Annotated in this window: 75 protein-coding genes (1 of these 75 cut by a window edge); 65 read left to right on the top strand and 10 right to left on the bottom strand. The window is 36.2% G+C overall.

Translation table 11 applies throughout. The features are described 5' to 3' along the window. The 3 genes from grdA to grdD form a co-directional block, all read left to right on the top strand. Positions 1-424: the 3' portion of a glycine/sarcosine/betaine reductase complex selenoprotein A gene (grdA, locus tag ACQV2T_RS04455; protein ID WP_258435592.1), read on the top strand. 50 nt of this gene lie to the left of the window's left edge; only the last 424 of its 474 coding nucleotides appear in the window; its start codon lies beyond the left edge, outside the window; its stop codon occupies positions 422-424. A gap of 148 nt (positions 425-572) precedes the next feature. After that, positions 573-2,120, top strand: coding sequence for a glycine/sarcosine/betaine reductase complex component C subunit beta (gene grdC / locus ACQV2T_RS04450; protein ID WP_428875758.1), 1,548 nt, complete (start codon positions 573-575; stop codon positions 2,118-2,120). 15 nt (positions 2,121-2,135) lie between these two features. Next, on the top strand, positions 2,136-3,290 hold the full coding sequence (grdD, locus tag ACQV2T_RS04445) for a glycine/sarcosine/betaine reductase complex component C subunit alpha (RefSeq protein WP_428874629.1): 1,155 nt from the start codon (positions 2,136-2,138) through the stop codon (positions 3,288-3,290). Between the two features lie 684 nt (positions 3,291-3,974). Here grdD and ACQV2T_RS04440 read toward each other — a convergent pair. Both ACQV2T_RS04440 and ACQV2T_RS04435 read right to left on the bottom strand, forming a co-directional pair. Beyond that, positions 3,975-4,505, bottom strand: coding sequence for a hypothetical protein (locus tag ACQV2T_RS04440; RefSeq protein WP_428881684.1), 531 nt, complete (start codon positions 4,503-4,505; stop codon positions 3,975-3,977). A gap of 106 nt (positions 4,506-4,611) precedes the next feature. Further along, positions 4,612-4,839, bottom strand: a complete 228-nt coding sequence (locus tag ACQV2T_RS04435; RefSeq protein ID WP_428872815.1) for a DUF3343 domain-containing protein — start codon at positions 4,837-4,839, stop codon at positions 4,612-4,614. A gap of 204 nt (positions 4,840-5,043) precedes the next feature. Here ACQV2T_RS04435 and ACQV2T_RS04430 point away from each other — a divergent pair, with 204 nt between their 5' ends. From ACQV2T_RS04430 to ACQV2T_RS04385, 10 genes are all read left to right on the top strand, one after another. Beyond that, positions 5,044-5,559, top strand: a complete 516-nt coding sequence (locus ACQV2T_RS04430) for an SGNH/GDSL hydrolase family protein (RefSeq protein WP_428891650.1) — start codon at positions 5,044-5,046, stop codon at positions 5,557-5,559. A gap of 299 nt (positions 5,560-5,858) precedes the next feature. Further along, a complete protein-coding gene (locus ACQV2T_RS04425) occupies positions 5,859-6,257 on the top strand; it encodes a GrdX family protein (RefSeq protein ID WP_428872818.1) in 399 nt (132 codons plus the stop codon). A 36-nt stretch (positions 6,258-6,293) separates the two neighbouring features. Then, a complete protein-coding gene (locus tag ACQV2T_RS04420) occupies positions 6,294-7,580 on the top strand; it encodes a glycine/sarcosine/betaine reductase component B subunit (protein WP_428872819.1) in 1,287 nt (428 codons plus the stop codon). A 23-nt stretch (positions 7,581-7,603) separates the two neighbouring features. Then, complete coding sequence (gene grdB / locus ACQV2T_RS04415) at positions 7,604-8,905, top strand: glycine reductase complex selenoprotein B (RefSeq protein WP_428874630.1); 1,302 nt, start codon at positions 7,604-7,606, stop codon at positions 8,903-8,905. A 701-nt stretch (positions 8,906-9,606) separates the two neighbouring features. Continuing rightward, entirely contained in the window at positions 9,607-10,461 is an 855-nt protein-coding gene (locus ACQV2T_RS04410) for a glutathione S-transferase C-terminal domain-containing protein (RefSeq protein ID WP_428874631.1), read from the top strand. A 111-nt stretch (positions 10,462-10,572) separates the two neighbouring features. Further along, positions 10,573-11,103 carry an NADPH-dependent FMN reductase gene (locus ACQV2T_RS04405; RefSeq protein WP_428872823.1) on the top strand — a complete coding sequence of 177 codons (531 nt, stop codon included), beginning with the start codon at positions 10,573-10,575 and terminating at the stop codon, positions 11,101-11,103. Positions 11,104-11,292: 189 nt separating this feature from the next. Further along, positions 11,293-11,496, top strand: coding sequence for a cold-shock protein (locus ACQV2T_RS04400; protein WP_258435605.1), 204 nt, complete (start codon positions 11,293-11,295; stop codon positions 11,494-11,496). A gap of 197 nt (positions 11,497-11,693) precedes the next feature. Continuing rightward, positions 11,694-13,178, top strand: coding sequence for an N-acetylglucosamine-specific PTS transporter subunit IIBC (gene nagE / locus ACQV2T_RS04395; protein ID WP_428872824.1), 1,485 nt, complete (start codon positions 11,694-11,696; stop codon positions 13,176-13,178). A gap of 135 nt (positions 13,179-13,313) precedes the next feature. Further along, the gene (locus ACQV2T_RS04390; RefSeq protein ID WP_428872826.1) at positions 13,314-14,249 is read left to right on the top strand and encodes an AEC family transporter; all 936 of its coding nucleotides are present in this window, start codon (positions 13,314-13,316) and stop codon (positions 14,247-14,249) included. Between the two features lie 10 nt (positions 14,250-14,259). Beyond that, the gene (locus tag ACQV2T_RS04385; RefSeq protein ID WP_428875756.1) at positions 14,260-14,925 is read left to right on the top strand and encodes a YggS family pyridoxal phosphate-dependent enzyme; all 666 of its coding nucleotides are present in this window, start codon (positions 14,260-14,262) and stop codon (positions 14,923-14,925) included. 65 nt (positions 14,926-14,990) lie between these two features. Here the strand turns inward: ACQV2T_RS04385 and lepB are convergent, their stop codons facing one another. From lepB to ACQV2T_RS04370, 3 genes are all read right to left on the bottom strand, one after another. Continuing rightward, positions 14,991-15,497 carry a signal peptidase I gene (lepB, locus tag ACQV2T_RS04380; RefSeq protein ID WP_428891647.1) on the bottom strand — a complete coding sequence of 169 codons (507 nt, stop codon included), beginning with the start codon at positions 15,495-15,497 and terminating at the stop codon, positions 14,991-14,993. Between the two features lie 353 nt (positions 15,498-15,850). Then, positions 15,851-18,136 carry a glycogen/starch/alpha-glucan phosphorylase gene (locus ACQV2T_RS04375; protein WP_428875752.1) on the bottom strand — a complete coding sequence of 762 codons (2,286 nt, stop codon included), beginning with the start codon at positions 18,134-18,136 and terminating at the stop codon, positions 15,851-15,853. 187 nt (positions 18,137-18,323) lie between these two features. Then, a complete protein-coding gene (locus ACQV2T_RS04370; protein WP_428893288.1) occupies positions 18,324-19,157 on the bottom strand; it encodes a DUF368 domain-containing protein in 834 nt (277 codons plus the stop codon). Between the two features lie 140 nt (positions 19,158-19,297). Here ACQV2T_RS04370 and ACQV2T_RS04365 point away from each other — a divergent pair, with 140 nt between their 5' ends. From ACQV2T_RS04365 to gloA, 4 genes are read left to right on the top strand one after another with little or no spacing between them, the layout of a single operon-like run. Next, complete coding sequence (locus tag ACQV2T_RS04365; protein ID WP_428881688.1) at positions 19,298-19,549, top strand: hypothetical protein; 252 nt, start codon at positions 19,298-19,300, stop codon at positions 19,547-19,549. Beyond that, positions 19,536-20,816: a hypothetical protein gene (locus ACQV2T_RS04360; protein WP_428874634.1), complete on the top strand. Its 1,281-nt coding sequence runs from the start codon at positions 19,536-19,538 to the stop codon at positions 20,814-20,816. The genes ACQV2T_RS04365 and ACQV2T_RS04360 overlap by 14 nt, the downstream gene beginning before the upstream one ends. 36 nt (positions 20,817-20,852) lie before the next feature. Beyond that, the gene (gene cdd, locus ACQV2T_RS04355) at positions 20,853-21,260 is read left to right on the top strand and encodes a cytidine deaminase (RefSeq protein WP_428872834.1); all 408 of its coding nucleotides are present in this window, start codon (positions 20,853-20,855) and stop codon (positions 21,258-21,260) included. A gap of 20 nt (positions 21,261-21,280) precedes the next feature. Further along, complete coding sequence (gene gloA, locus ACQV2T_RS04350; RefSeq protein ID WP_428872835.1) at positions 21,281-21,670, top strand: lactoylglutathione lyase; 390 nt, start codon at positions 21,281-21,283, stop codon at positions 21,668-21,670. Between the two features lie 61 nt (positions 21,671-21,731). On the opposite strand, the gene ACQV2T_RS04345 is transcribed toward gloA, so the two are convergent. From ACQV2T_RS04345 to ACQV2T_RS04335, 3 genes are all read right to left on the bottom strand, one after another. After that, positions 21,732-22,811 carry a tyrosine-type recombinase/integrase gene (locus ACQV2T_RS04345; RefSeq protein ID WP_428892589.1) on the bottom strand — a complete coding sequence of 360 codons (1,080 nt, stop codon included), beginning with the start codon at positions 22,809-22,811 and terminating at the stop codon, positions 21,732-21,734. 410 nt (positions 22,812-23,221) lie between these two features. Beyond that, positions 23,222-23,845: a DUF5067 domain-containing protein gene (locus ACQV2T_RS04340; protein ID WP_428892590.1), complete on the bottom strand. Its 624-nt coding sequence runs from the start codon at positions 23,843-23,845 to the stop codon at positions 23,222-23,224. 94 nt (positions 23,846-23,939) lie between these two features. Then, on the bottom strand, positions 23,940-24,596 hold the full coding sequence (locus ACQV2T_RS04335) for a LexA family protein (protein WP_428893287.1): 657 nt from the start codon (positions 24,594-24,596) through the stop codon (positions 23,940-23,942). A 153-nt stretch (positions 24,597-24,749) separates the two neighbouring features. Here ACQV2T_RS04335 and ACQV2T_RS04330 point away from each other — a divergent pair, with 153 nt between their 5' ends. The 6 genes from ACQV2T_RS04330 (at position 24,750) to ACQV2T_RS04305 (ending at position 27,336) form a co-directional block, all read left to right on the top strand. Then, entirely contained in the window at positions 24,750-24,989 is a 240-nt protein-coding gene (locus ACQV2T_RS04330) for a helix-turn-helix transcriptional regulator (RefSeq protein ID WP_428893290.1), read from the top strand. Between the two features lie 14 nt (positions 24,990-25,003). Continuing rightward, on the top strand, positions 25,004-25,171 hold the full coding sequence (locus tag ACQV2T_RS04325) for a hypothetical protein (protein WP_428893286.1): 168 nt from the start codon (positions 25,004-25,006) through the stop codon (positions 25,169-25,171). Between the two features lie 327 nt (positions 25,172-25,498). Beyond that, positions 25,499-26,359: a DUF3102 domain-containing protein gene (locus tag ACQV2T_RS04320; protein WP_428893285.1), complete on the top strand. Its 861-nt coding sequence runs from the start codon at positions 25,499-25,501 to the stop codon at positions 26,357-26,359. Beyond that, positions 26,352-26,972, top strand: a complete 621-nt coding sequence (locus tag ACQV2T_RS04315) for an ORF6C domain-containing protein (RefSeq protein WP_428893284.1) — start codon at positions 26,352-26,354, stop codon at positions 26,970-26,972. The genes ACQV2T_RS04320 and ACQV2T_RS04315 overlap by 8 nt, the downstream gene beginning before the upstream one ends. Next, a complete protein-coding gene (locus ACQV2T_RS04310) occupies positions 26,947-27,177 on the top strand; it encodes a hypothetical protein (protein ID WP_428872849.1) in 231 nt (76 codons plus the stop codon). Before ACQV2T_RS04315 ends, ACQV2T_RS04310 begins: the two co-directional genes overlap by 26 nt. Positions 27,178-27,189: 12 nt before the next feature. Then, a complete protein-coding gene (locus tag ACQV2T_RS04305; protein ID WP_428872850.1) occupies positions 27,190-27,336 on the top strand; it encodes a hypothetical protein in 147 nt (48 codons plus the stop codon). Here the strand turns inward: ACQV2T_RS04305 and ACQV2T_RS04300 are convergent. Together ACQV2T_RS04300 and ACQV2T_RS04295 are read right to left on the bottom strand one after the other, a co-directional pair. Then, complete coding sequence (locus tag ACQV2T_RS04300) at positions 27,323-27,559, bottom strand: hypothetical protein (protein ID WP_428872851.1); 237 nt, start codon at positions 27,557-27,559, stop codon at positions 27,323-27,325. The genes ACQV2T_RS04305 and ACQV2T_RS04300 overlap by 14 nt on opposite strands. Further along, complete coding sequence (locus ACQV2T_RS04295) at positions 27,550-27,729, bottom strand: hypothetical protein (protein ID WP_428893283.1); 180 nt, start codon at positions 27,727-27,729, stop codon at positions 27,550-27,552. Before ACQV2T_RS04295 ends, ACQV2T_RS04300 begins: the two co-directional genes overlap by 10 nt. 121 nt (positions 27,730-27,850) lie before the next feature. On the opposite strand from ACQV2T_RS04295, the gene ACQV2T_RS04290 reads away from it, so the two are divergent. The 42 genes from ACQV2T_RS04290 to ACQV2T_RS04085 form a co-directional block, all read left to right on the top strand. Continuing rightward, on the top strand, positions 27,851-28,051 hold the full coding sequence (locus ACQV2T_RS04290) for a helix-turn-helix domain-containing protein (RefSeq protein ID WP_428872854.1): 201 nt from the start codon (positions 27,851-27,853) through the stop codon (positions 28,049-28,051). Next, positions 28,052-28,219 carry a hypothetical protein gene (locus tag ACQV2T_RS04285; protein WP_428875914.1) on the top strand — a complete coding sequence of 56 codons (168 nt, stop codon included), beginning with the start codon at positions 28,052-28,054 and terminating at the stop codon, positions 28,217-28,219. It abuts the gene before it with no gap. A 94-nt stretch (positions 28,220-28,313) separates the two neighbouring features. Continuing rightward, a complete protein-coding gene (locus tag ACQV2T_RS04280; RefSeq protein WP_428893282.1) occupies positions 28,314-30,314 on the top strand; it encodes an AAA family ATPase in 2,001 nt (666 codons plus the stop codon). A 4-nt stretch (positions 30,315-30,318) separates the two neighbouring features. Further along, on the top strand, positions 30,319-31,212 hold the full coding sequence (locus tag ACQV2T_RS04275) for a recombinase RecT (RefSeq protein ID WP_428893281.1): 894 nt from the start codon (positions 30,319-30,321) through the stop codon (positions 31,210-31,212). A gap of 2 nt (positions 31,213-31,214) precedes the next feature. Further along, positions 31,215-31,919: an MBL fold metallo-hydrolase gene (locus tag ACQV2T_RS04270; RefSeq protein WP_428893280.1), complete on the top strand. Its 705-nt coding sequence runs from the start codon at positions 31,215-31,217 to the stop codon at positions 31,917-31,919. Then, the gene (locus ACQV2T_RS04265) at positions 31,920-32,867 is read left to right on the top strand and encodes a phage replisome organizer N-terminal domain-containing protein (RefSeq protein WP_428893279.1); all 948 of its coding nucleotides are present in this window, start codon (positions 31,920-31,922) and stop codon (positions 32,865-32,867) included. It abuts the gene before it with no gap. A 14-nt stretch (positions 32,868-32,881) separates the two neighbouring features. Next, complete coding sequence (locus ACQV2T_RS04260) at positions 32,882-33,304, top strand: hypothetical protein (protein WP_428872863.1); 423 nt, start codon at positions 32,882-32,884, stop codon at positions 33,302-33,304. Beyond that, positions 33,301-33,696, top strand: coding sequence for a DUF1064 domain-containing protein (locus ACQV2T_RS04255; RefSeq protein WP_428893278.1), 396 nt, complete (start codon positions 33,301-33,303; stop codon positions 33,694-33,696). Before ACQV2T_RS04260 ends, ACQV2T_RS04255 begins: the two co-directional genes overlap by 4 nt. An 8-nt stretch (positions 33,697-33,704) precedes the next feature. After that, positions 33,705-34,223 carry a single-stranded DNA-binding protein gene (gene ssb, locus ACQV2T_RS04250; protein WP_428893289.1) on the top strand — a complete coding sequence of 173 codons (519 nt, stop codon included), beginning with the start codon at positions 33,705-33,707 and terminating at the stop codon, positions 34,221-34,223. 45 nt (positions 34,224-34,268) lie between these two features. Continuing rightward, positions 34,269-34,736, top strand: a complete 468-nt coding sequence (locus tag ACQV2T_RS04245) for a class I SAM-dependent methyltransferase (RefSeq protein WP_428893277.1) — start codon at positions 34,269-34,271, stop codon at positions 34,734-34,736. Beyond that, the gene (locus ACQV2T_RS04240; RefSeq protein WP_428893276.1) at positions 34,737-34,928 is read left to right on the top strand and encodes a hypothetical protein; all 192 of its coding nucleotides are present in this window, start codon (positions 34,737-34,739) and stop codon (positions 34,926-34,928) included. Continuing rightward, entirely contained in the window at positions 34,929-35,402 is a 474-nt protein-coding gene (locus ACQV2T_RS04235) for a hypothetical protein (protein WP_428893275.1), read from the top strand. Then, positions 35,403-35,582 (top strand): hypothetical protein, encoded by a 180-nt coding sequence (locus tag ACQV2T_RS04230; protein ID WP_428893274.1) that lies wholly within the window; start codon positions 35,403-35,405, stop codon positions 35,580-35,582. Positions 35,583-35,643: 61 nt separating this feature from the next. Next, positions 35,644-35,784, top strand: a complete 141-nt coding sequence (locus ACQV2T_RS04225; protein WP_428884881.1) for a hypothetical protein — start codon at positions 35,644-35,646, stop codon at positions 35,782-35,784. After that, positions 35,781-35,948 (top strand): hypothetical protein, encoded by a 168-nt coding sequence (locus tag ACQV2T_RS04220; RefSeq protein WP_428872871.1) that lies wholly within the window; start codon positions 35,781-35,783, stop codon positions 35,946-35,948. The genes ACQV2T_RS04225 and ACQV2T_RS04220 overlap by 4 nt, the downstream gene beginning before the upstream one ends. A 1-nt stretch (position 35,949) precedes the next feature. Beyond that, positions 35,950-36,210, top strand: a complete 261-nt coding sequence (locus ACQV2T_RS04215) for a hypothetical protein (protein WP_428893273.1) — start codon at positions 35,950-35,952, stop codon at positions 36,208-36,210. After that, on the top strand, positions 36,207-36,638 hold the full coding sequence (locus tag ACQV2T_RS04210) for a DUF1492 domain-containing protein (protein ID WP_428893272.1): 432 nt from the start codon (positions 36,207-36,209) through the stop codon (positions 36,636-36,638). The genes ACQV2T_RS04215 and ACQV2T_RS04210 overlap by 4 nt, the downstream gene beginning before the upstream one ends. A gap of 367 nt (positions 36,639-37,005) precedes the next feature. Further along, entirely contained in the window at positions 37,006-37,188 is a 183-nt protein-coding gene (locus tag ACQV2T_RS04205; RefSeq protein ID WP_428893271.1) for a hypothetical protein, read from the top strand. A gap of 2 nt (positions 37,189-37,190) precedes the next feature. Next, positions 37,191-37,793 (top strand): hypothetical protein, encoded by a 603-nt coding sequence (locus tag ACQV2T_RS04200; protein ID WP_428893270.1) that lies wholly within the window; start codon positions 37,191-37,193, stop codon positions 37,791-37,793. 58 nt (positions 37,794-37,851) lie between these two features. Continuing rightward, entirely contained in the window at positions 37,852-38,313 is a 462-nt protein-coding gene (locus tag ACQV2T_RS04195) for a helix-turn-helix domain-containing protein (RefSeq protein WP_428872876.1), read from the top strand. Continuing rightward, a complete protein-coding gene (terL, locus tag ACQV2T_RS04190; RefSeq protein ID WP_428893269.1) occupies positions 38,300-39,730 on the top strand; it encodes a phage terminase large subunit in 1,431 nt (476 codons plus the stop codon). Before ACQV2T_RS04195 ends, terL begins: the two co-directional genes overlap by 14 nt. A 12-nt stretch (positions 39,731-39,742) precedes the next feature. Further along, positions 39,743-41,287: a phage portal protein gene (locus tag ACQV2T_RS04185; RefSeq protein ID WP_428892518.1), complete on the top strand. Its 1,545-nt coding sequence runs from the start codon at positions 39,743-39,745 to the stop codon at positions 41,285-41,287. Further along, a complete protein-coding gene (locus tag ACQV2T_RS04180; protein ID WP_428893268.1) occupies positions 41,265-42,242 on the top strand; it encodes a minor capsid protein in 978 nt (325 codons plus the stop codon). Before ACQV2T_RS04185 ends, ACQV2T_RS04180 begins: the two co-directional genes overlap by 23 nt. Continuing rightward, positions 42,239-42,391, top strand: coding sequence for a hypothetical protein (locus tag ACQV2T_RS04175; protein ID WP_428893267.1), 153 nt, complete (start codon positions 42,239-42,241; stop codon positions 42,389-42,391). The genes ACQV2T_RS04180 and ACQV2T_RS04175 overlap by 4 nt, the downstream gene beginning before the upstream one ends. Before the next feature lie 67 nt (positions 42,392-42,458). Then, complete coding sequence (locus tag ACQV2T_RS04170) at positions 42,459-42,611, top strand: hypothetical protein (RefSeq protein WP_428892516.1); 153 nt, start codon at positions 42,459-42,461, stop codon at positions 42,609-42,611. A gap of 24 nt (positions 42,612-42,635) precedes the next feature. Then, entirely contained in the window at positions 42,636-42,839 is a 204-nt protein-coding gene (locus ACQV2T_RS04165) for a hypothetical protein (protein ID WP_428893266.1), read from the top strand. A 78-nt stretch (positions 42,840-42,917) separates the two neighbouring features. Further along, on the top strand, positions 42,918-43,115 hold the full coding sequence (locus ACQV2T_RS04160) for a hypothetical protein (RefSeq protein ID WP_428872883.1): 198 nt from the start codon (positions 42,918-42,920) through the stop codon (positions 43,113-43,115). A gap of 25 nt (positions 43,116-43,140) precedes the next feature. Beyond that, a complete protein-coding gene (locus ACQV2T_RS04155; RefSeq protein WP_428893265.1) occupies positions 43,141-43,356 on the top strand; it encodes a hypothetical protein in 216 nt (71 codons plus the stop codon). Positions 43,357-43,459: 103 nt separating this feature from the next. Then, on the top strand, positions 43,460-44,104 hold the full coding sequence (locus ACQV2T_RS04150) for a capsid assembly scaffolding protein Gp46 family protein (protein ID WP_428893264.1): 645 nt from the start codon (positions 43,460-43,462) through the stop codon (positions 44,102-44,104). 20 nt (positions 44,105-44,124) lie between these two features. Continuing rightward, positions 44,125-44,430 carry a hypothetical protein gene (locus ACQV2T_RS04145; protein ID WP_428872886.1) on the top strand — a complete coding sequence of 102 codons (306 nt, stop codon included), beginning with the start codon at positions 44,125-44,127 and terminating at the stop codon, positions 44,428-44,430. A gap of 11 nt (positions 44,431-44,441) precedes the next feature. Next, a complete protein-coding gene (locus tag ACQV2T_RS04140) occupies positions 44,442-45,482 on the top strand; it encodes a major capsid protein (RefSeq protein WP_428893263.1) in 1,041 nt (346 codons plus the stop codon). A 14-nt stretch (positions 45,483-45,496) separates the two neighbouring features. Continuing rightward, on the top strand, positions 45,497-45,730 hold the full coding sequence (locus ACQV2T_RS04135) for a hypothetical protein (protein ID WP_428872889.1): 234 nt from the start codon (positions 45,497-45,499) through the stop codon (positions 45,728-45,730). 7 nt (positions 45,731-45,737) lie between these two features. After that, positions 45,738-46,085: a phage head-tail connector protein gene (locus tag ACQV2T_RS04130; RefSeq protein ID WP_428893262.1), complete on the top strand. Its 348-nt coding sequence runs from the start codon at positions 45,738-45,740 to the stop codon at positions 46,083-46,085. Continuing rightward, positions 46,082-46,393, top strand: coding sequence for a hypothetical protein (locus ACQV2T_RS04125; RefSeq protein WP_428893261.1), 312 nt, complete (start codon positions 46,082-46,084; stop codon positions 46,391-46,393). The genes ACQV2T_RS04130 and ACQV2T_RS04125 overlap by 4 nt, the downstream gene beginning before the upstream one ends. After that, positions 46,386-46,751 (top strand): HK97-gp10 family putative phage morphogenesis protein, encoded by a 366-nt coding sequence (locus tag ACQV2T_RS04120; protein WP_428892509.1) that lies wholly within the window; start codon positions 46,386-46,388, stop codon positions 46,749-46,751. Before ACQV2T_RS04125 ends, ACQV2T_RS04120 begins: the two co-directional genes overlap by 8 nt. Then, the gene (locus tag ACQV2T_RS04115; RefSeq protein ID WP_428872896.1) at positions 46,751-47,143 is read left to right on the top strand and encodes a hypothetical protein; all 393 of its coding nucleotides are present in this window, start codon (positions 46,751-46,753) and stop codon (positions 47,141-47,143) included. Before ACQV2T_RS04120 ends, ACQV2T_RS04115 begins: the two co-directional genes overlap by 1 nt. 12 nt (positions 47,144-47,155) lie before the next feature. Then, positions 47,156-47,704, top strand: coding sequence for a phage major tail protein, TP901-1 family (locus ACQV2T_RS04110; protein ID WP_428893260.1), 549 nt, complete (start codon positions 47,156-47,158; stop codon positions 47,702-47,704). Positions 47,705-47,773: 69 nt separating this feature from the next. Beyond that, positions 47,774-48,178 carry a tail assembly chaperone gene (locus tag ACQV2T_RS04105; protein WP_428875953.1) on the top strand — a complete coding sequence of 135 codons (405 nt, stop codon included), beginning with the start codon at positions 47,774-47,776 and terminating at the stop codon, positions 48,176-48,178. A gap of 71 nt (positions 48,179-48,249) precedes the next feature. Further along, positions 48,250-48,513, top strand: a complete 264-nt coding sequence (locus tag ACQV2T_RS04100) for a hypothetical protein (protein WP_428872900.1) — start codon at positions 48,250-48,252, stop codon at positions 48,511-48,513. Further along, positions 48,513-52,868, top strand: coding sequence for a phage tail tape measure protein (locus ACQV2T_RS04095; protein ID WP_428893259.1), 4,356 nt, complete (start codon positions 48,513-48,515; stop codon positions 52,866-52,868). Before ACQV2T_RS04100 ends, ACQV2T_RS04095 begins: the two co-directional genes overlap by 1 nt. An 11-nt stretch (positions 52,869-52,879) precedes the next feature. Next, positions 52,880-53,656, top strand: coding sequence for a distal tail protein Dit (locus ACQV2T_RS04090; RefSeq protein ID WP_428893258.1), 777 nt, complete (start codon positions 52,880-52,882; stop codon positions 53,654-53,656). Continuing rightward, on the top strand, positions 53,653-55,438 hold a 1,786-nt coding region (locus tag ACQV2T_RS04085; RefSeq protein ID WP_428893257.1), incomplete at its 3' end, for a phage tail spike protein. The genes ACQV2T_RS04090 and ACQV2T_RS04085, both read left to right, overlap by 4 nt.

Genomic DNA, 55,438 nt, shown 5'->3' with positions numbered 1-55,438 from the left:
TCCAGGACAAGCAATCGAAGCTAGTTTAGAAGGTAAACCAGTTGAGATTTTAATGTCATCAACAGAGTGCTTCGTTTGAACGGCTGCAGGAGCCATGGATTTGGAAAACCAACGTCGTATTAAAGAAGCTGCTGAAAAACACGGTGCAGAAAATCTTGTTGTAATCTTAGGTGGGGCTGAAGCAGAATCTGCTGGTCTAGCAGCTGAAACAGTTACCAACGGAGACCCAACTTATGCGGGTGCTTTAACAAACACACCTCTAGGTTTAGCTGTATACCATGCAACTGAACCTGAGTTCAAAGAATACGCTGATCCAGACATTTACGATGAACAAATCGGTATGATGGAAATGGTATTAGATGTTGATTCAATCGCTGAAGAAATGAAATCAATTCGCGATCAATTTTCTAAATATTCAGTATAATTTTTAAAAATTATATCTAAAAGGAGGGCCAGTAAAAGCAGTTTGCTTATGCTGGCTTTTTTATTCAGAGAGTTCTAAAGACTTGCTTTTTTAACAGATATGTGAAATAATATACAATATAAACTAACCATAAAAAAGGAGAATGCAAATGACTCTTCCAGTATTGAAAGGTGCAGCTTATACTCTAGCACATACACCTAATATGTTAATTCATAATGGTACGACTCAAACTACTGAGCGCATCACTACTCCAGATTCTGAATATCTTAAGAATCTAGATAAACATTTACGTAGTTACGAAGAGGTTCTAACAGACCCTAATAACCAAACGTATATTAATAATATGCATTATTCTGAATTGAAAAAAATTGAAGAACCACGTTTCAAAACTAAAGCTGAAGGTGGACGTTACTCAAAACGTGGCGAAATTATGCCAGAGATTGAATTTTACGGACTACTTTCAATCGTAGACGTATTTGACTTAGTATATCTTGAAGAAGGATTTGCTGCTAAGGTAAAAGAAGTTATGGCAGAAAATGAAATCTTTAAAGATGATGTGGACAAGATTAAAAACACCGAATCGGCTGAATGGTTACAAAAACATATCGATGAGTATGAAGCTGAGGGACTATATTATGAAGGTGAATTAGTCGGCGTGGTTTCACGTGCCCACGATATTGACCCTAACTTAAATGCTCATATCATGCTAGAAAACTTAGTTAACAAAGCTTCAGGTGTTTTATCTTTACGCCACTTATTACGAGATACTGAAGATATCAATGCTGAAGACATTGAATATGTGATTGAGGCATCAGAAGAAGCAATCGGCGACATGAACCAGCGTGGTGGGGGTAACATGGCTAAAGCTATTGCAGAGCTTTGCGGTCTAAAAAATGCTTCAGGATCTGACTTACGTGCTTTCTGTGGGGCACCAACACATGCCTTGATCAGTGCAGCTTCATTAGTAAGAGCTGGAACATATAAAGCAGTAGCGGTTGTTGCCGGAGGTTCTACTGCTAAATTAGGTATGAATGGTAAATCTCATTATGAAAAAGATATGCCATTATTAGAGGATTCAGTAGCTGGTGTGGCCTACTTAATTTCTCAAAACGATGGAAAGAGCCCAGTGATCCGTACAGATGTTACTGGACGTCATACTGTTTCATCTGGTTCTTCACCTCAAGCGGTTATGACTGCTTTGGTAGGAGATCCTTTAGATAAAGCAGGCTTAACTATTCCAGATGTTGATATTTTCTCAGTTGAAATGCAAAACCCAGATATTACTAAATCTGCTGGTGCTGGAGATGTGCCAACTGCTAACCTTAAGATGATTGGTGCGGTAGGAGTATTACGTAAAGAATTAGAACGTGCTGATTTAGCTAACTTTGTTGCAGAAAAAGGAATTCCTGGTTGGGCACCAACTCAAGGTCATATTCCTTCAGGAGCTCCTTACCTAGGATTCGCTTATGACGATATGACAAGTGATTCAGGTATTAATCGGGCAATGATCGTTGGTAAGGGTTCATTATTCTTAGGACGTATGACTAACTTATTTGACGGGGTATCAATAATTATTGAACGTAACTCAGGAGAAGTTGAAACAGCTGTTGACGGCGACTTGAAAGAAGTTGTTAAAGCAGAAGTTGCTAAGGCATTACGCCAATTTGCTGAAAACTTTTCATCAGAAGAAGAATAGAGGTGAGCAATACGCATGTCTAACCAAGTGAATCAAGCAATTAAAGATGTTATAAACGAATTAGCTCATACGTTAGAGAGCGGTCAAGTTGGACCATCTATTAAGATTGGTCTAACCATCAATGGCTCTGAACTAGGGTTTGATGTTATGCGTGAAGCAGCTGCTCTGGCAAAATCAGAAGGTCTATTTGAAGTCGTTCTGATTGGTGAAAAATTAGACTGGACTGAAGAATACGAACATTATGAAGCTAATGATGAATCAGCGGTTGAAGAAACGCTTGAAAAATTATTAAATGATGGAACTATTCATGGGGCAGTAACACTTCACCATACATTCCCGATTGGTGTATCAACTGTAGGCCGTGTAATTTCACCTGCTTTAGGGCGTGAAATGTTCATTGCTACAACTACTGGTACTACAGCTACTGTCCGTACAGAAGCAATGGTCTTAAACGCTATTAATGGTATCGCAGTGGCTAAAGCCAAAGGAATTCAAAACCCAACAGTTGGAATTGTGAACGTTGACGGAGCTAATACTGTTGAACGTGCTTTAAGACAATTACAAGAAAAAGGCTATGATATTACATTTGGCGAGTCTGCTCGTTCAGATGGTGGCGTAGTTTTACGTGGTAATGACTTGTTATTGGGTTCTGCAGACGTAATGGTTTGTGATTCTTTAACAGGTAATATCTTAATGAAACTATTCGGATCATACACTTCAGGTGGTACTTACGAAACAACTGGATTCGGATATGGTCCAGGTGTTGGAGATGGATACGACCATATTATTAATATCGTATCACGTGCTTCAGGAGCACCTGTTATTGCCAATGCATTAAAATATGCTTTCCAAATGGCTAAAGGTAAATTAACGACTGTAGCTAAGCAAGAATATGAATCTGCTAAAAAAGCAGGTCTTAAGGATGTTCGTGAAGGACTTCAACCTAAGGCTACTGTAGCTGAGGAAGAAATTAAAGCACCAGCTAAAGAAGTAGTTACAGCTCAAATTAACGGAATTGATGTATTAGACCTTGAAGATGCTGTTAAAGCATTATGGAAAGAAGGTATTTACGCTGAATCAGGGATGGGATGTTCAGGTCCTATCGTAATGATTAGTGGCGCAAATGCTAAGAAAGCCAATGAAATTGTTAAAGAAAAAGGTTATATGTAAACACTTTACATAAGTAATTAAAACGGGACTGAGCAAAAAGTCCTAAAAACAGTGGCGAATCATTAAACATGAGATTCGCCACTGTTTTTGTCGTTTAATGAATAAGAATAGTGAATACCAAGCCCAAAATGTCGGGAAGTTTGTAAATAATGGGGTGATTGTGTGAGATTCATAGTCATTGTAAGGAGACTCCGGTCATTTTTTATCCCTTTTCTCCCTTGAGCTTTATTCTTCGCACAATAAAATTGCGACCAAATACTATCTCAGCATCAAACTAGGATTGAGCGTAAATGTTAGGAATGCTAATCAGCATCGGCTTCTAGCTTCGTGCCATCAGTAAATAAACTTTATCTTGGAAGAGATGGTGGTCATTTAAGACGAAAGTACCGACTGATTAATGGCGCTTCCTGATCCATAGGAATATCAAAGTTTAAATGAAGTAGAATAATATATTTAGCTACGGTTTAATTTTTATCCATAAAAGCCCCTTTTTATCGGCATCCTAGCTGTTAATTACTATTATGTATAGTATGCAAGAATTATTATTTTAATCAAAACAGCAAAAATCAGCGAGCCTAAGCACTCTGGCTCGCTGATTTTTATGTTGTATTGAGGACTTTTAGCCCAGTCTCCCAGACTGAAGCCAGGGTCTCGATTAAGTTATCCTCAAATGAGGTTTAAGCTTTATTCGAGTAATTCTTTAAGTTTTTCTTCTAAATAGTCCTTAAGCTTTTTACCTTCTATGAGTACCGTTTCGAAATCTGTGAAATCAATACCAAGTTTGAAGAAATTAATTGTCAGTGTATCACCATCAATTTGATCCACGATGTCGTATGCAGGAACAAAATTAATTTTTATTTCTTCATACTTTGTGTCTCCTGAAAAAGTTTCTTTCATTTCATCGACATTTAAAGTTTTAACAGTAGGGAGGGTGAGTTCGACATTTCCAGGATCATCAGCAAAGAATTTGTTGGATTGATAGAATTCTAATTCTTTTTTAGTTGCTTCATTGACTGGTTCATAGTTAATAACGGCCGATAAAACTTTTCTTACTGAGTTTGAATCGAATCCCTCAGTATAGATAACTTCCATTTCTGGACGATTGGCTATATCTAAAAAGTAAGAATCGGTTAATTTTTCACGACGAGCAGCTGTTTGCCAAAAGAAGTCCATTAATTCGATGGTTTCAAAATTAATTTTAATCGTTTTTAACATGTTCATTCTCCTTAATTAACAATTTACACCCATAATTATAACAGATATAAGAACTGAATAAATAGCTGATACTAGAAAATAGATATACTTTGTAAAAAATCTGAAGCTATAAGATTTCTACTTGTTTCAAATTTATATTATTTTTTTCAGCAACCGTTAGTAACACTTCCTTTAAATGAGGTTCAGATCTCCAAGACATTCCACAACCTGCTGAAAGTTCTCGAGGAATCATAACCAGACGACCTTTAATATTAGCGGCTTTAAATTGTGCTTCAGCAGCTATGGCATCAGTTGTAGAATCAAATGTTAAATACAAATATTTATTTTTAGTCATATTAAACCTTCTTTCTAAAACAATAAGATAGCTTAATGTTTCTAACTGATATTAATTATAATGGATAATTATTTATAATTCTAACAATTTAAGTTAAATAATACTAATAAATCCATAAACATGTGATCTTGTTCACAAAATTATAATGATGTTATAATAAGATTATATGAATCGGTAACTTAGGAAATTCAAAATGGAGGAAATATGAAAAAGCTTATATTTTTAGGGCATTCTATTCTCTCATTTTATAAGAAAGAAAGTATGGGAGACTGGAAGATTATTAACGTATCTCAACAAGGTATTATTGCTAAAGAGGGCCTGCAGATGGCTAAAAAAATTGCTAATGAATTAGTTGAAAGTGATGCAGTTCTTATTATGTTTGGAATTAATGAACTTTATTATCAAATGAAAAAAGAGTCTATTATTACCTATTTGACACAATTATTAGTTTTTATTAGTGAATTGAACCCTAAAATAAGAATAGTCCTTTCTGAAATTATTCAAACCGATGAAACCGAAAGGCTAAAACCAGAAAAAATCACTTGGGTAAATCAAGAACTTAGAAAACTATCAAAAAGATTTCAAATAAAATTATTAACATGGGAACGAGTTTATGACTCAAACGGTAAGATTTCGGATAGATATACTATTGATGGTATCCATTTAACGAAAGAAGGCTATGCAATTTTTGAAGATAACTTACTCCAATTGTTAAATTAGAGTCTAAATCACTCATATTTTACAAGTTATCTATTCCAATATATTGTTCACTAATCTAATAAATTTTTTTAAACTTGTTAGAGTTTTAGGTGATTTTTATATTGATTTTATAAACAGAACACATTTGGAAAATATACTTTATTGGGGAATTTTGTTGTAAATTTTTTTTGTTTTTGTTATAATGTTCACAAGAACTAAGGAGAGTGCGGCCAAGTTTTGGCTTTGTTCTTAACATTTAGAAAAGTCCGATGTAATCGTTCTTAGTTAAATGGCAAGCACTGGCGTCTAGAGGTGAAACCATGAAAATCATATCGAATAATCCAAAAGTGAATGAAACTATCGACCAATGTCCAATCATTTTTATTGATGGGGACTATGGTGATGTTCTTTATGAGACTAAAAAGCTCGTTATTAATGAACATTATGTGTTGTTGACTCATCCACTGAGTGGTTCAATCAAACCGAACGAAACTTTCTACAAATCAATAATTATCACTACTACTAAACAATCACAAATCGATCTAGAAAGTCTCGAGATAATTGAACAAGCCATCGCAGTTTATGAAAAATTCATCAAGGACCGAGCAACTCCAAATTGGCTAGATTCAGTCTTGGAGGATTTTGCCACGATCGATTTAGATTTAATGGAGAGTACCCTTCAGCGTATTCATTTTTCACCAGAATTACGCTTTAACTAACTCCTGAATTTAGAAAATAACAATAGAGGTGATTGAATGAAACTTGAATTAGGTAAAATTCAAATTAACGATGTAAAACTTGCAGATTCATCTAAAGTAGAAGGCAATGTTTTATACATCAATGAAGAAGAAATTAAAAATATCGTTTTAGAAGACGATCATATTGCTAATGTTTCAATCGAAATTGCAAAACCTGGTGAGTCAGTACGTATTACACCTATTAAAGATGTTATTGAGCCACGTGGTAAAGTAGATTCAACATCAGAAGTTTTCCCAGGTGTAGTCAGCAAAGTTGATCGCGTTGGGGAAGGCCGTACTCATGTATTAAAAGGTTGTGCGGTCGCTACAGTTGGTAAAATTGTAGGATTTCAAGAAGGTATTGTTGATATGCAAGGGCCTGGTGCTGAATTAACACCATTCTCCCAATTAATCAACATCTGTTTAGTGGTTGAGCCAGCTGAAGGTGTAAAAACATACGCTTATGAGCAAGCAGTTCGTGAAGCTGGATTGAAAGTTGCTAAGCATTTAGGAACATTAGCTGCAGCAACAGAAGCAGACGAAGTGGTAACTTATGAAACAAAACCACTATTGGAACAAATTTCAGAATATCCTGATCTTCCAAAAGTTGGTTATGTATACATGTTACAAACTCAAGGGTTATTACATGATACTTATGTTTATGGAACTGATGCTAAGCATATTGTTCCTTCAATTTTATATCCTACAGAAGTAATGGATGGAGCAGTTATTTCTGGTAACTGTGTGTCTGCATGTGATAAGAATACTACTTACCACCACTTAAACAATCCGATCATTGAGGATCTTTATGAGCGTCATGGTAAAGATATCAACTTTATGGGAGTTATCATCACAAACGAAGCTGTATATTTAAATGATAAGAAACGTTCATCTGATTGGACATCTAAATTATGTTCATTCCTAGGTTTAGATGGTGTAATTGTTTCTCAAGAAGGATTCGGTAACCCTGATACTGACTTGATCATGAATACTAAGAAGATTGAAGCTGAAGGCGTTAAAACAGTAATTGTTACTGATGAGTACGCTGGACGCGATGGAGCTTCTCAAGGATTAGCAGACGCTGATAAATCTGCAAACGCAGTTGTAACAGGTGGAAATGCCAATGAAGTAGTTGTTTTACCTCCAATGGATAAAGTTATCGGAACATTAGATTATGTTGATACAATTGCCGGCGGATTTGACGGAAGCTTACGTGAAAATGGCGAAATTGAAGTTGAAATTCAAGCAATTACTGGTGCTACAAACGAATTAGGCTTCAACAAACGCACAGCTCGTGGCGTATAATTATTAAATAAGGAGGTAAAACCATGACAAAAAAACGTGTAGTTCATTACATTAATCAATTCTACGCTGGTATCGGTGGAGAAGAAAAAGCTGATACAAAACCATTCAAACAAGATGGTGTTGTAGGACCAGGTGTTGGAATCAATGGTGCAATTGCTGAAAATGGAGAAATCGTTGGAACTGTGGTATGTGGTGACTCATACTTTAATGAAAATACAGATGCTATTAATGAAGTAATTGAAATGATTAAGTCATTCGAACCAGATTTAGTAATCACTGGACCTGCATTTAACGCTGGACGATACGGTGTAGCTGCTGGAGCTGTTGCAACTGCAGTTATGCAAGAATTGAATGTACCAGCTGTTGCCGGTATGTATGAAGAGAACCCTGGTGTTGACATGTATAAGAAAGTGCCTTACATTGTTAAGACTGGTAACTCTGCTGCAACAATGCGTAAAGCAATTCCTGCAATTGCAAATGTTGTTAACAAAATCTTGACAGACCAAGAATTAGACCCAATTACTGACGAATACTTTGAGCGTCACCGTAAAAACTTCTTTACAGAAGATCGCGGTTCTAAACGTGCAGTGGATATGTTAGTTAAGAAATTAGCTGGTGAAGAATTCACTACTGAATTCCCAATGCCTGATTTTGATAATGTAGAACCAGGAAAAGCAATTAAAGACTTAACCAAAGCTAAAATTGCGATTGTTACTTCAGGTGGTATTGTTCCATTTGGTAACCCTGACCATATTGAATCCTCTTCAGCTTCTAAATATGGTCGTTATGACATCTCTGGTGTTGAAGACCTTAAAGAAGGCGAATATGAAACAGCTCACGGTGGTTATGACCCAGTTTATGCTAACCAAGATTCAGATCGTGTTATTCCAGTGGATGTTTTACGTGAAAAAGAACGTAATGGAGAAATTGGCGAATTACATAACTATTTCTATACTACTGTAGGTAATGGTACTTCAGTTGCATCATCAAAAGCATTTGCTTCTGAAATTGCTAAGGACTTAGTAGACCATAATGTAGATGCAGTTATTCTAACCTCCACTTGAGGTACTTGTACTCGTTGCGGAGCAACAATGGTAAAAGAAATCGAAAAAACAGGTTTACCTGTAGTACATATGGCAACTGTAACACCTATCTCATTAACAGTAGGTGCTAACCGTATCGTTCCTGCAATTGCTATTCCTCACCCACTAGGTAATCCTTCATTATCAATGGAAGAAGAATACAAATTACGCACTCACTTAGTAGACAAAGCTTTGAAAGCTTTAACTACCGAAGTTACAGAACAAACTGTTTTTGAAGACTAATTAATCTTCATTATAAAGGGGCTAGGATAAAAGGTTTTCTCAGTCGCCTCAAAACTTACAGCGAGCCTAGATTGGAAAGTTACTTTCCAAACTAGGCTCGCTGCTTTGCGTATTTACGTAGATTATAGAACTGAAAAAGTCCGATTAACGATTGTATCGTTGACCGGACTTTTTTTAAGGCTTTTGTCCCAACCCTTTTTTGAAACAATAGGAGTTATGAGGATTTTAATAGATGCTTGTCCTGTGAAGGCTGAAGCCATTCAAATAGCTCAGCTTATAAGATTAAGGTCTTTGTTATAACGACAATAGATTATTTTCAAATAGAATATATGATTCTGATTTGTTAGAGACCATCTATATTGAAGCAGCTGCAGATACGATTAATTATTTTTTCCCAATGCTAAAAAGCTAATATTATAATTACTCAAGATTATGGCATAACTTCTTTATTATTTTCAAAATATCGCGTGAATTATCATTCTGACAGATTATATATTGAATATAATAGAGACCATCTTTTCTTCAAAAGACATTTAGGACAAAATGCGGAAAGCTGGTAAAAGAATCAAGGGGCCTAGCAAGTATAATCCAATGGATTGTAAAGAATTTATTTATAATCTTGCCAATTTAATTACGAATAGTGAGCATTAAATTCTAAAGAAGAGTAAGAGACTGCTATAATGAGACAAAGGAGTGATTTTATGCCAAAAGTATATAAAGAAGATTTTGCTTATCCAGTAGAAGCAAATCGTTATCGTCTTGTGTTTAGTTTTCCATGTCCTTATGCTCAAAGGGCTGATATTGCTAGAAGATTACTAGGTTTGGATAAAGTAGTTAGTCTAGCTATCGCTAGTCCAATAAAAACTAGTAAAGTATGGGATTTTTCTAATGAAACTGGAGGCAAAGATGCGATTTTAGAAGTTGAATATGTTTCGGAACTTTATAAAAATACTGATCCAGAATATGAGGGTCCTTTTTCTGTACCTGCATTAATTGATATTAAAACTAAGACAGTGGTTAACTCTGAGTCACTAGATATTTTAAGAGACTTTACAACCCGTTTTAAACCTTTTCATGCTGACAATGCTCCAGATCTTTATCCAGAAAATTTGAGATCAGAGATTGATAGTTGGATCCAAAAAATAATTGATGAAGTATTGGGAGGAGCAAATCGTGCGGGATATACTCGCTCTCAAGAAGAATTTGATCAAAATGCAGAGGCTTACTTTAAAGTATTAGCCGAGTTAGATCAACATTTCGCTGAGAATCAGTTTTTATTAGGTGATCAATTGACTGAAGCCGATTTAATATTATATACCCCTTTAATCCGTCATGATTTACTTTATATGCCAATCTATGGCTTATTCCATCATTCATTGCGCGATTACCCTAATTTATGGCGCTATATGAAACAACTTTATCAAATGCCAGCCTTCAAAGCCACTACTAGCTTTAGAGACTATCAAATTGGACAATATTCTGGAAGAACAGGACGTATTTTTTTCCGCAGAGAAGTAGTTCCAATGCTACCAGATCTTTCACATTGGGAGAAATAAAATATAAAAAAATTAACTATTCCTCTTGCTTTTATTCCGAATTCGAGATAAAATACATATGTTCAGTAAAATAACTACTAGAACAAATACATATAAAAAGGATGATTAAATATGACTAAACTAGGTGTAATTGTAGGATCAACTCGGAAAAATTCTTTTTCTAAACAATGGGCAGATAATATTGTGACTTTATACCCTGAGGGAACAGAAGTAGAGTTTTTAGATATTGCAAACTTACCTCTTTATAACCAAGATTTGGATGAAAATTCACCACAAGCCTACACTGATTTCCGTGAAGCAGTGAAACGCCAAGATCTGATTTTATTCGTAACTCCAGAGCATAACCGTACAATCTCAGCAGCATTAAAAAATGCATTAGACGTTGCTTCTCGTCCATGGGGACAATCTGTATGGAATGGCAAACCAGCTTTAATTGCGTCCCATTCAATTTCTGCTATGGGTGGCTCAATAGCCAATAAAGATTTGGTTAAGATTCTTTCATTTTTAAATATGCCAACAGTGGGACAACCTGAGGTTATGTTACCAAGTTCAGCTAATTTATTGAACGATGGTAAAGCTCCTCAAGATACCTTAGACTTCTTACAAACTGCTGTAGATGCACACTTAAATTTATTAAAATAAGTTCGTTTTTCGAATTATAAAGCATGAAGGATAGTAGTGATTGACTAATATGACTAATTACAGTATACTTAATTGAGTAGAGAGTAATAAAATATTTAAAAGCTTAATTCATTATCATAATTAATCCTTTTCTTTATCTTATGTAACATCTGCAAAAAAATCGCGCTCAGCGCAAGGAGGATTTCATTTATGAATAATGGAACAGTAAAATGGTTTAACTCAGAAAAAGGTTTTGGCTTTATTGAACAAGAAAATGGTGAAGATGTATTCGTGCATTTCTCAGCTATTAATAACGAAGGCTTCAAGACTTTAGAAGAGGGCCAAAAAGTAACTTTTGATGTTGAATCAGGAGAACGTGGCTTACAAGCTAGTAATGTGTCAGTTGTAGCATAATCTTAAATATAAACATTCAAACGACAAACTTTTGGTTTGTCGTTTCTTTTTTTGCTAGATTTTAGAAGAGATCGTTAAAAAAATTAGCCCAACACCTCCTTTTAGTGTTCACACTAAAATGTAAATTTACATTTATGATTGTAAACGCTTCGAAATTGAGGTATATTATATATGATAAATAAAAAGGAGTGAAAAATATGTATCCATATTTACAAAGACTGGGACGTTCATTAATGTTACCAGTTGCGGTACTACCTGTTGCTGCCTTAATGCTAGGGATCGGCTATGCAATTGACTCTCAAGGTGGGAACCAGTTCAGTGCTTTATTGATGACTGCTGGAGATACCATTCTCAGTAATTTAGGCATTCTATTTGCTTTGGGTGTTGCTTTAGGTATGTCTAACGATCGAGATGGGTCAAGTGCCTTATCAGGTTTAGTCGCATTTTTAATGGTTACTACATTACTGAAACCGGATAAATTAACAGATATTGTCAATATTCCTTTAGAAGAATTATCCTATTCTTTTGAAAAAATAGATAATGCTTTTATCGGAATTATATCCGGTCTTACCGCTTCATCACTTTATAATAAATTCTCAAAAACTAGATTACCTGATGCATTTGCTTTCTTCTCTGGGCGTCGAATGGTTCCCATTTTGACTTCAATTGCTATGATTTTTGTTTCAGGATTATTATATTTTATCTGGCCACCTGTTTATGAAGGGCTAGTAGGCTTTGGAGAATGGATTTCAGGGATGGGCTGGTTCGGAGCAGCCTTATATGGTTTCTTCAACCGTCTACTAATTCCTACCGGTTTACACCATGCTTTAAATGCTGTTTTCTGGTTCGACTTAATAGGTATTAATGATATCGGTAATTTCTGGGCATCTGTAGGTGAAAAGGGTGTTACAGGAATGTATCAAGCTGGCTTCTTCCCGGTTATGATGTTTGGTTTACCAGCTGCTGGTTTAGCGATCTATCGTAAGGCTGATCCTCGCTACCGTAAAGAAGTAGGGTCCTTATACTTAGCAGGCGCAGTCACAGCTTTTGTTACAGGTGTTACTGAACCCATTGAATTTTCGTTTATGTTTATAGCCCCAGTTCTTTATTTTGCTCATGCTATTTTATCAATGCTATCTTTAGGATTTGCTGCCTTTATGCAATGGACAGCTGGTTTTGGCTTTTCTGCCGGAGCAATCGACTTTATTTTATCTTCACAAATTCCAATAGCGAACAAGCCCTTTATGTTAATATTACAAGGCTTAGTTTTCGCCGGTCTATATTATTTGGTCTTCTCTTTCTTAATTGAAAAATTGGATATTGCTTCACCAGGAAGAAAAGGTCCTTTGTCTTTAGACTTTGATGCTGGAAGTGGGCGAAAAGGTTCATTACCTGAAAAGGATTCTAAAGAATTAAAGGATTCAAAAGCCGAAAAAGAATACCAACAAGCTCGCCGCATTCTTGAAGCTTTAGGTGGTAAAGACAATATTGAAAACTTTACCAATTGCGCGACACGACTTCGCTTGAATGTTAAAGACACCTCAGTAATTGACCAAGAAAAAATAAAATCTTCTGGCGCTGCGGGTGTTAAGATCATGGGAGAAAATGCAGCCCACGTAATTATTGGAACGAATGTTCAATTTGTGGCAGATGCTTTACATGATGTTATGGACGAAGAATAATAAGTTAGATATAAATCGAGTAGGAGGCTAGCCATTAGTTGACTAGCCTCCTACTTGATTGGTGGTAACTTCCTTCAGGGGATAAGTTGAGTTATAATAATATCTAGTAAAATGTTATGAAAGATTGAGGGAGATATGGATTTAGCACTCATCATTTTTAAGCAATTAATTATACTGATTTCCATAGCGGTGATTGGGTTTAGTTTAGTTAAAAAAGAACTTCTGACGCAAACGACCATTAGTCAATTGAATACGGTAATTGTTAAATATTTGACCCCTTTGATAATTATCGAAGCTTTTTTTAAGCCGATTCAGCAAGACCTTATGACTCAGTTTTTCTTAGCAATGATTATTTATATTATTTTTCTGTTAATGAGGATCTACGTAGGGCATTGGTATTTTGGGAAAAATGAGGATGGGGTATCCAAGTTTGCAACAGTCTTTGGTAATGTTGGTTTTATTGGTATTCCTCTGACCTTAGCAGTTTTCGAACCTTCCTATGTCATGATTACCACAGGCTTATTTCTAGTTACAAATTTCTTTTCTTGGACACTTGGTTTAAAAATGATTAGAGCCAAAGAAAAAGAACCAAAAATAACATTCTCTGCTCGTCCAATTCTGTTTGCTTTTCTGATAGGAGTAGTCATTCAAGTTTTTAAGATCTCTGTTCCATCGGTTGTATCCGAAGGGATTCATCAATTAAATCAGGTTTATTCCCCGATTGCTATGATTATTCTAGGTGCTTATTTTGAAGACATTGCTACTTTATCTGACTATCTTGATTGGAAATTGTGGAAAATAGCTAGCATAAAGCTTATTATTTGGCCTTTAATTAATTTGATTATGCTATTGTTCATCCCTGGTTTAACCTTTGAAAGTTTTTTTATTTTAGTAATGATACTAGCTGGACCTTCTGCTATGATGACAGCTCTTTTAAGTCAAATTGTAGGTGGTGATTATTTAAGTGGAGCAAAAATTGTTTTACTGACAACAATGTGTTCACTTGTTACCATTCCTTTAATACTCAATTTAGCTACATGGCTTTTTGAAAACTATTATCTATTTTCTTAGGAGGAATCACGTGGATAAAAAATTATTAGCAACCAATTTAGCAAGTGTACTCGAAGACATTTCGACCTATCCGACTCATATGGTGGCGATTACTAAATTTGTGGATGCTGAAACGACGAGAGAGTTATATAATTTAGGCGTTCGAGATATGGGCGAAAATCGCTCGGATAAATTCTTAGCAAAACTAGAAGCTTTGAATGATATTGCATCAGAAATTACTTGGCACTTTGTTGGTCACCTCCAATCTCGTCAAGTGAAATTGATTATTAATCAGATCGATTATTTACATTCACTGGATCGATTATCATTAGCCAAAGAAATTCAAAAAAGAGCAGATCGGACAGTAAAATGCTTTCTACAAGTCAATGTTTCAGGTGAAGAGACGAAAGGCGGATTTGATCCGGATCGTGTCATAGAGGCGGTAGAAGCCATTAAAGACTATAACAAAATTGAAATAGTTGGTTTAATGACGATGGCGCCGATTGATGCCAGCGAAACGGAACTTCATCATTATTTTGCCGAATTAAAAGAATTACAAGTATTAATACTTGGCAAGAATTATCCATGGGCTCCTTGTGGAGAGCTAAGTATGGGGATGTCACGGGACTATCGCATCGCCTTAGAAGAAGGAGCGACTTACATTCGAGTGGGCAGTGCCTTGTATGATCAAAAATAAATATTTTTAAAGAGGAGTTTAAACGATCGTTTAAACTCCTCTTTATTATGATTATTATATTTCGGTTAGAAGGTAGTTAGTTTGTCAAAAGGAAAGAGGATTATTTTAATTTTTGAAAGTAGATTTTTTTCAGGTATTAAACCGATTTTTCTTGAATCTACCGAACTTTTACGATTATCGCCTAAGCAATATAAGTAACCTTCTGGGATCGAATCAACTTTAAGATCCTGTGTTACTTGGTCTGTTAAATAGGGCTCATCAATTTTTTCACCATTGATATAAAGTATATTATCAATATATTCAATGGTATCTCCCGGAAGGCCAATAACTCTCTTAATATATTTTTTCTTTTTTTCCGGAACGTTAAATACTACTATATCAAAACGGTCAATCTTAGTAATTTGACTTCCTATAACGATATCGTTTTGTTCAAAGGTATTCATCATAGAAGCTCCTTCAACTTTATAAACACTGAAGATAAAAAGTCTTAGCATCATTAGGACGATAAAGAGTGAAATAAACCACTTATTATCTCTTACTAAAGACTGGATTGTATCCATTTCAATTCTCATGATATGTCTCCTTACATTCCATAAATCACGAAAACATTTTTTAATAATTATGCAAATAGAACTAAGTTATGAATAAAAATTTTATAAGAAAAAGATTTAAATAAAGGCAATAGCTTTTCTCCTATTCTTTCTTCATAGCATATTTTGAAACTAATTGTAAAAAATATCCATTCTCTAAAGTTATTTCTGATTTAGTAGGTGTTACATTGAGTAGAATGATATTATCGAGTGTCTTTACCTAATTGAATTATCAAAAGATCAGCGCTAAGAAAGATTTATTTAAATAGTCTTATTCAATTAATTAGATAGGAGAGCTACCGTTTAATAATAGATAAAACACCCTCTCTTTTCATTTATTCATCACCATAAGAGACCGGCAAATGCCAAATGGCATCATTATAGTCTCCAATGGTCCGATCACTTGAGAAGAAGCCAGAATTTGCAATATTAACAACTGATTTTTGATACCAAGTGTCAATATCCTCATAGTCTCTTAGCATCTGTTCCTTAGTTGCAATATAGTCTTCTAAATCAATCAAAGTCATAAAATAATCCTTATGAATTAACTCCTGATGCAGACGGTTTAAACGCTCTTCGTTACCAAAATACAACATACCATGGGAAACAATGAAGTCTACTAGAGGTTTGATCGTTTCTCTTTGATAATATTCATTGGATGAATAACCATTACTTTTATAGAGTTGAATAATTTCCTGACTTTCTTTTCCAAAAATATAGATATTATCTTGGCCAACTTTTTCAAAAATTTCAACATTAGCACCATCTAATGTACCAATCGTTAGGGCACCGTTTGCCATAAATTTCATATTTCCTGTACCCGAAGCTTCTTTTGAAGCCAAGGAAATTTGTTCAGAAATGTCGGCTGCCGGAATAAGATAGGAAGCATTGGTAACATTATAATTTTCAACCATTATTACTTGTAAGTGTGGAGCCACCACCTTATCTAAACTAATCAATTGTGACAAAGTTAAGATAAGATGAATAATATCTTGTGCAATTGTATAGGCGGGTGCAGCTTTTCCTCCAAAAATAACGGTAATAGGTGTTTCAGGAATATTCCCCTTTTTAATATCTAAATATTTATGAATTACCCATAAAGCATTCATCTGTTGTCGTTTATATTCGTGGAATCGTTTGATTTGAATATCAATAATTGAGTGTTCATTAATTGTAATCTTCATTCGGTCTTGCAATCTTTTCTTCAACCGCATCTTGTTATTGTGTTTGATGGCTCTTAGTTTACTTAATGTGCGCTCATCGTCTTTAAAATCTATAAATTGTGAAAGATCAGCATTTCTATGCCAAAGCGTTCCGATTTTAAGGTCTAGATATTCTGAAAGTTCCTTGTTAGCGTCCATTACCCAACGGCGGAAGGTGATGCCATTGGTCATATTGTGGAACTTGTCAGGATAGATCTCATAAAAAGGTTTTAAAGCCGTTGTTTTTAAGATTTCAGTATGTAATTCTGCGACACCGTTGACAGAAAAACCAAAGTGAATGGCTAAATGAGCCATGTGGACATAATTTGAATTATCAATAATCCAAACTTCAGCCTGATCGGGATAGTGTTTTCTAATCACTTGGTCGAGCCGTTGAATAATATTGGCGATTTCTGGCATGATTAATTGAATATCATTGAAAGGCCAAGTTTCTAAGGCTTCGGCTAAAATAGTATGATTTGTAAAAGCAGTAATCTTAGTCACAATTTGATAGGCTTCTTCAAAGTCAATGCCTTCCTTCATTAAAAGGCGCACTAATTCAGGAATTATAAAGCTTGGATGGGTATCATTGATTTGAATAACGGCATAATCAGCTAAATCATGTAAATTGCTACCTTTTTCTTTAGCTTCATGTAGAACAAGTTGCGCTCCATTTGAAACCATAAAATATTGTTGATAAATCCGTAGCAATCTTCCTTCATGGTCTGAATCATCAGGATAGAGGAAGAGTGTAAGGTTTTCTTTAATATTTGTCTTATCAAAATCAATTGAGTCTTCAGAAACAATAGACTCATTGACAGTGTCTAAATCAAATAGACGCAAGCGATTACGATGAGTTTGTTTATAACCTAAAACATCTAAGTCATACAGAGTTGATTTTAGAGTGAAAGAAGCATAGGGGACTTCGAAAGTCAGGTGAGATTTTTTAATCCAGTCTTGACCAGTTAACCATGCATCTGGCACGGTGTGTTGTTGATTATTAAAAAACTCTTGTTTGAATAAACCAAAATGATAATTCAAGCCAATTCCATCACCATTAATCCCCATCTTGGTAATAGAATCGACGAAACAAGCAGCGAGTCTACCGAGGCCGCCGTTTCCTAAGGAAGGTTCTCTTTCAGCATGTTCTATGTCCATTAAGTTCTTTCCGTTAGCGATTAATTCGTTATTAATTTGATTGTAAATACCTAAATTAATTAAATTGTTACTCAATACTTTTCCAATTAAGAATTCTGCAGAAAAGTAATAGAGTTTTCGCTTTTGGTCTTGATCTCGGTAGGGTAATCGGCGAGATTCATCTTTTACCACTTCCATTAATACGGTATATAGTTCTTTATTATCACAATCATAAACTTTTTTTTGAAAGAGGTCTTGAGTATAACGCTCTAGTAAAGTCATAAGTTTCTCCTTTATAGCGATTTATTGAAAAGAATCGTTTTATAACAAAATTCAAATATCCTTTTGTCTTCTTCATTATAAGTGAAAGGGCAATGACCTGCAATTTAATCTACTACTGAATGGGACGAAAAAGGTTCCCATCCATCGATTAAAGCTGATGAATAGGGTGGAGTGTGAATATTTATAATTAATTAATTTTTTTATACTTCTCTTCTAAGCGTGCCATCCACCAACCTAAAGCACTTCCTAATAAGAGCATGAGGCCGCAAATTGCATAGCCACTAAGTTGAAAACTTGTGTATTCGGTTGGAATGATCATAAAGGTAGATGCCAGAACAACACCGAAAATAAAGTGGAAGAACTTTGCATAGTAGCGGTCAAAAATTCTCTCAATTAGTTTAGACAAGAGCAGTATTGTTAATAGACCACCAACTCCAATTGGAATAATTACAGTCAGGTCTAAACTTTTGAACCCATCAGACATTAGCTTGTACATGCCCATGTAAAGAATAAAATTTGAAGGGCTCAATCCCGGAATCAGAACTCCTAATGCAATCAAAGCTCCTGCGATCATCCAAGTAAAGAAGTTTGCTGAAAGCTGTCCGCCAAACCATGATTGTCCAAATATAAGCAAACATAAGGCCGCAATAAAAGAAAGAACCATTACAATCAAATCTGACTGATTGCGTCCTTCTTGACTAGCTTCTTTCCACAGTGAAGGAATCATACCCACTATGCATCCTACAAAAAACCACATGACATAAGTTTCATAATTTTCGAGAACATGGCTAACCCCGAAGGATAGGATGACTATGCCAAACAGGGCACCTAAACCGACAGGTATGAAGAAAATGATGTTTTCAACGAAGTCTTTAGTGATATTAGCTAGAAAACGGATAATTCGTTCATATAAACCAAAAATTGCCGCTAAAGCACCACCAGAGACTCCGGGTAAAATAAAGCCTGATCCAATGAACATGCCTTTGACAAAGCGCCAAATCCAATCAATTGTTTTTTTCATAAATTGCCCTCCATAGTTCAATACTTTTTCAGTTTAGCCCTTCTTGGTAAAATTTTCAATGAAAGTTAGCATGATGCTTGAGTAGGTCTTTTGAGGAATCTATTGTATAATAATATTAGTATGATATAGGAGGAAAAGTTATGAACATAGTTTATTTTTCTGATAAATGTCCGAATACGGAGGCTTTTATTAGCCGCTTAGATCAAATGGAAGTGAGCTACAAAGCAGTCAATATAACTGATTCAATGAAGAATTTAAAAGAGTTTCTTAAATTAAGAGATAGTCGTAATGAATTCGATGAAGTTAAAAAAAATGGCAATGTGGGTATTCCTGTTTTATATTCTGAGGATCGATTAATCTATGATTTGGATACAATTAATGAAAAAAAGTAAACAAGTCTTCAAGAGAATAGTTATAAGTATTACCTTCATTATTTTCAGCCTCTTTTTAAGACTGCCGACTAGCCACGCCCAAACGGAGTCTGATTTTTATGACATGTCTATTGAGATAGTAAATGACTTAACAACTGAAGTTAGTGATCAAGAAGATCAACAGTTACGAACCTTAAAAGATTCCTTAACAGAGTTTGATGTGGAGTATAAAGTAGAACAATTGGCTAAGAAATATGATCTAGAACCTAAAAGAACGACCCTCGATTTAGAAGAAAATTACCGTATGGAGTCCTTCCTTTTAAGAGAAGATGCCCCATATGGTATGGAATTAATTGCTATCTATCAAGTCGATCAGTTAGTCTATCTAGCCAGTCAATATTATGGGGCCCTCGAATTTATTGAAGAACAAAATCAATCCATTGAAATAGCTCGTGCTGTTGCCAAAGATTTTCAAATAATGGCCAGTCTGCAAGGGAATATTATGGAAGATGACGGCCTGTTAGTAGAAGTATCGTCTAAAGACAAGCAAGATGACTATCGTTTAGCTTATTTTAGAGAGCAAGCGGTTTTATCAGACTATCTGATCAATGAATTTTTAAAAAGCCAAAAGATTGAGGGCATCAATTCTCAACTAACCCTTGAATTAGCAGAAAAGAAAGAAATTCCTGATCCAACAGATGAAAAGTCAGAGGATTTAGAAGACGATAAGCGTCCTCTAGAAGAGAAATTAAAGGGCATGATACCCGCTTCCTTAGCTGAGTCTGAAATAGTTGCATTTGATGACTATCAAGATAATATTATAAGTCTTGAAGATCAAATTAAGCTTTATCAATCCAGAATCCAGACAGAGATTACGGCTGATAATTTTTCTCGAGAATCTATTATCGAACAATTAGGACAAGCAAGTAAGAGCAAAAAGCAAGATAACTTAGAGTCGGACGAATATTACTTTCTTTCTAAAAATAATTTAGTCTATCTTAACTTTATTTATAGTGAAGAACAATTGTTGCAAGCTAATTTCCATTATTTCGATGAAAATTGTTTTAAAGAAGGTAAAGATTTCCAGTCTCTGCTAACAGATTATGAAAACAATGGTTCTATCACAGTAGCAGAAATTGAAGAAGACCTCGGTTCAGCTGATAGTGCGGCATATTATATGATGACTGGCTTTTCTTATTATTCATGGGTGAGCTTTTCGGATAATATCCGCCAATTAATTGCAAGTATACAACAAGATCAAATTATTAATCTTCAAATTGATGAATAAAATCACTAATTATCACACACAGGAAGAAGGATCAAAGTGGATCAAACAACAATTAATTCTTTGATGGAACAAGCTCGTGAAGCAGTAAAAAGAGCCTATTGCCCATACTCAAATTTTCCCGTTGGAGCAGCATTGTTAACTAAGGACGGTAAAGTTTATACAGGTGTTAATATTGAAAATGTGTCCTTTGGTGCTACTAATTGTGCAGAGCGCTCAGCAATCTTTACGGCTGTATCCGAAGGATACCGTCCAGGTTTTATTGAGGCAATTGCAGTAGCAGGGGATACGGAAGACTTTTTAATGCCTTGCTCAATTTGCCGTCAAGTATTGGTAGAAATGGCAGAGCCTGACACTCCTGTCTATTTAACACGTAAGGACCAATCCATCTATCAAACAACAGTCAGTGAACTTGTACCAATGGCTTTCCAAAGCCTAGATATGTAAAAAATACAGGAGGAATTATAATGACACAAAAATTGTTACATACTTGCTATCGAATTAAAGATAGAAAAGCGAGCTTGACTTTCTATACGGAAGTTTTTGATTTTAAAGTGATGCGTGATCGTCGCTTTCCAGAACATCAGTTCGATTTGCTTTATTTACAAGTTCCTGGATCAGATTTTGAATTAGAGTTAACCTATAACTATGACTCGGAAGGCTATACTATCGGAGATGGATTCTCTCACATGGCTATTGGAGTGGATAATCTTCAAGCGCAACATCAAAAATGTAAGGAAGCTGGTTACGAAACAACAGAGCTCAAAGGACTTCCAGGTCAAAAAGCTTCTTACTTCTTTGTATCTGACCCTGATGGCTATCGACTGGAAGTGATGGATAATAAACAATTGGCTTAATACCAATGTTTGATTAAAGTTAAATGGATATAAATAATCAAAAGGGGCAAAAAAGGGGCAATTAGAAAAGTTTGTTAAGCTTGTTTTTAGCCTCTTTTGTCATTTTTTCAGAAACGTGTGTATATACTTTTAAAGTCGTTTTAGGGTTTGAGTGCCCCACTCTTTCCATTATATATTTGATCGGAAAACCTTGTTCAGCAAGCAAAGAGATATGTGTGTGTCTAAAAACATGAGAAGATAGTTTAGGATCTATTGTTTTTAAAAGATGCTGCAAGTAAGTATAGGTTATAGGTCCATTATGTTTGCTTGCAAAAATATAAGTTGCTTCATCACCAAAATTGATATGATTGTACTGAATTCTTTTTTTAAATATTTCATCTATTCTGTCTGTGCTATCTATTACTCGATTGGAACTGTTATTTTTAGTTTTTACAACTTTGTTAGTCATTCTTTCAATCGACTTGTTTATGTGAATTTTTCCATCTTTATAATCATCTTCTGTCAACGCTCTTAATTCGCCTATTCGCATACCTGTTAAAATTTGAACCTCAACAACATCTGCATAGAGATCACTTATGTTTTCTCTTAATCGTTTAATCAAATCAGGAATATCTTTGCTATCTATAAAAGGAGTGCGTTTGGAAGTATCTTCTTTTATAAAGATATCGCTAAAGCCATTGATCAACGGAATTTCATATTGATTTCTAGCATATTTTAAAGCAGATCCAATCATTGCTTTAATACTTATCGCCGTCAGAGCAGACAAATTTTTATCGTATTGAACACGATCTATTATCGTTTGAATGTCCTTAACAGACATTTTATCAACCATATAATTATATTCTGGATAATTTTTTATATGACGTTTATAAAAACCATAATTTTTTATATAAGTTGAGTGCGCCCAATGTTTCTTTTTAAAATCAATGTATTCTTTAATTAATTTACCAAACCTAATTTTTTCTGGGGTTGGTATTTGATTTCTAGCTATTTTATCATTTAATAATTTCGTAGCTTGTTTCTTTGCTTGAGCAGATTTACTGGTTAAAGTAACAGAGACTTTTTTATTTTTTCCAGTTTTTTCATCAAGGTATCGCTCACAAAATTTATACTTTCCGTTGGGTAAATCTTCAACCCACATGGTCAATTCTCCTTTCATTTGGTATAATAGGGTACAGAAAAGACACCCTTAAAAAGGGCTTTTCGTATTTATCAAACGTGCACCGTGAACCTGGGGAGGGGAACGGTGTATTTTTATAATTAAATTACAGTAAATATCGTTAAAATAATGCTCAATTTTATCTAGACACCTTCTAAAAAAACTAGACACCTCATAAATTTTAAACTAGACACCTAGACGCGAAATAGACACTTCATAGACACCTCTTGTCCTTATTGCGATAGGGTTTCGGGGTATCCTGTCTATAGTGTCTATATTTTTTACTATACAGTATGATATATAGTAATAGCATATATATGAGGGGTATATACCATGCTATAGAGCATATATAGTGTTGGTAGACAAAACTAGACACCAATAAATAATTAAAATTATTTTGGATCGTAGGTAAATCCTTGCGGATTGCCTGTCAATTTAGAAGAGTTCAAAATGAACTGAACTTGGGCGGAAGGCTCGAACAAGACATATCCAATCGAAGCTTTAACTGTTTTATTAGGAAGGACATCTTTATCTCCAATCGCTACACTTTCTTGGTCCTTGGCATTTGCTAATTGACCGTTGGCACCTAAAAGGACTTCCACCGTAGCTCCTGATTGCTGCTGAGCTGTAAAGTCTCCGACAAATGCCATCCAAGGGCTAACAGGATTTTTAGTTTTATTAGTAAACTCCATATCAATTACTAGTACCTTTTTATCAGGAAACATTGCATTATCAACTACATACATTTCTCTTATATTGTATAAAGCATTTGGTGTTTCATAGAGCTGTTTGTTATAACCAAGGTCTTTTAGTTCTTCGTTGATTTCACTGACTCTTTCATTTAAAGGTTCTAGTTTCTTCATCATTTCTTCTTGCAGTTTATTAGCTTCCATATTGATTTCTTGAAGTTCTGTTAATAATTCATCAATTCTCTCTTGATCAGGATTTTCCTCTGCATAGACTGGAGCGCCGCTTAGTAAAAAGCTACAAGTTATTGTTAATAGTATTTTTTTCATTTTGATCTCCTCCTAAAATTGATATAATTTTCTTAAGATATATGACCCTCAGGGTAGCCACTCAACAAGTCATCAGCTTGCGAGTGGTGTTTTTTTATAAACTATTTAAAACTTTGACAGCTTTACCAATGATTCTCGGTTGATCATCTTGATTAACAATGATAGGGTCATAAGCATCATTTTCAGCTTCTAACATTACATTCTCACCAATATATTTTACTCTCTTAAGTGTAGCCTCATTACTATCAGCGAATAGAACTGCAGCAATCTCACCATTTTCAACATTTTCTTGTTTTCTAATCATTACGTAAGATCCCTCTTTAATAATCGGTTCCATTGAATCTCCTTGTGCCACTAGAAAGAACAGATTACCACTAGGTAATAATTCAGTAGGGAAGGCTAATGTGTCCGATATGTTTTCTTCTGCCAGAATAGGGTCACCACAGGCAATAGAACCTAATACTGGTATAGATTTTGTTTGTTTAATTTGGATGATGTTTGAAATGTTCTTGTTGAATCGTGGATCAATGTCCGACTTTTTTACTTCAAAAAAATCTGCTAACTTTTGAACGTTTCCGGGGTTAGGTGTTGAAGTGCCTTTAAAATATCCGTTCAAAGTGCTCTTTGGAATTTTAATTAATTCTGATAAGTCTGCTTGAGTAATGTTCTTTTGTTCGAGCAACGCGCTTAATTTACTTGAAATAATCTTTCTCAATTCTAATTCTTGAGGAGTTAATTCGCTTCTTGCCATTTTACTCACCTCTTTTCTTCTATATTATATCGAATCAATTCGTACTAGTAAATACTGAATTCGAAAAAAAATGAAAAGAATAAGCATTTTATAGTTGACAATACGAATATATTCGTATAATATAAACTTAACGAAAGGAGGGGTAACATGTTGATTTCTTTAAAAGCTTCAAGAACGAACGCTGGCTTAACTTCAAAACAAGTGGCAGAAATGGTTGGAATACATCAACAAACACTGTTGAAGTATGAGAAAGATAGTTCTAAAATCCCGATAGATTTACTTAATAAGTTGTCGATAATATATCAGATTAAAAGTGATGATATTTTTTTAGGTAAAGAATACGATTTAATTCGTACTATTGAGATTAAGAGAAAAGCTTCGCAACCATCCTAGAAAGGAGGATTTAGATGAAGAATACAAAAATAAAAATAGCGCTAATTTCAATTGCTATTGGAGTGGCGCTGAAATTAGTGCGTAAAAAAAAGTATACAACGAAACTTTATTTAACAAAAGATGAAATAGTTACACATAATGGTAACGGATTATTGGTCGTTCCGTTTAAAACTAAGATATGAGTTTATAAAACAAGGTATCACCTTCTTGATGATCGAGTTTTATTTTAACGGTTGAACGAACAATGTTACGAGTTTTAGGCTCATCAACTCTTTCGATCCAAACATAAATTTTGTTAGTAAATATAATGATTCGATGTTCGTTATTTAAATCAATGAAATCGATAGGGAATATATCTTTGTGAGTTAGAAACTCTGCATTTTATCTGCACCGAACTCAACCTCATAGTCAAATTTAGGCGTTTCCATTTCATTGCCGTTATAATCGTAATTTTCAGTCACAATCTCACCTCCTTTCTAAGGAGAGTATATCACGAAAGGAGCATGTAAATGAACGAACTATCATTATCAAATGATTTAAAAGTTGTAGAAGAAGAAATTTTTTCATTCTTTGAATTAGGGAAAAAATCTTTTTGGGAAATTGGTAAAAGATTAAAGCACATTAAAGAGAATGACTTAACTCACGGCAACTTCATGAACTGGTGTGAAACTAAACTTTCAATATCAAGTAAACAGGTTAATAAATATATTGCTGTTTATGAAAATTTCCCAAATTGGAAGTCAACTCCCAATTTAGGTTTAGAAAACATGTATCTAATCGCCACACTTCCAGAAGAACAAAAGCAAGAACAAATTGAAAGAGTGGAGCAAGGAGAACAACCAACTGTCCGAGAATTGCAGTCTCTAAAAAAACAACTCAAACAAAAAGATGAGATCATCAACGAACTTTCAAATCAAGAACCACAAACGGTAACTAAGGTGGTTGAAAAGGAAGTTTTCCCCAACGACTACCATGAAATCAAATCAAAGGTTAGTCAGTTGCAAATAACTAACCAACGACTGATAGAAGAACATCAGAAGTTGTTGAGAGAACAAGAGGAAGTCAATAAAAAATCAATTAAGTATGACGAACTCAACGAAGCGATTCAAGCTTCACAAGGTCAATTGAATCAAACGCAAAAGAAGATTAGTGAGTATAACGACTTGCACAAGTTACTGAAAGAAAGCAATAGCTTTTTAAGCAAAGCAAGTGCTCTTGTTTACAGCGATTTGAGTTCGCTGGCGCAGAGTGACCCACTCGTTCAACAAGAATTAAACCAATTGTTGAATAATTTAAATCGTTTTACTCGAGATATAAATGACCTATTGTCTCAAAAAATTATTTTAGAAGGAGAGATTATAAATGACTGATTTAGCAACGTTAGATCCACAAGGTTTAGAACAATTAGAGCATACAATTCAAACACAACTAAAACTAGTTCGTGAAATGAAACAAATGAAGAAAGACGTTGAAGATTCTGAAAAACGAATGACCAATTTAGTTGAACGCGTCACTAAAGAAATCACGATTAATTATGAAGAACAAAAACAAATTCAATCAAAAGTTCACACGTTAGCGAACCAATTTGCTAAAGAACACTTAGCAAAGACAAGACTAAATTATAGCGACAACTTATTCAAAGGGTGGAAAGGTTTATTCATACGAAGAATTCATTCTCGTATTAAAAATGTGATGAATGTTGTTCGATACACAGCTGTTAAAAGAGAAAGTTTTGAAGATTTGATGATCTACTTAGACAGTTTATCTTATCAATCGTTTAGTGGTAGCGAGCTGAACCCGACACCTGGCATTTTAAATTATGGAAGTAGAGGGTGTCAATTAATGAAGTGCCCAGCATGTCATAAAGAAATGGTAATCACGAATCAAACAGAAAAGACAAAGACGTTTTACTGTTCAATCTGCGACAAAGTGAGGTCTAAAAGGAGGGAGGATAATCATGGAACTGACACCAATACCAAATGATGTAATGTTTGCCACAACCACACAAAAACTACCTGAAGTCATTCTAGGACTTGGAAAACAACAAGCTGCTAGATACGTTTCAGAAATGTATGAAGATCCAGAATTTTCAGACGGGGTGATTAAACCGACGCAAAAGACGACGATAGTAATTATCTCTAGATTTATTGAATTCCTTAGAAAAATGGATGCAGAAAAATTTAAGTAAGGAGGAACGCAAATGAAAAACATAATTAAAAACGTCGCCCTAGTCACTACAGGATTGATAGTCGGTGTAGTGGTAGGGCGAGTGGGAAACCAATTCAGCAACATTGTAGTGAATAAAAACGGAATTAAAATAAAGGACAAAAAAATTAAGATTCTTTAATATCAACAAAATTTTTGTTAGGACTAGACAAGTCGGGCGTTAAAGTACCATCAATTTCTTTTATAAAATTATGACTTGAAAAAACATTTGTTCCTTCGGGAGATTGTTCTGTGATTAATATCAAACCATTAGAATATTTAATTCTAGTTTTGATATAGCCTGGACGCATTTCGATAACCTGAAATTGAGGCATTTGTCCATCACCATTAATTTTCAAATCCATTTTCTCACCTCGCTTTCTATTTTTTTTGTATTACCTAAATCAGAAATACTACTTATACCATTAGCAAACGACTTGGTAGCGTTGATTACATCTGGCGTTATATGAGAAAGAGCTTCTGTTCCCAAGTTAGATTTAGCGAATGTTTTAGCAAGTTCTGTCGAGTTCTTCAATAAATCATTCACTCCAGTCTGAATGGTGGGGCAACACAATTTAAATATATCACAAGCAAGATACACGATCAACAAGATGTAGTGCTTAGATAAAAACAATACACAAGATATGGGGGTAAATATGTTAGAAAAATTAAAAAAAATAATCATTGATGATGGAAGAAGTATCTATGAAATAGCAAAAAAATCAGGATTAACCTACTCACTAGTCCACAACATAGTGAATGGAAAGACAAAGAAAACTATACGATTAGAAACTGCTTTTAAATTAGCAGATGCATTAGGAGTGGATGTAAATGAATTTAGGGAAAAGGAGAGTTAAATGAACATCAAACTAGAAGAAAACTGTGAAAGACTTAAAAGAGAAAAACTGCAAGAAATGAAGAAAAGACAAGATAACATTCTTTACTTCGTTCTTAATTTTCTGTTTTTCTCCATTATCGCATGGCCGTTCGTTTCATTACTTTTTGAAGAGTTGGGGTGGTACTAATGAAAAACAACATAAAAAAAGTCCACACGGCAATGCGGACTCAGAAAAAATATTTTCATGATTATTATAACACAAAAAAGAAAGGAAGAGGTAAATGTTAATTCAGCTAGAAGAAATGAAAATCAGGAACTTTAAAGGGTTTAAAGATTATACATTTAAACCAAAGGGAAAAGATACGGATGTGTTTGGAGATAACGGAACAGGAAAAACAACTCTATATGATGCCTTTCTTTGGTGTTTGTTTGGCAAAAATAGTGTTGATCAATCAGATACTAAGTTTGATTGGAAACCACTTGATAGCGAGGGTAATGAAGTTCATAACTTAGAAACGGAAGTCATATTAAAACTTTCAATTGATGGTGAAGAAAGAGAATTTGCTAGGAACATAACAGAAAAGTGGACGAAAAAGAGAGGGTCTGTTGAACAACTATTCGATGGGCACACTACCTCTTATTATATTGATGGCTTAAAAGTTAAGCAGAAGGAATACAAAGATCAAATTGAGTCATTGATTAAAGAAGAAAATTTCAAGATGCTCACAAATTTAAATTACTTTCCTGAAGTAATGAACTGGAAAGATAGAAGAATCATGTTGCTAGAAATGGCAGGAAATATCAGTGATGAAGATGTTATAAAAGAAAATTCAAAATTAAGTCCTTTGTTAGATTTAGATCAAAAACTTTCTATTGAGGATCATCTAAAACTAACAAGACAAAACAAAAAACAGATCAACCAACAAGTAAACGCATTGCCTGGTCGCATTGATGAGGTCGAAAGAAGTTTACCTGATATTAGTAAGCTAGATAAAAAAGCTATTGAGAAAGAGAAAGCTAAAATTGTTGATGATATTCAAAAGGTCAATGATGAAAAGCAGATGATTAAGAATGGTTTCTCAGATATTCAGATAAAAGCAGAGTTATCAGAATTAAAGGGAATTTATCGTGATTTAGACATTAAGTATAGTGAAGCGATAGAAGATGACCTAGTTGACTTAAAAAGTTTCATTGAAGCCAAAAAAGAAAAGCTTGCGAGTTTAGAAGATCTTCAAAGACAAGAAGAAAAAGCTCAATTTGAAAGAGAACTTAAAATATCAAGCTTAAAAAGTGATCTGGCTATCAAGTCTGAATCCAAAGAGAATTTGATGCAGATGTTTTATGAGGTTAGAGATGAAACGATACCATCCTTTGAAGAACATTCTGAAATTTGTCCGACTTGTGGCCAGATGTTGCCAGAAGATAAAATTCAAGAACTTCAAAAGAATTATGAAGAAAAGGTTAAGCAATTTAACCTTACCAAAGCTAATAAATTAAGTGAGATTCAAGAGAAAGGTAAAGTTGTCGCTGAAAAGATTGATCACTTAAATAAAGAGATTAATTCACTACAGAACAGTCAACCAGAGACAGATTCTTCTGAAAAGATTATTCAATTACAAAAAGAATTGTCAGAATTAAATCTTCAGTTATCTGAAAGAAAAAAAGACAAAGTTAAGTTTGATGAAACAGACGAAGCCAAAAATATTATGAGACAGATTCATGATAAAGAAGATGAACTAAACGGTGGCCAAGAGTTAGCCAACGAAAGATTAGTAGCGATTGATAGTAAATTAAAAGAACTAAATGAAATGGTAAGTAACAAAAATGATTTGCTGTATCAATTCGATTTATACGATAAGCAAAAAGAACGCATGAATGAACTTATCGAAGAGCAAAAGAAATTAGATAAAGAATATGGCAAGTTAGAACAACTTGAATATCTTATCGAAGACTTTATCAAAACTAAGGTCGATATGTTGACTGATAGCATTAATAGCCACTTTAAGGTTGTTAAATTCAAATTGTTTGGCGATGCAATAAACGGCGGTTTAATTGAAATGTGTGAGCCTACTGTTAACGGGAAAAATTATTCTACAGGATTGAATAACGCTGCAAGAATTAACGCTGGTCTAGATATCATAAACACCTTGATGAAATTCAATGATGTTTATCCACCAGTTTTTGTAGACAATGCGGAAGGAATTAATGAACTAATAGATATTGACACACAATTAATCACTTTGAATGTTTCTAAAGATCAAGAATTAAGAATAGGAGAATAAAAACATGGCAAATGAATTAGCAATTCTACAAAAAGATATCACAGATTCTATTAATAACAGAGTAAATGAAATGCAAAGTGAGGGGTTAGCACTACCTAAGAATTATAACTTCTCAAACGCTTTGAAAAGTGCCTTTTTCAAGCTTCAAGAAACTTATGATAAAAATAGAAAGCCTGCTTTAGAAGTTTGTACTAAAGAGTCTATTGCAAATACTCTTTTAGACATGGTGACACAAGGGTTAAGTCCAGCCAAGACACAATGCTACTTTGTGGTTTATGGAGATAAATTACAAATGCAGCGGTCATACTTTGGTACTCAAGCTGTTCTTAAGCGATTAAGTGAAGTAAAAGATATATGGGCGAATGTTATTTATGAAGGAGACACGTTTGACTATGAAATTAAAGATGGCCGGGAAAGATTTTTAGCTCATAAAACCGAATTAACTAATCGTGACAATCCGATAGTAGGCGCCTATGCAGTTATTAGAACAAGTGAAGATGAAGAAATCTTAACCGTTATGACAAAAAAAGAGATAGAAACATCATGGAGTCAGTCGAAAACTTCTCAAAGTGTACATAAGAAATTCCCTCAAGAGATGGCAAAGAGAACAGTTATTAATCGTGCTGCTAAAGCCTTTGTAAACACTTCTGATGATAGTGACTTGCTAGTAGAAGCTATCAATCGAACTACTGAAAATGAATATGATAATGACACACCATCAATCAAAGATGTAACGAATGAAATTCAAGAAAAAGCGAATAAAGAAGTTCTAGATTTCGAACAAGAAGAACCTAAGAAGATTGAAGAATCTCGAGAAAATGTTGTCGAGGTTCAAGAAGTAATAGAGACTCAATCTGAAAACACTGAGCAAATCAATATGCTTGAGCCAGGATTTTAATTATGAAAATTACTAGTTATGGATCAAGTAGTGCAGGCAACTGCTACCTTATCGAAGATAAGGGGCAGTTGATCATGCTAGAGGCAGGAGTTAAACCAAAGAATATTAAACATGATATTTCAGAAATTGATGGACTTCTCATTACACATGAACATAATGACCATGCGAAGTATGCCAAGCAAATTATTAAACGTTGTGCGAGCAATCTCTATTGTACAAAAGGGACCTATGAAGCATTAAAGGATAAGCCAGATAGCTATCGATTTATGCAGGTCCACAGCAAACAAAGCTTTAATGTTAAAAATTGGCGAATATTACCTTTTGATGTGGAGCATGATGCAGCAGAGCCAGTTGGGTTTTTAATTGATACACCAGGAAAGAAAAGAATCCTATTTGCCACAGATACTTACTATGTTCGATACAAGTTTAATAAGGTGACTCATTTAATGATTGAGTGTAACTATCACTTGGAGGCATTACAACATAATTCTGAGCTTGGTTTGATTGATAAAAAAAGATATACAAGATTACTTACTAGTCATTTTGAATTAAATAACGTTATTCAGTTTTTAAAGGCTAACGATCTTAGCCAACTTGAAGAAGTTCATTTATTGCACTTATCAGACACAAATTCAGATGCAGAATTATTTAGAGAAAAAGTAAAGCAAGTAGTAGGCGTGCCAGTTTATATAGCAGGAAGTGATTAAATGGCAGATATTAAATGGATAAAGTTATCGGTCAATATGTTTGACGATGAAAAGGTAAAACTCATTCGAACGATGCCAGAAGGCGATTCTATCAGCATGATATGGATACAAATGCTTTGTCTAGCTGGCAAGATAAATGACGGTGGGATGATCTATATGGGACAAAATTTAGCATATTCTGATGAAATGTTAGCAACTATTTTAGGTCATCCGATAAATATCATGAGGGCTGCTCTCAATACATTAGAGCAGTTCTCAATGATTGAAATAAATGATGACGGAATGATAGATATTGTCAATTGGGAGAAACATCAGAGTACAGATAAAATGTCTCAAATAAAAAGCAAAAATCGCGAGAGACAGCAAAAATATTATTATCGACAAAAGTTAAGAGAGATGGGTTTTCATAACAAGGACATGCCCGATGAACTTGATGATTTAATAGAACTGTATAAGAAACCTAACGTTAGGTTGACGTTAGCTAACGCTACAGAAGTAAGAAGTAAGAAGTTAGAAGATAGAAGTAAGAAGATAGAAGTAAGAAATAATAATAATGATCTTCAATCTATTGTCAATTTCTATCAAGAAAACATCGGTCAAGCAAGTTCTTTTGTAATCGACTCTTTAAGAGACTGGTCAGAGATGATAAGTCCAGATGTAGTGATGGAAGCTATTAAAGTAGCAATAGAAATGAACATTAAAAACATGAAGTATATCAATGGAGTATTAAAAAATTGGCTTAGTCGAAATGTTAAGACGGTAGAAGATGTTAATGCTCTAAGAGTAGAACATGAAAACAAAAAAGCTAAACGAAACTACAATCAGCACATAAAAACTGAACCAGTTCCAAGCTTTATGACGAATAAGCAAGGAGTGAAATCAGAAGTTGTTAGTAAAGAAAAGCAAGAAGAAATGAAGAAAAGACTGAAAGAAACTTTGAAATCTTGATGGGAGGATTTTAAATGTATGCAGTTATTAATGAGGAAACGGGAGAGGTGTTAGAACAATTTGATACGAAACCATCAGCCGTAAGGTGGTGGAGAGAAAAAAACTTGAATGACAAGGGAGTGTTCGAAGCGCCTTTCTTGGTAGCAATACAAAAGGTGGATAAAGAACACCATTCTGTTTTTAAAGATCCTCTTAAAAAATTTGAACAAGTGGTTCCTCAACGTAAAAAGAAAGGGATTCAAACCTTCGCTATTTATAAAGGCGAAACAATTATCATGATTGGAACGGCAAGAGAAATCGCAGAAAAATACGAAGTGGATACACAAATAGTGTATGGATACGCAAAAGATATGAAAGTGAGGAAAGGTGGCGTTTTTAAAGACCTAAGGTTTGCTCCTTACGATGATGAGAATTGGAGAGGAATGGATAAGATTTGAAATTTAAACCTAAAAGAAAACACAAGTACAGAGCTAAGAAAGTAGTTGTGGATGGAATTACTTTCGATAGCAAAGCAGAAGCTATGTATTATAACCACTTGAAAGTTTTAAAGAAGGCTGGAGTTGTTAAGAACTTCAGCCGACAAGTGGAGTATGTACTACTAGACAAGCTTGAACATCCTAGCACGGGGAAAACAGTTAGAGCTATCAAGTATGTATCCGATTTTATGATAGCTTACACAAATGGAAAAAGTGAAGTGGTTGACGTTAAAGGTGTAGTGACCAAAGACTTTAAAATTAAAGCGAAACTATCCATGAATAAATATCAAGTGCCTTTAACAATAGCTAAATATGATTACAAGACGGGTAAATTTACGCATGAATATTTTTAGGAGGGATTATTATCAACCATGTAAATTTAATAGGTCGTTTAACTAAAGAAGTAGACCTTAGATATACGCAATCTGGCACACCAGTTGGCAATTTCACTTTAGCAGTAAATAGGAGCTTCACAAATGCAGAAGGAGAAAGGGAAGCAGATTTTATAAGATGCGTGATTTGGCGTAAAGCTGCAGAGAACTTGGCTAATTTTACACGTAAAGGGTCACTAATCGGTTTAGAAGGATCTATTCAAACTAGAAATTATGATGACGATCAAGGGAATAAAGTTTATATCACAGAAGTTAATGTTAGGAACTTCCATTTGTTGGAACCTAAAGAAGTGACAGAGCAAAGACCGATAGACAACAACAGCCAACAGACATATCCTTCAAATCGGCAAAACGTGCCACAGGAGACCTTTTCTCCTAGCAACCAATATAATCAACCATTTACACAACAAAACGGCTCACAGGCGCAAGATTTCAGTAATATAGGCATGGGAAAGTCAGAAATCAATGAAGATGATTTACCATTTTAGAATTTCCATAGCCAAGATAAAAAGTTGCTTTGAAAGAGGAAAGAGGTGAGGGTAATAAAGATTCTTGATGTCTGTTGTGGAAGTAAAATGTTTTGGTATGACAAAAACAACGAGAACACTATTTACCAGGATGTTCGCAAAGAGAAATTCGATATACATGGAAAACACGTTGATGTAAATCCAGATGTATTAGCCGATTTTAGAAATATGCCCTACCCAGACAATGAATTTGATTTGGTTATATTTGACCCACCACACTTAAAGTGGGCAGGTCCAAACAGTGTGATGAAAGCGCAGTACGGACAATTAGATGTTGATAACTGGCAGGATGATATTTCAAGAGGATTTGATGAATGTCTGAGAGTGTTAAAGCCAACTGGAACACTTATTTTTAAATGGTCTGATTGTCAGATACATGTAAAAGAGGTTCTGGCCAATATAAAATACAAACCTATTTTAGGAGACCAAAGGGGGAAAACTAGATGGTTGGTTTTTGTGAAGGAGGTAGGATAAATGAAGTTTATAAAATTGCATTGTTTACATGATGATGAAACCTTATATATAAACCCTAACTATATTTGTGTTATTAACAATCATAAAGGTCATGGAGTCATAACTTTAATAAACGATATTTACGAAGATAGTTATTGGGAAGTAAAAGAAACAAAAGAAGAAATCATACAATTAATAAAAGAGGTGGGTTAAATGTTAACAAAAGAATTTATTAAAAAAGTTAAAGAGATTAATGAAGATTGGGAAATCGGAGTAGTGGATAAGGGTATATACATTAAAATAGGTAGTGCATATTATTGTAGTGTAAGAACTAGTGAAACCTATGCGCTCGATACAAGATATGAAAATTTTTATGAAATGAGCGAATCAGATAAAGAAAACCTTTTAAAACTATGCGTAGAATACGCGTCAACTCCTATTAAAGATAGAGAAATTAAATTATCAGATGTTGAAAGAGTTATTTTGGAGAACGTTAAAACAATAAAATATTTAGCAAGAGATGAAGATGGCACACTGGGTGCTTTTGAATGGATTCCTGTTAAAAGGGATCGTTATTGGGAAGACGGAAACTATAATGATTTCGAAATAAACAGCGATTTATTTTCATTTGTCAAATGGGAAGACGAAGATCCGACTAAGATTAGAGATTTGTTGGAGGTTGACTAAATGAATATGAATCAATTAAAGTTTAAAAACTTATGTGCTGATTTATTTGATTTATCGCCTGAGAATTTATCAGAGAGAGAATTAAACATGTTATCCAAATCGGTAAATTATGCAAAATATATCACTGACCAAGAAATCAAAAGGAGAAAACAAAATAAAGAGGTGACTAAATGCACCTAATCATTCCAGTGCTTTTAACCGTACTTATCATGTCAGCAATTTACAGAAAGGACGAGTTTGATTGAAAGAACGAAAAGTAGGAGATCGCTACCGACCCATTGTAACGATTAAAAAGATGAAAAAGGGTAAAGCTACTGTTATTGAAGCGAGTGGGAACACTTATATCTTAAGACACCCTGACCAGTATAGGAGGAAAGCATGAAGCAATTTAAGATTTTAGTAAAAGATGTTCACGGAAATCAAAGATATGTTTATTTTGATGCTTATACGATTCAAGAAGCAGAAACTGAAGCAAAAGCAAAATATCATTCAGTAGTTGCCATTGAAGAAGTAACGCCAAGCATGGATCTATTCGAGGTGTTTTAAAATGGCGAATGATAGGCATCGTGCAGTAGCGAGAGCAAAACATAAAATGGAAGTCTATTATAAACAAGAGAGAATCCGAGAGATAATTGAAGAAGAAAGATACATTTTATCTCTACCGATACCAGAACAGCTTAAATATAGATTAAATAAAGCATTCTGGGAGTTTAAAAATTCCGTAGAAAACGCATTCTCTTTGTTAGATAAATACAATCTAATCATTAGCAAAGAACGACTACAGAAAATATTCGGAGGTGACGAATGAGGGCAAAAGATTATTTATCGCAAGTTGCGTGGATACAACAAGAAATTGATACACTGGCAAAAGAACGGGAATCAATTTTTAATCTAACAGTAAGAAGGCCGATAATCTCAGATATGAAAGTTCAATCAAGTGGCAAGGGGCAAGGAGATGATATATTCGCAACCCTAGCAGACTATGCTGTTAGAATAGCCAACAGATCTGATGATTTAATTAAATTAAAAATAAAGATTAGTGAGCAAATCGAAAAAATAGAAGATCCGACTTGCAGACAACTTTTAAGATACCGATATACGATTGGCTTTACTTGGGAAAAGATTGCCGAGTTTATGGGATACGATCTTAGATGGGTATATCGGTTACATGGCAAGGCTTTGCACGAATTCGAAAAAGCCATTAAAAGCCACCAAGAAAAAATGATATTGTTATAATGAGCAATAGCTCAAAAACAATCCCAGTTGATGCAGTTCGCCTAGAGCGTGTGGAAAACTAACAGACTGGTCGCCGAAATGTGAGTATATAAACAAAGTCTATGTATTGTGTTCTAAAAATATAGACAAAAAGGACTTTCAGCAACTGTGGCGGAATAGGTAGACGCTTAAAAGGGATAAGACATATTACGTGGGCAACCCTTGAACAGTAATGTGTTATGTAAGGTGCAAATCCTTACCAGTTGCATTGCGGATTGTGATTGTTCCGCAGACTCGTAAAACCAAAATACTTCCTTTCTTTTCCGCCCTATGCGACGAGGGCGGAATTTAGTATAATTATATAAAATTAAATAAAGGAGAGATATTTGTGAAAGAAGAAAAGATATATCGTCCAAAAGACTGTTATCCGCCAAAATCATTAGAAGATAAAAAGAATATAGAAAAAAGAATAGGTGACTACTCTCGACCCCACAATGGAGCAAGGATTCTACCTGAGGTCTCTCAAACTGAGCCACCTAAAATACCAACTAAAAAAGAAAAAAGTGAATAATAATGTATAATCCTCTTCAAAATATTTTAATATTGGGTTCTTTTGGAATGGTTTATTACTGGATTTTAAGAGACAAAGGATTATTAATAAACTTTCAACATAAAAACGATGATGAAAGAAAAAGTTTGTCATTAATTTTTGTAACTATTAATATATTTATTTTAAACTCTTTAATGAATTTAACTCAAAGACATTGGAATTTTGAACTTTACTTTATTTCCTCTTTTTTTATAACTTTATTTTTATTAAACTATGCGATTAGCCTAATGAATAAGTATCTAAAAAAAAAGAAAATTAAACATTCAAAACAAAATAAAATTAGTAACTCTTTCATTAATTTATTAAGAAGTGATATTGAGAAAGAAATAGGTAAGTATGATAAATATATTTTAATTTTTTCATTGGAAGGGGAATTTATTGATTCGGGTTATATTCAAGGGTTTGATTTTGATGATGGAAATTTTGATTTTAAGTTAAAAAAATCAGAAGGGGATTATGACCTAGATTATAATTCTTATAAAGAAAAGTATGGTGTAAAAAATGTATATATTTCTTTTACAAGAAATATAAAAGTTGTTTTATTTGATGAGGAAAGAAAAGTTTAATTAAAGCCAAGACACCCAATCTGGTGTCTTTTTATTATGCACTGAAAGGAGTGAGGCCGTGGCTAAATACGAGTATTGGATAACAGAAGAAGGTTTATTAGAGATCGAAGGTTGGGCAAGAGATGGCCTCACGGACAGACAAATATCTCACAATATAGGCGTGAGTGAGCAAACACTTAATAACTGGAAAAAGAAATACCCTTCAATATTTGAGTCCTTAAAAAAGGGTAAAGCCGTAGTAGATAGGCAAGTAGAGAATGCCTTACTTAAAAACGCACTCGGCTATAAATACACCGAGGAAATGGTAACAAACAAAGGCGAGGTTGTAGAAGTTGAAAAGTATGCACCACCTAATACCACCGCACAGATATTTTGGTTGAAGAACCGAAAACCTAAAGAGTGGCGAGACAAACGTGAGACTGAAGTAAGCGGAGGAATGAATGTTAAGACTTCTAACCCGTACGACGAATTAAGTGTCGATGAGTTGAGAAAGTTGGCGGCTAAATATGGTGAGGATTGATGTTCAAGAGGTTCGAAAAGCTCTAGCTCGCAAGAGCTTTTTTGATTACTGTCAACTAACAACTCCTAAGTTTTATAAACCGTCACGGCAATATTTAATCGACTTATGTGATGACATGCAGGAGTTCTTAACAGACGATAATGATATTTTAGTGGTCAACGTTCCACCAAGACATGGTAAATCACTGACATCTACAAAATTCACACAATGGTTACTAGGTTTGGATCACACTAAACGCGTTATGACAGGGTCATATAACGAAACTCTATCAACAAACTTTTCTAAACAGGTGCGTAACGCTATCTCAGAAGTGAAAGCTCAAGAAGATATTATCGTTTATAGCGATATTTTCCCCGGTACTAAGATAAAGTTTGGTGATGGGGCAATGAACATGTGGAGTTTAGAAGGAAGTCCAACCGTAAACTACTTAGCTACTTCGCCTACAGGAACAGCAACCGGATTCGGAGCCGATTTTATTATTATTGATGACCTTATTAAGAGTGCTGAAGAAGCAAACAACGCAAATGTTCTCGAAAAGCATTGGAGTTGGTTCACCGATACAATGTTATCCCGTTTAGAAGAAGGTGGTAAGTTACTTATCATCATGACGAGGTGGCACTCTAAAGACTTAGCAGGTCGTGTATTAACGGATTTAAGTAGAGAATACAAGATCAAGCACATTAATCTTAAAGCGAAACAAGATGACGGCACGATGCTTTGTGAAGAAGTGTTATCAGCTCGAGAATTTAACAGAAAAACAAAATCGATGAGTCCTGAAATAGCCGCAGCAAACTACCAACAAAGCCCAATAGACATCGAAGGAGCTTTATACCGTGGATTTAAAACCTATACCGGCGAGCTACCGGAATTTAAACAGATTCGCTCCTACACAGATACGGCGGATACGGGGGCTGACTTCCTCGCAACTTACATCTATGGCGTTACTTTCGATAATGAGGCTTATATCTTGGACATCTTGTTTACAAAAGACGCAATGGAAATTACAGAACCGGCGTTAGCAGCGAAGTTGTACGAAAACAAAGTGAACGTTGCAAAATTTGAATCAAATAACGGTGGACGTGGCTTTGCAAGAAGCGTCGAACGCATATTAAATAGACAATTTAATAGCAACTACACAGTAATCAACTGGTTCCATCAAACCAAGAATAAAATAGCTAGAATACTGACTCATGCTTCGTGGTGTATGGAGCATATTTATTTTCCTGAAGGGTGGCATAATAAATGGCCAGAACTTTATGAACAACTAATGTCCTTTCAAAAAGAAGGCAAGAACAAACACGACGATGCACCCGACTCATTAACGGGGGTTGCTGAAGACGTGAGTCAATTTATTGTAGACGATAGCGACGTCGAAGAAGAATACGATATTTTAAGAAGAGGTTTCGGCTTCTTGTAAGGAGGTAATTAAATGCAAGATAACGCAACACCATTTATAAATTCTTTTGGGAAGCGAAAAAGACTTAAAAAGCGATTCCACGAAGAGTCGCGTTTAAGGTACCGCGTCAATGATATGAATAGCCTTCTCGATAACAACTATGAATTGCTAATCAAGTACATCAACCATCACCGTGAAATACAGCAACCTCGATTAATCGAATTACAAGACTATGCAAGAGGTGATAACCACACGATTTTAGAGTATAACCGAGTGAAAAATAAAGAAATGGCAGATAATCGCCTCGTTCATAACTTTGGTGATTTAGTAGCGACGTTTATTCAAGGGTATATTGCTGGTAAAGAAATAATTGTCGAATACTATGACGAGGAATTAGAAGAAGAAGAAAACGCGACAATTAATGACTTTCTACATGAAGTAGATCGACAGAACAATACGTATCAGCTTAACCGATCACTGATTAAGACGATTGCAGAAACAGGCAGAGCTTATGATTATGTTTATCAAAATCAAGAAGACAAGATCCGCATTCGTAAGTTTGATGTGAGACAGACTTTTGTTATTTATGACAACACCCACGCTGAACATTCCGTCGCTGCCGTAAGATACTACCCAAAAACGCAATTTACTTCTGAAGATGACAACACTTTAATCGTTGAAGTGTATGGTAATGATAATTACATTTACTTGTTGGAGCTTAAGCAAAACGAACTTTTTGATGAGGACATCGATGAATACGCAGTCAATCAAATCCAAATTACTGAATACCTTGGTAACGAGTTAGGAATTGGAGCCTATGAAACACATCTCAGTAAAATTGATGCTTACGACGCGGCACAATCGGATACAGCAAACTATATGCAGGATATTTCAGATGCCATATTGATGATCAAAGGTCTAATGCACATGCCTCGAAACTCTACACCGGAACAACAAATAGATTGGCTTCAAAAAATGCTGCAATCCCGTCTTATGCACTTGAAACCTCCTACTGACCAAGATAATAAACCGGTGGGAGATGTTGACGCGAAGTTCCTACAGAAGTCTTATGACTCGGGCGGTGCTGAAGCGTTTAAGACGCGTTTGAAAGACGATATTCACGCTGAAACAGGCGTGCCTAATTTAAGCGATGAAAAGTTTGGGGGCGTTCAAACGGGCGAAGCAGTCAGACAGAAAATGTTTGGTTTAGACCAACGTATTATTGACACGATGGCACATTTTGAGAAGTCACTGAAACGCCGATATGAGCTTATAGGCTACTTAGGTGTTGAAAATGGATCGATTCTAAATTTTAACATTGATCATTTAGATATTCGATTCACATTGAATTTACCGAAAGCACTTAAAGAAGCGATAGAAGCCTTCAACGCTTTAGGAGGAGAGATGTCTAACGAAACTATTTTAGAGATTACTAATATCACAGATAATGTCTCTCAAGAATTGGAACGTCTCAAGAAAGAAAAGATTGACGATGAAGGCTTAATACAAAACCTTGCTAAGAAACAAAGAATGACAGACTTGGCGGTGAATAGCGATGCCGAAGATCAAACCGAGTAATCTCCCGGACAACCTTTACTGGCGAGAACGCGTTAACGCAGAAATGATAAATCGCATCAAAGATGAAGAGTCTTTTCGCAAAGAGCTAGACACGCTTTATAGAGGAGCGCAAAAGAATATTGAAACAGAAATTGATGCTTTTCTACACAGATACGCCAGTAAAGAAGGAATTACTAAACAAGAAGCTAAAAAACGTGTATCAGCTATGGATGTAGAAGCCTTTGCTGATAAAGCAAAACGCTACGTAAAAGAGAAAGATTTCAGCCCTGAAGCGAACGCAGAACTTAAGTTATATAACTTGAAAATGCGAATGAACAGGGCTGAACTTTTAGTTTATCACGTTGACTTAGAATTAGTCGCTATGCATGACGGTCAGTATAAGTTGATGAAGAAGTTCATCGAGAATGGATTCGTTGATGAAATCATAAAGCAAAGTGGTATTTTAGGCGAAAGCGTACCTGATCAAGAAACAATCCGACGGATAGGTAAAGCCGTTTTAAATGTAAGGTACGAGGGTGCTACTTGGTCTGAAAATATTTGGCAAAAACAAGACCAACTGCGAATTGATGTAGCAAAGATGATGTCTAACAATTTGATGCGAGGAAAAAGCTCAAGAGACCTCGTACCATTACTAAGAAAAAGGTTTAAAGTGAGTGCTTATGAAGCCCATCGCTTAGCCGTAACTGAACAAGCGAGGGTTCAAACCGAAGGAGCTTTAATCGTTTTTAAAGAGAACGGTTATGAGAAGTTTAACCTAATTCCAGAACCAAGCGCTTGCGATCTTTGTAAAAATGTAGCAGACAACAACCCATTTCTAGTAAGAGATATGATAATCGGACAAAACGCTCCGCCTATTCACCCTCATTGCCACTGTGCAGTAGCGCCCGCCGTTGATGAAGCTGTTTTAGATGAACTGTTTAAAAAATATGAAGCAAACAAAGGAGCGATCTTATGAAAGTAAGAAAAGTTACTGCTGAATACAAGGAACTTAATACATTGAGTAAATTGGTATTTATTGCAAAAGACGTCTTAAGTGGAAAGGCTCTAAAACATAAAGACGGTGAGATTCAAGTGACGTCTTATAAGTTTGTCAAAAAAAGGTAATGACTAAAGAAGGGGCTTTTTAAAGCAACATAAAATGGGTCGAATTGATTTTGATATAGGAGGGAATATGAAAGAACTAATTGAAGAATTAAAAAAGATAACAATCGACGAGGAAAGACTTATCGGTGTATCACTCGATATCGGTTATGACCCAGAGTGGAATGAGACAACTATTGATGTCTCAGTAAAAGTTAAAGGGGAATTCGAACCCAAGGAATGAATTTGAGTTATAGGAGGTTAGCAAATGACTAGACCACGAGTAATAGACATTGAATGTGACGGTTCTGATTGTGATTGCTCGCTTTTAGGAAAAGCACGTATCTGGCTAAAAGCTAGACTATTTGAACTGAAATACTATATTAACCCCATTACTGTTCAATTGATATATAAAAATAAACCGTTCGGTGAGAAACTCAAATACCGAGTTCGAGTTAAAATTGTATTCTAATAACGAGAGAGGTGATTGATGTGTGGCACATAGCAAGTGAATTAGCTAAGAAAATAACCTTTCGAAAGGAGTGAGGGAATGAAAGATAACGAAACGACGAATAACACTTTTCCGACAATAAGCATAATTCAAATCATTTTTGTTATCGCTAAGATTCTAGGTTATATCAATTGGTCTTGGTGGCTGGTCTTTGCACCACTGTTGTTCCAGATAGTTATTGCGTTGGTGTGTTTAATAATATTACTCGGAATCTACATTTACTTAGATAAAAAATAAAATAACCTTTTCAAAAGGAGGAAGTATGAGGAGAGTATTAATAAGGTTATCTAATAATGATTTAGAAGCTATAGCTAATGGTATAGAAATAGAAATTGAGACAAATAATGTTGGGAAGATAGTTCTAACCCCGGCTATAACTCAAGATGTTGCGCTACCAATTATTAATGACCCGGTGAAACTAGTTAACACAACAATCAATAAACAACGTATCAATATTATGGAAAGTGCAAGTTGGTAAGTCCTAGAAATAGGGCTATTTATTTTGTCCAAAACGTGCTTATGACATTAAAAGACGCATGGAAATCCATAGTCAAACAAGACTCAAAAAAGGAGAAATGATTGTGAAGAAGAATCTCAGAGGACTACCTCTCAACTTACAACTATTTGCTGACTCTACTGAACCTACTGATCCAAATGCTAGCAACGATCAAGAAGAGGAAGTAAATAACGATGAAACAAACGTCGATGATGGAGAGAAGAAGTTTAGTCAAGAAGAGCTAAACACTGTTGTTGAAGAACGCTTAAAGCGAGAACGTGAAACGGCTAATAAAAAACAAAAGGAAGCTATCGATAAAGCAGTAAAAGAGGCATTAGCAAAAGAAAAGACTTTAGCTAAAATGTCGGATGCTGAAAAACGCGAACAGGAATTAAAAGATCGTGAAGCAGAAATAGCTGCAAGAGAAGCAGAAGCCGATTATAAAGAACTCTTATCAGACACTAAAAATGTTTTAGCAGATAAGCAGTTCCCTACAGAGCTTGCTGAATTAATCGTCGTTAAAGGCGACGTCGAAGAAACTAACGAACGTATTAATCGCTTTGAAGAAATCATCAAACAACGTGATGCTGAGCGTGATAAAGCTCGTCTTCGTCAAAAGGATCCTCGGGTTGGAGGACAATCATCGTCAAGCAATTTATCGGAAGGTGCAAGAATCGCTAAAGAGCGCAATGAAAAACAACAAAAACCAGTTGTATCTAACTGGGGTTAAATCAACAAGGAGGAAAACAAATGCCATTTATTAAAGATGTTGAATATCAAGGGAAGGTTAACTTCTTAAAATCTGCTCACGTTGTAGCATTTACACATACTGCTACAAAGGCAATGGATAAAGAAGGTAAAGGGGTTATTCCAGCAGGAACCGTCTTCCCAGCTAACGACGGAACGGCTATCGGTATTTTATATAACGATGTCGACGTATCAGCAGGAGATCAACCTTGTTCAGTAATTGTCGAAGGTTATATCTTAAAAGATCGTTTACCTGTAGAGCCAGCTGCTGAAGCAATTGCCGCAATGAAAGAAATTAAATTTTATTAGGAGGAAAGTAAATGCCAGACATTTTAGATATTTTTAACAATCAGAACGTCATTGACTATGTTGCTAACAAGGAATATGACGCTCAAGCAGGGGAAGCTTTATTCCCATCCATGAAACAAGAGTCACTTGAGATGGAGTATTTGAAGGGCTCTAATGAAGCACCAGTAACAGCTTCAGTTCATGCTTTCGATACTGAATCTGAAATTGCTTCTCGTGATGGTGGTCAACTCGTTCGTGAGAAGATTGCGTTTATCAAGCGTAAAATCCAAGTGAACGAAGAATTGCTATTACGTTTAAATAGCATAAAAGAAACGTCTCCTGCTTATAAATCTATTATCGACACGATTTATAACGATATCGATAATATGGTGAGTTCGGTTAAAGTTCGCGTAGAGCGTATGCGGTACGAGGCTTTAGCTACTGGGAAAGTTACGGCTAATGAGAACCACGCTAAATTTGAAGTTAACTATGGTTTCCGTTCTGATCAATTACAAACTGCGGATTGGTCACAAGAGAATGCTGACATTTTAGGAGATATTGATAAATGGATTGATTCTCTAGTTTTGGCAACCGGTATTACTCCAGGGCGTATCTTAACTACTCGTCAAGTTGTTCGAAAAATTGCTAACTCTGTTAACATCAAGAAAGCGATTCTTGGTGACTCAACCAAACGTCTATCTTTAACGGAGATTAATGACTTCATGGTGGCTCACGGTTTACCTGTTTTAGGAACTGAGGACCGCATGTATCGTGAGCAAAAAGCCGACGGAACGTATGCGATGAAGCGTTACTTGCCAGAAGGATCATTCGTATTGTTACCAAACGGGGCTTTAGGAAATACCGTATTCGGGCCTACACCTGAAGAATTACGTTTACGTCAAAACCCTGCTGTAGATTTAACGAATGTTGGGAACGTATTAGCGATGGTTTACGACGAATCAGTCGACCCAGTTGCTACCTATACTAAGGCAGTAGCTACCGCTTTACCTTCATTCCCGACAGCGGGTCAAGTGGTATCTGCTACAGTATTACCTAACTTGCCAGGAGCCTAAGAAAGGAGAATTCAGTGAAAATCAAATTTAATTTACCCTATCATGATGAAAAACTAAAACGCGATGTCAAAAAAGACGAAGTCGTTGAGATGGCTCAAACTCGAGCAGATCAAATCGTAAAAGACATCAAAGCTCAAGCGAAAAAGAACTCTAACTGGAAAGCCTATGAGGAATTTAGTTATGAGAAGATCGTAGAGTCTAAGAAAGAAACTGAACCAAAGCAAGAAGCAACTAAAACAAAGGAGTAGATGAAATATGGGGACTAACTTTTTAGAAGTCTTAAAGCGTCGTTTAGATATTGTTGACGACCTGCAAGATCAAGTCCTCCAAGACATCATCAATGATACTACCCAAGAGTTTTTACTGATAACGGGTGCTAAATTGGTACTGCCTGTTTTTAACTTTATTATTACGGATGTATCGCTTAAGCGTTATAACCGCAGAGGCAATGAGGGGATGAAGAGTACGAGTATTGAAGGGCATTCAACCACATATGAATCTCCCCTTAAAGACTTTGAGCAGTATAAAGCCTATTTACGCATCTATTATCCGGATGTAGGCGAACGACTAAATGTGACACCCGGTGAGGTGACGTTCTATTGAGAACAAACGCAAGAGTAACCTTTTTAAAAGGAGGAGTACCCACTTACGACTTCGAGATAGGTGATTATGTCGAACAAGAGCCGATTAGAGAAACAAAGGCTTGTCATCTCTCAACACTTGGTTTAGACCGAAGTTTTAGTCTTTTTGGAGACTATAAATCGGAAGTTAAGATCATTCGTTTATTACAGCCCTACCGAAAACCTTTTGATTTAGTCGAGATTAACGGGGTTCCCCACAAGTGGGTCCGCAACAGACTAGATCATAAGGTTTTTTATGTAGCGGTGGATTCGGTGAACGAAGATGGGTAAATCTAGAGTAAAACTAAACTGGCGCGGTCATGAACAACTCTTAGGTAAATTTGCAAGAATGGTCACACTTGATGATGCTAAAACCATCGTAAGAGAAAACGGAAAAAGGTTAACAAACAACATCGCAAAAGAAGCCGTCTTCGTTAAAGGCTACTCTACAGGAGAGACTAAGCGCTCTATACCTCTAGGAAGTGGATTGCGTGATGGAGATTTAACAGCTTTTGCAGGACCTACCACTGGGTGGGCAGTTTATCCAGAATATGGAACACGTTTTATGGAAGAACAACCTTATGTTAAACCCGGCTTCGAACAGACCAAATTGCAATTCATTGATGACTTGGAAAGGTTGACTAAATAATGGCAAATAACACACTTGATGATCAAGTACGAAATAAACTAGGAAGTATCGGCAAACAGTTAGGATATAGCGTCTATCCCTCCCTTCCAAGTCTTGGTACCGATTACCCATTCATGACTTTTGGGGAGATAGCCGATTCTCCTCGTGCTACTAAAGGTCCTTTGTTAGGGGCCATTAGCGTGCGGTTACATTTTTGGGGTTCAGAATTACAAAAAAGCGAAGTGTCTTTAATGGCTGACAAAATGCGAGCGATGACTCGTAACGTCCAATTAGAGACGCTTTTTTTAATGTCAAAAATTAATGCGTCGAGGAAAAGGACACTAGCGGACAATTCAACAGGATCCACTCTTTGGCACGTTGTATTAGATCTAGAATTCACTATTCACTATTAAAGGAGAGAAAAAATGGCAAAAACAGAAATAACAGCAATTAGAGGGAAAGATAAATTCTTACTATTCCGTCTATTATCAGATGCTGAAAAAGATATAGCAGCTAAATTAGCATTACAAACGGTCCACGAATGGAAATATGAACGAGACTCAAACTCTAAGCCGTCCAAAGATGGTGCAGTGAATGCGACCGGTGGGCTTACTGTTGAGTTAGAAATCGAGGCAATTGCTTCTAATGACCCTGTCAACAATATGCTATTCGAGTCTGTTTTGATGGACGAGAAATTAGAAGTTTGGGAAGTTAACATGGCTTCATACAAAGAAGACACAGACGATTACGAGATGTTATACGCTCGCGGTAACTTAAACGAATGGTCAGACCCTAATGACGTAGAAGACCTAGCTGAAATTTCTACCACAATGTCTATTGACGGTCGCCCTGTCAAAGGTCGCGCTAAGTTAACAGACGAACAGAAATTAATTATTGAGTCTCTTTACGGATTCCGTAAACCTGGAGAAAAAGTAACCGCAGAAGACGGAGAGATCCCTTCAGCAGGCGCATAACACAATACTTAAGAGCGGGTACTATCCCGCTCTATTTTTTTAAGTTCAATTTAAAGGAGAGAAAACAAAATGGCAAAAAGAACTCAACCAATTAAGATCAACGATACTACCTACTTAATGACTTTCGGATTAGGTTTCTTGGAACGCTTGAATGAGAAATATCGTTTAGAGATGGATAACGGTATGTCAATGGACTTTGGTATTCATCAAGCAATGATCGAGTTGTCTAATAACAACCCGTTAACCATCGCCTATATTATCCAATTCGCAACAGCCGATAATCATAACAAACCTTCGAGAGAAGACATTGAAGATTATATCGACGAACAAACTGAAGATGACAAGTCTGAGGAGAAATTGTTCTCAGATTTTTTAGAATACTTGAAGAAAGCACCTGGGGCGGCACGTATTTTCAAGAAAGCGAAGGAAGCTCAAGCGAAACTCAAGAAAGAGGAGACTCAAGAAGAGAAGTAAGAAATATCTATCGAGAGGCTATCGAACTAGCCGGATCATGTCTAGGTAAAACTCTAGACGAAGCAAGGGCGATGTCTCTTGAAGATTTTAATTTTGAGTTGGGGGCTTTCAACCAACGGAAGAAGAAGTCAGATGAACAAAGACTTTATGAAATATGGATTCAAGAAAGAGTGGTTAACGTCACTGACGATGACGGTAAGTTTAGGTATTCAACCTTTAAAGAACTTCTCGGTGAAGATGAAAAAACTCTTAAGAAACGCCAAGTTTTCTCTGAACTTAAAGAAATTGCACGACGCAAAAAAGAATTAGAAAACTTAAGGAAGGAGGAAACTTAATGGCAGAATCTTATTCTGTTGAAGCCGTCCTGTCGCTAGTAGATAGTGGTTTCACTGCGGGAATCGCCCAAGCTAGCAAACAAGTCAAAACACTCGCAAATGATACGGTTGGTTCAGTAGGAGAAATGGGTAAAACCATGATGAAAACGGGTGCTTATATGTCCGCAGGCATTACCGCACCGTTGGCAGCAATGGGAAAAAGTATTTTTACTACTGGGCAAGAGTTTGATTCAACCTTTAATGCTGTAAAAGCCGTTTCTGAAGAGACGGGAGTCTCTTTTGAAGATTTAAGGAAACAAGCAATCAAACTAGGAGCCGACTCAATCTTCGGAGCGACTGACGTTGCTTCAGCTATGGAGATGATGGGTTCAGCAGGTTTCGGTACAAAAGAGATTTTCGACTCCATGCCAGGGGTTATTGACTTAGCCGCCGCCTCGGGCGGAAATATGGCACTTGCTGCTGAGGTTGCAGCTACAGCTCTTAACCAGTTCAACTTGGACATGACACAGACCGGGCACGTAGCTGACGTGTTTGCTCAAGCTGCTGCTGCCACGAACGCTGAAATCTCAGATATGGGCGAGGCTATGAAATACGCCGGACCAGTAGCAGGGTCTTTAGGTATTTCACTTGAAGAAACAGCCGCAGCGATTGGTATTATGTCTAACGCAGGTATCAAAGGTTCTCAGGCAGGTACAACCTTGAGAGGGGCCTTAACGCGTTTATCTGCCCCAACTAAAAAGGCTCGACTCCTTATGGAAGACTGGGGTTGGTCTGCGTTTGACGCTTCAGGAAAAATGAAACCGTTAAATCAAATCATTCCGGAATTACGCTCGGAAATGGCAGACATGACAGACCAACAGAAACAACAAGCAATAACCACACTATTTGGACAAAACGCTATGTCTGGTATGCTCGCTTTGATTAATAGTGCGCCGGGTGAATTTGATAGCTTAACCCAATCCCTAATTCAATCGGACGGAGCGGCTCAAAAGATGGCAGACACCTTGATGGAAGGTTTGCCGGGAGCTTGGGAAACACTCGGAGGGTCCATTGAATCGGCTCAACTCGAACTTTATGACTTGATTCAAGGTCCTTTGGCTGAAATAGTAACAAGGGTCGCTGATGTTATTGATGCCTTTTCTGAGCTATCAGATGCACAACAGATGCAAATCCTAAAATGGGCAGGAATGGCCGCAGCTGTCGGTCCGGTTTTAACGATCATGGGCGGCTTTGTGTCAATGGCTGCGACGGTAGCCGGTGGAATGATGAGCTTTGCAGGTGCTATAGCTAGTGTTGGTACCGGGTTTATTGGATTAGCAACCTCAAGCATAGGTGCTGTCGGCAGTTTAGGCGTGGTTCAAGGTGTTATGGGAACGTTGGGGACAACGTTTACTGCCTTTTTCAACGGTTTATTTCCTAAACTAGGTACGTTGATGGCGAGCTTCACAAATATTGGTCTTTCCGCTACAGCTGGAACGAGTAGGGCCATAGCAGCATTGGCACAGTTAGGACTTGCTATAGTAGGACCCGTTGCTGCGATCGGTGTTTTTGCCGCAGCCGTCGGTCTTTTAGGAACAGCCTTTTATGACGAAATCATGGGAATGATAAACCTTGCTACAACTCAAGGCCCAACCATTATTAGTAATCTAGCGAACGGAATAATTAGTGCTTTGCCTCAACTAATGGCAACTGGTATAAATATTATTACTGGTTTAGCTAACGCTTTAGCAGCCAATATACCAACTATTATTCAAAAAGGTGTAGAAATCATTGTAGCGCTCGTTCAAGGAGTGCAAGCAGGCTTACCTCAAATTATCAGTGCAGCAATTAACGTTGTTACTTCTCTTGTAACCTCTTTAATATCTGCTGTACCTCAATTAATGGTAGCAGGTATGCAGTTTGTTTTGGCTTTAGTACAAGGGTTGATTCAGGCAGGCCCTCAACTGTTAGCGTCAGCACAACAGATGGTGTCCACTTTTCAAAATGGCTTGAATATAGCTTTACCTGTCGTTATTCAAACGGGTATTCAAATTATCTTATCTCTTATTCAAGGGATAACTTCTTCACTGCCAAACATACTAACTCTTGGGGTTCAATTAATTACTAGTTTCGTTCAGGCTTTAATGTCAAACCTACCTCAAGTAATTGCTGGGGGAGTTCAGATTGTATCTGCTTTAATTCAAGCAATAGCCGCCGCCATTCCTAATATCATTTCATCAGCGGGAGAGATTATAAGCTCTCTTGTAAGAGGAATTATTTCAAACTTGCCAGAAATTATGATTGCTGGGGCTAAGATTGTATTTGAGCTAATTAAAGGGTTGATATCAGCTATACCAGCTATTAATAGCGCAGTTATCGACCTTATGGCCTCAATCGGAAAAGCGATTTTCGATGGAATCATGGATCTTGGAGGGAAAATAGGCGACTGGTGGGGTAATAATATGCCGAAGTGGCTCGGAGGAGGAGCAAAAGAAGCCTCTAACGCGGTCACTACTGAATTTAAAGGGATGGCAGATGAGTCAACTTCAATAATGGATTCGATGTCCGCTTCGCTTGAATCTTCTATGCAAGAGATTACCGCGGGTATGCAATCTAATGCAGCTCAAGCGGCTAACTCTGTGCCAGGCGAATTTCAAGCAATGGAATTTAATGTCGAGGAAATCTTTAACAATTTAGATACAAATATCATTTCATCGATGCAAAACATTAAGGGTGGAACGGTTGCAGCAGCTAATACAACCACCCAAGGGGTGACAACAGCCTTTCAACCTATAGGAACACAGGGTGTAATACCCTATAACCAAATGGTTGCTAATATCCAAGGATCAATGCAAGGCCTTTCAACTACCGTTCCGGGAATGGCTCTAACAACGGCAAATGGAGTTGTACAAAGTTCTCAACAGGTTGCTTTAGCTGGACAAAACTTTCATCAATTTGGCAATGATGCGACTACTGCTATGTCAAACATGGCTTTACAAGTTCCTAACCTTGCTATGCAAGCATCAACTGGTGTTATAGATAGTGCTAACGCACTTAATTTAGCGGCTAACCCGTTTGAGGACTTTAAGAATGGTGCAACCAATGCTATGAGCCTTATGGCTACGACTGTACCTGGTCTTGCTTCTCAAGCAACGTCGGCGGTTCAAGCAAATACCTCTCAAGTAGGAACGTTTGCAGACTTCTATAGTCAATTAAGTTCTGGGGCACAAGCTTATTTAGGTGAATATGATGCTGTGGTTAATTTAATGACAGCAGAAACAGCAAACAAGGCCTTTGCTAATACAGGCGAGGTTATGTCTATGGTGGATTGGTATAACCAATTACCTTCTTGGACACAGGCCTCATTAGCTGAATACGGTGTGACTGTTGATTCGTTAACAGCGCAAACGGCACAAACGGCGGTTGCTAACTCGCAGCAAGTAGAAAACGCTGTAACACCTTATCAAAACTTTGCAAATGGGGCTACTTCTGCCATGCAAGGTCTTACCCCTGCAAGTGACGCAGCAGGGCAAACAGCTACTGACGTAAACGCTAGGTCGCAAGAAGTAGAGAATGCTAAAGCTCATTACGAAGCTTTGCGTGACGCTTCTATTAGTGCTATGAACCTTATGAAAGCCCAAATTAAAATTGCCTACACATTGATTGCCCAAGATGCTAATAGCTCTTCAAGAACAATGAAATCTGATGTTACTAGCAATTTTGAATCAATGAGTTCTGATGTAAAATCGAAGATGAACTCAATGAAGAGTGCTATGCAGAATGGCTTTAACGCTATGAAAGCAAATGCTAGCTCTATGATGAGTTCAATGCAATCGGTGGTTTCAAGTGGAATGTCTAATGTCGTTTCAAGGGTCCGAAGCTCAATGTCAAGTGCAGTATCAGCTATGAATGCGGCGGCAGGTCAAGCACGATCTGCGGGTTATAACATGGGGGCAGGTTTCTATGGCGGGCTATCTTCTATGGCAGGATCGATCATAGGGTTAGCCCGATCGATTGCAAACTCAGCGGCCGCTGCGATGCGATCAGCTCTTAGAATTCATTCTCCTTCAAAGGTAACTGAAGAGATTGGTGAATTTACTGGCGAAGGTCAAATCGTTGGTATGGAGAATAAGCTCAAAGCTGTTAAACAGATGGCTACTAAGTTAGCTAACGCAGCCGTTATGGAAGCACCTCGTGTAGCCAAAGTAGCACAAACAGCTATTTCAAATCGTCGCTTCGCAGACGTCGATTCGAGTGGCTTGACTACAAACACCGCCCCAACTCGTATTACTTTAGTTATGGGTGGGCATGAATGGACAACGCACGTAAATGATATTACTAAAACACAACAAGCTGAATTAAGATTAAGTTATTAGGAGGGGATTTTATGTTGTATCAATTTATTGGACCATCTGAAGTGGGATCACTCGAATCCCCTTCAGATAACCTAGCTATTAATGGCCAATACATAGATGATATTATTCCGGGTTACCGTCAAATCTATACGGAAGGTAGGGGCTTAGTTGACCGAGAAGTCGATACGCAACCAATCCCGTTGTATGACGGAGTGTGGGTGAATTATTATCAAGACCGAGAAAGAATCATCGAGATAGGTTTTATATTAGCTGCACATAGCAATGAAGAGTTGAGAGAGTCACTCACTAAATTGAATGATTTACTCAGACAAGAAGATCTCACTTTAATTTTTGATGATGAAAAAGATTGGTACTACAATGCTATTTACACTAAAGCCTCTCTTCCTGAAGAAACAGACCTTACACTAGTAGGGTCTATTTTCTTTCTGTGTCCTAAACCTAGAAAACGAAGGGTTACTATTTCAGAAAACACTAATACTATCACCGAAGAAGTATATAAACAGACTACACCAAAAACAATAATTGCTAACGTGACAAAAACAACTAACCACGTTGAAATTATTAATGGCGGTCAACGAATCGTGTTAGATGGAGCGTATGATGCCGGTAAAGATATAACGATAGACTTTAGCGGCGATGAAGTTTCTATCACTTACGAGGGACGATCAATCGAATCTGATTTAGCGCTTCATTCTGATTTGGAGTTTTTCTATATCAAGAAGGGGGACATCATAACAGGTAAAGGTGTAACAATAACAAAAGTGACTTGGAGGAATGAAGCCTTATGATCTATCTATTTAATAATCAAGAGGAATTAATCAAAATCATTCCCGACAAGCTCATAAAGACAAGCTATCAAACTTTTGAGTTGACAAAAGACTCATTTGTTTATGATCGTTTAGACGTTGAAATAAAAGCTCAAGACGACCAATTAATGCAAGAAGTGGAGTATATAGCGGTGCCTAGTAGAGAGGACCGCTATAAATTTCATTTCTATTTTGTTGCTAAGAAGTCTTTAGAACATCAACTACACGCTCTTGTCGGAATTAATAAGGGGATTGAAGACCTTAGTAAAGCGATTATCGAAGATATTCGACCTAACAAGACCGACGGAAGACAACTACTTAACCGAATATTTGAGAAGACGGATTGGTCTGTTGGGGCATATATGGGCAATGCTACAGTAACCACCAATTTTTATTATAAAACGGTGTTTGATTGTATGTTAGAGGTTTTGGCACAAACAGGACTGGAAGCTCAATTCTTTGTCGAAATTAATGGAAACAGGTTAGGTAAAAAGTATATTGATTTCAAGACTAAAGTCGGTAAATCAATAGGTAAGCGTGTGGTTTATGGACATAACGCATTACGTATTTTAAAAGAAGAAGAATCTATCGGTATAGTGACTGCACTGTACGGGCGTGGGAATTCAATTCAAGTATCCGATTCAGGTGATGTAGGAGTTGACGGAACGGTCAATGAGACAGCTGGTTATGGAAGACGAATTACTTTTGAAGATGTTGAATGGTCAGTATCAAAAGGGGATCCAGTAGACAAACCGTTAGGTCAAAAATGGGTTCAACTTCCCGAAGCGACCAGTAAGTTCGGTATTAAAACCGCCAAAGAGAATATACCTAAGTTTGGGGTATTTGAATCGAAAACAGATGACCCGGGAGAGCTACTAAGAAGAACTTTTGAGGCTTTGCAATATGAGTCTAGACCAAAAGTTCTTTTTCAAACGACATCTAGGTATTTAACAAATACAGACATTGGTGATACCGTTCGAGTAGTAAGACACGACAAGAACTTAGATTATGAAGCTCGAGTAGTCATGATTAAGTGGGATCGTAAAGTGAACGTTGCCGTGGATATGCAAATAGGGGATGGAATCGGTGAGAGCACTCGACAATCAACGGCTAAGATCATTTCAAATGTTCAAGATTCAATTATTCCGCAATTTATTAATGACATTAAACAGATTGTGAAAGATAATGGGCTATCGATTTATCTAGACGATCAAGAACCAGAAAATCCGAGAGTAAACGACCTTTGGTTTAAACCAGATCCGCGTTATCCGGGTGAATTCATCGCGCTTCTGTGGAATGGTGAGGCATGGAAAGAAATTATCAGCAACAATCTAAAAGCTGAAATTGACAACAAATTCCAACAACTCGACCAACAATCTAAAAAATTCAATGATCAATTACAAAAAGCTAAGCAAGATTTGATTAATATCGAATTGACTCCGGGCGATTCAGCTTATGAAATAGCTGTCAAACATGGCTTTCAAGGAAGTGAGGAAGAATGGTTAGAATCTCTTGAAGGTCGCGATGGTGTAAAAGGACCACCTGGAAAAAATGGGCAACCAACATACACTTGGATAAAATACGCTGATACCCCTACATCTGGAATGTCCGACTATCCTAAAGCGAGCACTCAGTATATCGGTATTGCCGAAAACAAAGAAACACCCACTCAATCATCAAACTACAGTGACTATAAGTGGTCAAAAATAAAAGGTGAAGATGGCCAGAAAGGGTCTGATGGGCAAGATGGAGCGCCGGGGAAAG

Origin of the sequence: Facklamia sp. P13069 (assembly GCF_050409405.1) — a bacterium.
Lineage (GTDB): Bacteria > Bacillota > Bacilli > Lactobacillales > Aerococcaceae > Facklamia.
Note: the sequence above shows the minus strand (reverse complement) of the source record. Positions and strands in the feature narration are given on the sequence as shown.

Excerpts from the sequence above, each read along its gene's own strand:
- grdC (WP_428875758.1), top strand. The coding sequence starts at position 573 with ATGACTCTTCCAGTATTGAAAGGTGCAGCTTATACTCTAGCACATACA.
- grdD (WP_428874629.1), top strand. The coding sequence starts at position 2,136 with ATGTCTAACCAAGTGAATCAAGCAATTAAAGATGTTATAAACGAATTA.
- ACQV2T_RS04440 (WP_428881684.1), bottom strand. The coding sequence starts at position 4,505 with ATGTTAAAAACGATTAAAATTAATTTTGAAACCATCGAATTAATGGAC.
- ACQV2T_RS04435 (WP_428872815.1), bottom strand. The coding sequence starts at position 4,839 with ATGACTAAAAATAAATATTTGTATTTAACATTTGATTCTACAACTGAT.
- ACQV2T_RS04430 (WP_428891650.1), top strand. The coding sequence starts at position 5,044 with ATGAAAAAGCTTATATTTTTAGGGCATTCTATTCTCTCATTTTATAAG.
- ACQV2T_RS04425 (WP_428872818.1), top strand. The coding sequence starts at position 5,859 with ATGAAAATCATATCGAATAATCCAAAAGTGAATGAAACTATCGACCAA.
- ACQV2T_RS04420 (WP_428872819.1), top strand. The coding sequence starts at position 6,294 with ATGAAACTTGAATTAGGTAAAATTCAAATTAACGATGTAAAACTTGCA.
- ACQV2T_RS04410 (WP_428874631.1), top strand. The coding sequence starts at position 9,607 with ATGCCAAAAGTATATAAAGAAGATTTTGCTTATCCAGTAGAAGCAAAT.
- ACQV2T_RS04405 (WP_428872823.1), top strand. The coding sequence starts at position 10,573 with ATGACTAAACTAGGTGTAATTGTAGGATCAACTCGGAAAAATTCTTTT.
- ACQV2T_RS04400 (WP_258435605.1), top strand. The coding sequence starts at position 11,293 with ATGAATAATGGAACAGTAAAATGGTTTAACTCAGAAAAAGGTTTTGGC.
- nagE (WP_428872824.1), top strand. The coding sequence starts at position 11,694 with ATGTATCCATATTTACAAAGACTGGGACGTTCATTAATGTTACCAGTT.
- ACQV2T_RS04390 (WP_428872826.1), top strand. The coding sequence starts at position 13,314 with ATGGATTTAGCACTCATCATTTTTAAGCAATTAATTATACTGATTTCC.
- lepB (WP_428891647.1), bottom strand. The coding sequence starts at position 15,497 with ATGAGAATTGAAATGGATACAATCCAGTCTTTAGTAAGAGATAATAAG.
- ACQV2T_RS04375 (WP_428875752.1), bottom strand. The coding sequence starts at position 18,136 with ATGACTTTACTAGAGCGTTATACTCAAGACCTCTTTCAAAAAAAAGTT.
- ACQV2T_RS04370 (WP_428893288.1), bottom strand. The coding sequence starts at position 19,157 with ATGAAAAAAACAATTGATTGGATTTGGCGCTTTGTCAAAGGCATGTTC.
- ACQV2T_RS04365 (WP_428881688.1), top strand. The coding sequence starts at position 19,298 with ATGAACATAGTTTATTTTTCTGATAAATGTCCGAATACGGAGGCTTTT.
- ACQV2T_RS04360 (WP_428874634.1), top strand. The coding sequence starts at position 19,536 with ATGAAAAAAAGTAAACAAGTCTTCAAGAGAATAGTTATAAGTATTACC.
- gloA (WP_428872835.1), top strand. The coding sequence starts at position 21,281 with ATGACACAAAAATTGTTACATACTTGCTATCGAATTAAAGATAGAAAA.
- ACQV2T_RS04345 (WP_428892589.1), bottom strand. The coding sequence starts at position 22,811 with ATGTGGGTTGAAGATTTACCCAACGGAAAGTATAAATTTTGTGAGCGA.
- ACQV2T_RS04340 (WP_428892590.1), bottom strand. The coding sequence starts at position 23,845 with ATGAAAAAAATACTATTAACAATAACTTGTAGCTTTTTACTAAGCGGC.
- ACQV2T_RS04335 (WP_428893287.1), bottom strand. The coding sequence starts at position 24,596 with ATGGCAAGAAGCGAATTAACTCCTCAAGAATTAGAATTGAGAAAGATT.
- ACQV2T_RS04325 (WP_428893286.1), top strand. The coding sequence starts at position 25,004 with ATGAAGAATACAAAAATAAAAATAGCGCTAATTTCAATTGCTATTGGA.
- ACQV2T_RS04320 (WP_428893285.1), top strand. The coding sequence starts at position 25,499 with ATGAACGAACTATCATTATCAAATGATTTAAAAGTTGTAGAAGAAGAA.
- ACQV2T_RS04315 (WP_428893284.1), top strand. The coding sequence starts at position 26,352 with ATGACTGATTTAGCAACGTTAGATCCACAAGGTTTAGAACAATTAGAG.
- ACQV2T_RS04310 (WP_428872849.1), top strand. The coding sequence starts at position 26,947 with ATGGAACTGACACCAATACCAAATGATGTAATGTTTGCCACAACCACA.
- ACQV2T_RS04305 (WP_428872850.1), top strand. The coding sequence starts at position 27,190 with ATGAAAAACATAATTAAAAACGTCGCCCTAGTCACTACAGGATTGATA.
- ACQV2T_RS04300 (WP_428872851.1), bottom strand. The coding sequence starts at position 27,559 with ATGGATTTGAAAATTAATGGTGATGGACAAATGCCTCAATTTCAGGTT.
- ACQV2T_RS04290 (WP_428872854.1), top strand. The coding sequence starts at position 27,851 with ATGTTAGAAAAATTAAAAAAAATAATCATTGATGATGGAAGAAGTATC.
- ACQV2T_RS04285 (WP_428875914.1), top strand. The coding sequence starts at position 28,052 with ATGAACATCAAACTAGAAGAAAACTGTGAAAGACTTAAAAGAGAAAAA.
- ACQV2T_RS04280 (WP_428893282.1), top strand. The coding sequence starts at position 28,314 with ATGTTAATTCAGCTAGAAGAAATGAAAATCAGGAACTTTAAAGGGTTT.
- ACQV2T_RS04275 (WP_428893281.1), top strand. The coding sequence starts at position 30,319 with ATGGCAAATGAATTAGCAATTCTACAAAAAGATATCACAGATTCTATT.
- ACQV2T_RS04270 (WP_428893280.1), top strand. The coding sequence starts at position 31,215 with ATGAAAATTACTAGTTATGGATCAAGTAGTGCAGGCAACTGCTACCTT.
- ACQV2T_RS04265 (WP_428893279.1), top strand. The coding sequence starts at position 31,920 with ATGGCAGATATTAAATGGATAAAGTTATCGGTCAATATGTTTGACGAT.
- ACQV2T_RS04260 (WP_428872863.1), top strand. The coding sequence starts at position 32,882 with ATGTATGCAGTTATTAATGAGGAAACGGGAGAGGTGTTAGAACAATTT.
- ACQV2T_RS04240 (WP_428893276.1), top strand. The coding sequence starts at position 34,737 with ATGAAGTTTATAAAATTGCATTGTTTACATGATGATGAAACCTTATAT.
- ACQV2T_RS04235 (WP_428893275.1), top strand. The coding sequence starts at position 34,929 with ATGTTAACAAAAGAATTTATTAAAAAAGTTAAAGAGATTAATGAAGAT.
- ACQV2T_RS04230 (WP_428893274.1), top strand. The coding sequence starts at position 35,403 with ATGAATATGAATCAATTAAAGTTTAAAAACTTATGTGCTGATTTATTT.
- ACQV2T_RS04220 (WP_428872871.1), top strand. The coding sequence starts at position 35,781 with ATGAAGCAATTTAAGATTTTAGTAAAAGATGTTCACGGAAATCAAAGA.
- ACQV2T_RS04215 (WP_428893273.1), top strand. The coding sequence starts at position 35,950 with ATGGCGAATGATAGGCATCGTGCAGTAGCGAGAGCAAAACATAAAATG.
- ACQV2T_RS04210 (WP_428893272.1), top strand. The coding sequence starts at position 36,207 with ATGAGGGCAAAAGATTATTTATCGCAAGTTGCGTGGATACAACAAGAA.
- ACQV2T_RS04200 (WP_428893270.1), top strand. The coding sequence starts at position 37,191 with ATGTATAATCCTCTTCAAAATATTTTAATATTGGGTTCTTTTGGAATG.
- terL (WP_428893269.1), top strand. The coding sequence starts at position 38,300 with ATGGTGAGGATTGATGTTCAAGAGGTTCGAAAAGCTCTAGCTCGCAAG.
- ACQV2T_RS04185 (WP_428892518.1), top strand. The coding sequence starts at position 39,743 with ATGCAAGATAACGCAACACCATTTATAAATTCTTTTGGGAAGCGAAAA.
- ACQV2T_RS04180 (WP_428893268.1), top strand. The coding sequence starts at position 41,265 with ATGCCGAAGATCAAACCGAGTAATCTCCCGGACAACCTTTACTGGCGA.
- ACQV2T_RS04175 (WP_428893267.1), top strand. The coding sequence starts at position 42,239 with ATGAAAGTAAGAAAAGTTACTGCTGAATACAAGGAACTTAATACATTG.
- ACQV2T_RS04170 (WP_428892516.1), top strand. The coding sequence starts at position 42,459 with ATGAAAGAACTAATTGAAGAATTAAAAAAGATAACAATCGACGAGGAA.
- ACQV2T_RS04165 (WP_428893266.1), top strand. The coding sequence starts at position 42,636 with ATGACTAGACCACGAGTAATAGACATTGAATGTGACGGTTCTGATTGT.
- ACQV2T_RS04160 (WP_428872883.1), top strand. The coding sequence starts at position 42,918 with ATGAAAGATAACGAAACGACGAATAACACTTTTCCGACAATAAGCATA.
- ACQV2T_RS04155 (WP_428893265.1), top strand. The coding sequence starts at position 43,141 with ATGAGGAGAGTATTAATAAGGTTATCTAATAATGATTTAGAAGCTATA.
- ACQV2T_RS04145 (WP_428872886.1), top strand. The coding sequence starts at position 44,125 with ATGCCATTTATTAAAGATGTTGAATATCAAGGGAAGGTTAACTTCTTA.
- ACQV2T_RS04140 (WP_428893263.1), top strand. The coding sequence starts at position 44,442 with ATGCCAGACATTTTAGATATTTTTAACAATCAGAACGTCATTGACTAT.
- ACQV2T_RS04130 (WP_428893262.1), top strand. The coding sequence starts at position 45,738 with ATGGGGACTAACTTTTTAGAAGTCTTAAAGCGTCGTTTAGATATTGTT.
- ACQV2T_RS04120 (WP_428892509.1), top strand. The coding sequence starts at position 46,386 with ATGGGTAAATCTAGAGTAAAACTAAACTGGCGCGGTCATGAACAACTC.
- ACQV2T_RS04115 (WP_428872896.1), top strand. The coding sequence starts at position 46,751 with ATGGCAAATAACACACTTGATGATCAAGTACGAAATAAACTAGGAAGT.
- ACQV2T_RS04110 (WP_428893260.1), top strand. The coding sequence starts at position 47,156 with ATGGCAAAAACAGAAATAACAGCAATTAGAGGGAAAGATAAATTCTTA.
- ACQV2T_RS04105 (WP_428875953.1), top strand. The coding sequence starts at position 47,774 with ATGGCAAAAAGAACTCAACCAATTAAGATCAACGATACTACCTACTTA.
- ACQV2T_RS04100 (WP_428872900.1), top strand. The coding sequence starts at position 48,250 with ATGTCTCTTGAAGATTTTAATTTTGAGTTGGGGGCTTTCAACCAACGG.
- ACQV2T_RS04095 (WP_428893259.1), top strand. The coding sequence starts at position 48,513 with ATGGCAGAATCTTATTCTGTTGAAGCCGTCCTGTCGCTAGTAGATAGT.
- ACQV2T_RS04090 (WP_428893258.1), top strand. The coding sequence starts at position 52,880 with ATGTTGTATCAATTTATTGGACCATCTGAAGTGGGATCACTCGAATCC.